This window comes from Pseudomonas sp. TH32, assembly GCF_016650855.1.
Taxonomy (GTDB): domain Bacteria; phylum Pseudomonadota; class Gammaproteobacteria; order Pseudomonadales; family Pseudomonadaceae; genus Aquipseudomonas.
In genome coordinates this window covers 400,414-458,084 of sequence record NZ_JAEKFA010000002.1, presented here as the reverse complement: position 1 = coordinate 458,084, position 57,671 = coordinate 400,414, and the positions used below count along the sequence as shown (strand labels likewise).

Sequence of the window (57,671 nt, the reverse complement as noted above, 5' to 3'; positions counted from 1 at the left end):
CCACGTCCAGCAGCTTGGTCGGGTCGCTGTCGAGGTCAACCATGTTGGCGGCTTCGCGGGCGGCCTGGGTGCCGTCGTTCATTGCCATGCCGACGTCCGCCTGGGCCAGCGCCGGGGCGTCGTTGGCACCGTCGCCGCACATCGCAACCAGGCGACCGTCGTTTTGCTCGTGACGAATGCGGGCCAGCTTTTTCTCCGGAGTGGCTTCGGCCAGCACGTCATCCACGCCGGCTTCAGCAGCGATCGCAGCAGCGGTCAGCGGGTTGTCGCCGGTCACCATCACGGTGCGGATCCCCAGCTTGCGCAGCTCGGCGAAACGCTCGCGAATACCGGGCTTGACCACGTCCTTAAGGTGAATCGCGCCAAGCAATTTGCCGTCGGCACACACCAGCAACGGGGTACCGCCGCTCTGGGCGATCTTGTCGATTTCCCGGGACAGTGCAGGTTGCAGGTCGCGGCGTTGCAGGCCAATGAAGGCCAGCAGCGAATCCACCGCGCCTTTGCGGAACACGCGGCCCTGGTAGTCGACGCCGGACAGGCGGGTTTCCGCGCTGAATGGCACGGAGGTCAACTCATCCGTCGACGGCTCGGCTTGCGGGTGCAAGCCGCGCAGGTATTCGACGATGGACTTGCCTTCGGCCGTGTCGTCCGCCAGGGACGCCAGCAGCGCGCCTTCGGCCAACTCCTTGCCGCTGACACCGGGCGCGGCGATCACGTTGGTGCAACGACGGTTACCGAAGGTGATGGTGCCGGTCTTGTCCAGCAACAGCACGTGCACGTCCCCCGCTGCTTCCACCGCGCGTCCGGATTTGGCGATCACGTTGAGGCGCACCAGGCGGTCCATACCGGCGATACCGATGGCCGACAACAGGCCGCCGATGGTGGTCGGAATCAGGGTGACCAGCAGCGCTACCAGAAACACCAGCGGCAGGTTGCCATTGGCGAAGTGGGCGAATGGCTGCAGGGTCACGACCACCAGCAGGAAGATCAGCGTCAGGCCGATCAGCAGGATGTCCAGCGCGATTTCATTGGGGGTTTTCTGGCGCTTGGCGCCTTCCACCAGGGCGATCATGCGGTCCAGGGTCGACTCGCCCGGGTTGGCGGTGATGCGGATCATCAACCAGTCCGAGACCAGGCGGGTGTTGCCGGTGACGGCCGAGCGGTCGCCGCCGGACTCACGGATCACCGGGGCGGACTCACCAGTGATTGCCGCTTCGTTGACCGCGGCAATACCTTCGATGACTTCGCCATCGCCCGGGATCATTTCCCCGGCGGCCACACGCACCACATCACCTTTGCGCAGGCTGGTGGCCGGCACGACCTTGAAGCTGCCATCGGCTTCCTTGCGGCGCGCGCTGAGGCCCTCGCTGCCGGCCTTGAGGCTGTCGGCGCGGGCCTTGCCGCGACCTTCAGCCAGGGCTTCGGCGAAGTTCGCGAACAGCACGGTGAACCACAGCCACACCGCGATTTGCACCGCGACGTAGGTCGGTACGGCCACCTCCGGCACGAAGCACAGGATCGTGGTGAGGATCGCAGTCAGCTCCACCACCAGCATCACCGGCGAGCGTTGCAGTTGGCGCGGGTCCAGCTTGACGAAGGCCTGGACCAGCGCCGGGCGCCACAGGGCCGAGATTGCGGTCTTGGCCGGCTCCTGGGTCTTCACGGGAGCCGCGTTTTTTGCAGGCAAGTTCATTTTCATATCCCCTAGGCTCTTCATTTAAAAAGCAGCCATGCTCAAATGTTCAGCGATAGGCCCAAGTGCCAGCGTCGGCAGGAAGGTCAGGCCGCCCACCAGCAAAATGGTCACGGTCAACAGGGTCACGAACAGCGGGCCGTGGGTCGGGAAGCTGTTCTGGCCAATCGGTGCGGTCTTCTTCATCGCCAGGCTGCCGGCCAACGCCAGAACCGGGAGGATGTAGCCGAAGCGGCCCAGCAACATCGACAGGCTCAACATCAGGTTGTGGAACGCAGTGTTGGCACTGAAGCCGCCGAACGCCGAACCGTTGTTGGCACTGGCCGAGGTGTAGGCGTACAGCAACTGGCTGAAACCGTGGGGGCCTGGGTTACTGATGGCACCGGCCGGGCCAGGCAGGCTGGCGGCGATGGCGCCCAGTACGAGGGTACCCACCGGCATCACCAGCAAGGTCACCACCAGCAATTGCACTTCCCGGGCCTGGAGTTTCTTGCCGAGGTATTCCGGCGTGCGGCCAATCATCAGGCCGGCAAGGAACACCGCGATCAACACGTTGAGCAACATGCCGTACATGCCGGCACCGACGCCGCCGAAGATCACTTCGCCGACCATCATGTTGACCAGCGACACCATGCCGCTCAGCGGGTTGAGGCTGTCTTGCATACCGTTGACCGAACCGTTGGACGCGGCGGTGGTAGCCACCGACCACAACACAGTGCCGGTAGTGCCGAAGCGCGCTTCTTTACCTTCCTGCGGCGCGGCCTGTTCCACCGCCGGGTTGTTCAGCGCCGGGTTGGGTTGGTACTCCGCCCACATCGCGGTTGCACCGCCGATGATGAACAAGGCCAGCATGCAACCGAGGATCGCCCGGCTCTGACGCAGGTCTTTCACGTAGTGGCCAAAGGTGAACACCAGCGCTACCGGAATCAGGATGATCGCACCCAGCTCAAACAGGTTGGCCCAGGCAGTCGGGTCCTCGAACGGATGCGCCGAGTTGACGCCGAAGAAGCCCCCGCCGTTGGTGCCCAATTGCTTGATCGCAATCTGGCTGGCGGCCGGGCCCAGTGGAATCACCTGGTCAACGCCTTGCATGGTCACGGCGTTAACGTAGTGAGCGAAGGTTTGTGGCACGCCCTGCCACACCAGGAACAACGCAAACACCAGGCACAACGGCAACAGGCCGTAGAGGGTGGCGCGGGTCATGTCGACCCAGAAGTTGCCCAGGGTCTTGGTGGATTTGCGACCGATCCCACGGCACAACGCGACCAGTACGGCGAGGCCGGTGGCGGCACTGACGAAGTTCTGCACGGTGAGGCCGACCATCTGACTGAGGTAGCTCAGGGACGCTTCACCGCTGTAGTTCTGCCAGTTGGTGTTGGTCATGAAACTGATCGCGGTGTTGAACGCCAGGGTCCATTCCTGACCCGGTAATTTCTGCGGGTTCAGCGGCAGATATTCCTGGAACACCAGGATGCCGAACAGCAGCACAAAACCGGCAAGGTTGAACGCAAGCAACGCCAGCGCGTATTTCTGCCAGCTTTGCTCCTGGTCTGCATCGACACCCGAAAGGCGATAGCAAACACGCTCAACCGGGCCGAACACCGGCGTGAGCCAGGTTCGCTGCCCTTCCATTACCTTGTAGTAGAACCGCCCCAGGGCCGGTGCCGGAATCAGCACCAAGGCAAAGAAGGCGATGATCAGCCAATAGTCATAACTGTGCATAGCCTGCTCCTAGTTCCGATCCGCGCGTAGCAGCGCAACCAGCAGATAAATGAACAGCGCCACAGCCAACAGCAGTGACACCCCGTCCAGAACGCTCATGGAAGTTTCTCCGTCGTGCGGCGACTGCCGCGTGTAGGAGGATTGTCCGCAGGAGTGGCGTAAAGGAACGAGAGCGACGGTATGGGTGGGGCGTAAAGACGGCGTAAAGAGTGGGTTTATGCGGGGTTTACAGGGGGATTTGTGAGCGTTTCCTGTAGGCCGCGCCCTTATCTGGTGCAGGCCCGGAACCCATTCAAACGCCAAACCGTTCCCTCGGCGACAGTTCGGCGCCTTTACGACACGGCACAGGTGAATGGCATGCCCGCTGCAATGCCCTGAAACATTCCAAACCGTTCAGGGAGAGCTACACGATGAACACACAACTCAAACCCACCTTGGGCACCCTGCATTTGTGGGGCATCGCCGTCGGGCTGGTGATTTCCGGCGAGTATTTCGGCTGGAGCTACGGCTGGGGCGTCGCGGGAACGCTAGGCTTCCTGGTGACCTCTTTGATGGTCGCCGCCATGTACACCTGCTTTATATTCAGTTTCACCGAACTGACCACCGCCATTCCTCACGCTGGCGGTCCGTTCGCCTACAGCCGCCGGGCATTTGGTGAGAAAGGTGGCCTGATCGCCGGGCTGGCAACGCTGATTGAGTTCGTCTTCGCCCCACCGGCCATCGCCCTCGCAATCGGTGCGTATTTGAACGTGCAGTTCCCGGCGCTGGATCCGAAACACGCCGCCGTCGGCGCCTACATCGTGTTCATGGGCCTGAATATTCTCGGCGTGAAGCTGGCGGCGACTTTCGAACTGGTGGTGTGTGTGCTCGCCGTGGCCGAACTGCTGGTGTTCATGGGTGTGGTCGCCCCCGCCTTCAGCTTCAGCAACTTCGCCCTCAACGGCTGGGCCGGCTCCGACACCTTCGGCGCACCGGCGATCGCCGGCATGTTTGCGGCCATTCCATTTGCCATCTGGTTCTTCCTCGCCATCGAAGGTGCCGCCATGGCGGCCGAAGAAGCGAAAGATCCCAAGCGCACCATTCCAAAGGCCTACATCAGCGGCATCCTCACCCTGGTGATTCTGGCCATGGGCGTGATGTTCTTTGCCGGCGGCGTCGGTGACTGGCGCACCCTGTCGAACATCAACGACCCGCTGCCCCAGGCGATGAAAACCGTGGTCGGCGACAGCTCGGGCTGGCTGCACATGCTGGTGTGGATCGGCCTGTTCGGCCTGGTGGCCAGCTTCCACGGGATCATCCTGGGCTACTCCCGCCAGTTCTTTGCCCTGGCGCGCGCAGGCTACCTGCCCTCTTTCCTGGCCAAACTGTCGCGCTTCCAGACGCCGCACCGGGCAATCATCGCCGGAGGCATCGTCGGCATCGCCGCCATCTACAGCGACGGGCTGATCAACCTGGGTGGCATGACCCTGACTGCGGCCATGATCACCATGGCGGTGTTCGGTGCGATCGTCATGTACATCATGAGCATGCTCAGCCTGTTCAAACTGCGCAAAACCGAGCCGCTGCTGGAACGTACCTTCCGCGCACCGGGCTATCCGATCGTGCCGGGGATTGCCCTGGTGCTGGCGGTGGTATGCCTGGTGGCAATGGCGTGGTTCAACGCGTTGATCGGGCTGATCTTCCTGGGCTTCATGGTGGTGGGTTTTGTGTACTTCCAACTGACCGCACAAGACCGCGCCGATGCGCCGGCAGATGCGATGTTGACTGGGCTCTGAGACCTTGCGCAGGAACGGGCCTACAATGAACTACTAAGAAAGCCCGTTACTCAAAGCAGCAACTACCGTGGGAAATTTTTCCACGGTTTGCTGCCTCAAGGAGAACCCTATGCCGTGGTATGCCTGGTTGATTTTAGTGGTCGCGATCGGCTCGATCGTCGGTGGTTTGTTGATGCTGCGAGACAGCGCCAACAAGGTTGAACTGACCGAGGAACAACGCCAACGCGTGGCCGAACGTAACGCCCAAGCGGACGCCAAGGACGCACAGGATCGCTGATCCTGAAGCGGCTCCACCCTGGAGCCGCACAATTTTGTAAACACCCGCCTATGCCCAGGCAAGCTTGGTTAATATGGCCTGATGTTTCGGAGGCCGCCCCATGCGCTATTCACAAGACCACAAAGCTCAAACCCACCAGCGCATCATCAAGGAAGCCTCTGTCCGCTTTCGCCGCGACGGCATCGGTGCGACCGGTTTGCAGCCGCTGATGAAAGCGCTGAACCTGACCCATGGCGGGTTTTACGCTCACTTCAAGTCCAAGGACGAGTTGGTGGAAAAGGCCTTACAAGAGGCCGCCGCGCAATTGGATGAACACTGTGAACAACTGTTCAGCCAGGAACGGCCATTGCACGCGTTTATTGACAGCTACCTGTCGGAATGGCACCAGACCTCCCCGCATGAAGGATGCCCGCTGACGACAATGTCGTCGGAAATGGGCTTGCGCGGGCAGCACAGCCCCACGACGGATGAGGTGCTCAATGCTCGACTCAAGCAGGTTGAAGCGGCACTTGGCAGCCCGAATGCCGGGGAACAGAGCCTGGTGCTGATGTCGACGCTGGTGGGGGCGTTGGTATTGGCGAGAAGTGTGGAGAATGCCGAGCTGGCGACACGGATACTCGATGTGGTTCGGGGAAGCTTGAAAGCAGAACTTGCTGAACAGAAGAAAGCCGGTCGATGACCGGCCTCCTCGCCTGCTTTCAGATCCTCAATTCACCTCAAGCCGGTCGCGGTTCTTTTCCAGAAGCGCCTTGCCGATGCCCTTTACTTCCAGTAACTCATCTATCGCAGTGAAGGGGCCGTTGGTTTCGCGGTAGGCGATGATGGCCTTGGCTTTGGCGGCGCCGATGCCGAAGAGGTCTCGACGCAGGGTTTCGGCGTCTGCGGAGTTGAGGCTGACCTTGGTGGCTTGGTCGACCTTGGTCAGTTGGGTGGTGATGGGGGTTGGGGTTTCGGGTTGCCGGGAGGGTGCTGCAGTGATGGCTAGCGAAATGCTGGTGAAAAAAGCAAAAACGAGGGCTGAGACATAAGCTTTACGCATTGGTGACGCTCCATGACATCGATAAGAGAAAAGCAGCTTTCCGAAGCTGCTTTTCAAACTTAGGCGATGTCCGGGGAGAGTCAAAAACGGGTGAGTTACAGGGTGTAAGTTCAGGGTTCCAGGCGGCGCTGCTGGTAGATCCAGTCGACGATTTCACCGTCCGGGGCGTAACCACTGACGGTGTCACGTAGAAGCTGGCGAACCCGTGTGTAATCGTCCTGGTCGACAGCAGCGAGCAACTCAGTGAGCTTGCCTTTGAGAACGTCCCAGGAAAGATAGTCCTCGTTGGCGCTCATGATCATTGGGTGCTGGGTAGCGACCACGTTGTCACCGATCAGCAGCTCTTCGTACAGTTTTTCACCAGGACGAAGGCCGGTGAACTCGATGGCTATGTCACCGTGGGGATTTTTGTCCGAGCGCACGCTTAGCCCGGACAGGTGAATCATTTTTTCTGCCAATTCGGCAATCCTGACGGGTTCTCCCATATCAAGAACAAAAACATCCCCCCCACATCCCATGGAGCCAGCCTGAACGACCAGTTGCGCAGCCTCAGGAATAGTCATGAAGTAGCGGGTGATTTTCGGGTGGGTCACGGTCAATGGACCGCCTGACTTAATCTGCTTGTGAAATAGCGGAATCACCGAACCCGAGGAACCGAGTACATTGCCAAAACGTACCATGGTGAAACGCGTTTTATTGACCCTTGAAATATTGGAGTTATCTCCAAAAAACACAGGGGCCAATTCGCGGCTCAATGCCTGGAGGGACATTTCAGCAAGACGCTTGGTGCTACCCATGACATTTGTCGGCCGCACCGCCTTGTCAGTGGAGATCAACACAAAGTTAGCCACTCCTGCCTGTAGGGCAGCCTGGGCAGTGTTCAATGTGCCTATCACATTATTTAGCACACCCTCAGCGATATTATGCTCAACCATAGGAACATGTTTGTAGGCAGCAGCATGATAAACAGTCTCGACGTGCCAGGTTCTTAATACGTCGGCTATTTTTTCCTGATGACGCACAGATCCCAAAATAGGCAAAAGACGAACAGATAGCGCCTCCCTGGCAACTCGATGCTCAAGTTCAGAGAGAATATTATAAAGGTTAAACTCGCTGTGCTCGAACAGAATCAGGCAAGTCGGACGCAACTCCAAAATTTGACGGCACAGTTCAGAACCAATAGAACCTCCGGCACCGGTGACCAGAACGGCCTTGCCCGTAATGCAGCGCTCTAAAAGCTCTTCCTGGGCTGGCACGGGATCTCGACCGAGTAAATCCGCGATATCAACTTCCTGGATATCATCGACTTTGACCCGTCCACTGGCCAAATCCATAAAACCCGGAACGCTTCGAACATGCAACGGATAGCCTTCCAGGAAACCCAGAATCTCCCTACGTCGACCTCTGGAAGAGGACGGCACAGCCAGCAGGACTTCCTGTGCGCCCGTGACGTCTATCATCTTTTGAATATGCCTGGAGTTATAAACCTGAAGCCCGGAAATGACCCGATTGGTTATAGTCTCATCGTCATCTATAAACGCAACCGGACGCATACTTCTTCCAATCCGCAACGCGGCAACCAATTGATTACCGGCGGCTCCAGCACCATATATCGCAACGCGCGGGAGTCCGTCGTCGCGGTTGGTAAAGGGAACATATTGAGCGGCAGAAGACCAATCACCCAGAAAAAACTGGCGCATGGCTAAACGCACGCCACCCACCATAATCAAACTCAACCACCAATAATTGAAGATAATAGATCTAGGAACGATAGTCTGATGATTGCTGTACCAATAAACAACAACACCCAATATCAGGGACGATAGACTGACTACCTTGATAATGGTGATAAGTGCGTCATTCCCAAAATATCGCATCACCGCCCGATAGAGCCCGAACCTGATAAAGAGGGGTATCGCCACAACGGGAGCACTTACGAATAACCAAAGGTGTTGAACCAATGGATTGACCATATCATCAATGCCCAAGCGCACGATAAAAGCCATCCATAACGCACACCAGATAAGCACCACATCAACGGTGACCTGGATTAACCTTTTTTGCCTGCGCGGGAGGCCTAGCAAAAATCCCCTGACCTGATCCATAGCTCCCTCAGAAATTCATATATTTTTAACCACAATCCTACAAATAATTCTATCAGGATCACTCCGCTTTAGCTTCCGCTTCACCTGCGCGAAAACGCACTACCAGAGCGATCAAGGGAAGATAGGCAATAATCAACGCAGTGGCTCCGCTCACAAGCGAATAGGCGACACAGGCCGCCAGGGGTAAAAGCCAAAAAACGTTGATTAGACACACCGTCACGGTTACCGGAACGTGCCTGCCAAAATGGCGCGATGCATATTGGTACGCATGGCTGCGATGCGCCTCATAGACAAGGGCGCCACGCAGCAGACGGCGCAACAAAGTGACCGTAGCGTCAACAACAAACACGCCCAGCAGGATGAGCCAGCACCACAGCAAGTCAGCAGATGCCCAGGCTGCCTGAAGGGAGAGCCCTCCCAGCAGAATGCCTATAAAACCACTGCCCGCATCCCCCATGAAAATTTTCGCCGAAGGGAAATTCCAGCACAAGAAACCCGCTGTCGCGCAAGCGAACAATACGTTTACCGGAATCAAGGTGGCATGTCCGGCGATCAAATAAATCACGCACATCCCTAAACAGACACTGATGGCCTCGACACCCGCCAAACCATCAATTCCGTCCATGAAGTTGTAGAGATTGAGCATCCAGACCAGATAAAGCAGCGCACCTACATAACCCACGTAGCCCAAGTCCACCTGCCACCCGAAAAACGCAATTACCGGTAGCCCGCCCGTCCACCAAAGAACGATAGCCGCAGCGATGAAATGCCCCAGTAAACGCCAGCGCGCGGCTATATGACCATGGTCATCCATAAAGCCGATAACGGCGACTATCCCACCTGAGACAAATAATGAAATGAATGCAGGGAAATCAATTTCACCCACAAGATAAAGGCTGATCAAGGAGAGCATGACGGTGACCACGACGGCCACCCCGCCGCCCCGAGGCGTTGGAACAGAATGGGAACTGCGTGCATTCGGAACGTCGATCAAGCTGCGGGACAATGCGTATTTGCGCAACATGCCCGTTAGCAGAAACGACGTCAAAAACACCAACAAAACGGCCAAATAATTCATCTCGCGTTATTCCCCAAGTAGTGTTCTGCGGTCAACTTAAGACCTTCATCGACCTTCATTCGGGGACTCCAACCCAAGAGCGTACGATTTTTTTCAATGTCGACTTGCAAGCTACCGCATAGACGTTGAGACAATGACTTTCTGTTCAGTACCGTCGCGGCAGCGACAAGCAATGCGCTCGGCACTGGTAATAACCGTGCACGACAACCCAATGCACGAGCCATTTTATTCAGCAACTGCGTAGTGGATACATCCTCTCCGTCGCTCACCAAAAACGTTTGATTGGCTGCAGCGGGATGCTCAAGGCAAACACGTATCAAATCCGTAAGGTTATACAGAGATACGAGACTTCTCTTATTGTTGATTGCTCCGAAGGGCAGGATCGCCCCCTTCTTCAACCACGTCATCATCTTGAGGAAGTTAGCTTTGACGCCTGGCCCATATACGAGAACCGGACGAATAATGACCACCTCCATCCCTGTTTCGGTTGCGATACGCTTAAGGCCCTCCTCCGCCTCCATTTTAGAAAGTCCATAGGGGTCTTCGGGGCCAGGAACGTCGTCTGCACGGTAGGGCTTGTCCCGCTGCGTAGACTCGCCATTTACCTTGATTGAGCTGATGAAAATGAAGCGTTTCACACCGCTCTGCGCTGCCTGCGTCGCAAGATTATGTGTTGCCGCCACGTTCGTAATCCTGAACTCTGCCATTGGATCGGTGGCACGTTCATCCATGACGTGCACTCGGGCGGCACAATGAACAACGACATCCACCCCTTCCAAGGCATCCCTGAAATCTGTGTCCGGCTTCAGAGCGCCACACACAAACGTTTCGCAATCGTCCAAAGGACGATCGGGCAAAGATCTGTAAATGGCCCTGGCCGTATACTTTTTATCAACGGCAAGTAACTTGAGCAGCGCACCACCTACAAAACCGCTTGCGCCAGTTACTGCAATACAAGAAGCCTGCTCAAACCCATCAGCGCTCATTCAACAGCCTTTTATAATCGTTCAACAGCAATGTGGCGCACTTGACCGAATCAAAATCAGCACGTGCCCTCGCGGTGGCGCACTCAGCCATGCGTAGGCGCGCCTGATCATCAATTAATAAACTTACCAACGCACTTCCGAGGGCTTGCGAGTTTCTTGGAGGGACCAGCAAGCCGGTGACGCCATCTACAACCGCGTCAGAAAGACCATAAATATCAGTCCCTACAGTTGGCAGCCCCATTGCGGCCGCTTCGATGACTACTGTGCCAAATCCTTCACGATAACTGGGCAGGCAAAGCAAGTCCGCGATAGCCATATATTTCTCGGGCTCATCCGAAAAGCCCACACTGTGTATACGGCTCGCTACTGTGCTATCACCGACAGATTCCACAATCGCCTGGCCGTTGTCCTCAAAGGGCCCCACCAGTACCAAGTGAAAAACCTCATTACTTGACGCGATCCTCTGGAACGCATCGACCAACTCCTGGATGCCTTTGTCCTGGGTGATTCGCCCCACAAACAGTATGACCTTATCACCATCCGAAATACTTAACTGGCTTCTCAACGAAGCGAGATCGTCTGCGGAATACCTGGCTCTGTCAAAGCGCTTGAGATCCACACCGGCCAGTGATCCACATCCAAGAACGGTCAAACTTTCCGGCTTTACAATTTTGCTTGCAACAAGAAACCGCCTCTGACTATCACTGTCGGTATAGCAATGCGTATTCAAAGCGCCAATCAGTTTATCGCAGCACTTCAACGTAAAACTTTTAATACCAGACATCGTTACCCAAGGCTGGCCAGTAAACGTATGAATTCGAACTGGCGTGCCTGCCAGGAAAGCGGCAATTGAACACAGCAGGCCCGCTTTGGGTGTGGTTGAATGAACGATATCAAACTTCCCAGACTTGAACGCCCAAAACAGCTTCACCAAGCTGACTAGATCTTTTAGCAGACTGATGTTTCTTGAAATATTTATCGGCTTAAACGCCACATTTCGCAACGTGCCCATTTTCCCTGAAAATTCGTCGTCACTCGCGACCACTGTAATTTCTGCGCCAAGCGCCTGAAGCGTTTGAATCTGAGAGCTCAATTGTGTAATCACGAAAAATGGCACCGTCGAAACACGTGCCACCTTCAATATCCTGTCAGCCAACTCTCACCCCACGGCCCGTTTCGAGATTTGTATATTTTGCCACACATGAGGCGTTTTCTGTTCAACCAATCCGTTCACGAACCGGGCGGCGAGGCGACTTGGCGCAAGCCCTGCCTAGCGCGGGAAATGATACTCGGGTGCGTGACTACCATGGCGTTCTTTCGGCAGATGTGAGCACTGCACGTGGCATGTCGCGCCACGCAGCATCCGAACGAAGCCCACACAAGGACGATGCTGAGCACCAGGCACTCATCTATGCGTGGGCGTCCACAGGGAGAGGCCCATAGGCCTCTACCAAGGATGGCTGCGGACCTTGATGAATCTAGACATCTGTGGACGTCAAATTGGTTTCAGCGAATTCCGTACCGAGCCTGGTGCGCCTCTACAGCCGACGTCAAAGATTTTCGATTCACTCCGCCGGGATGTACTCTACCGCCGAAACGATTGTGGAGTAACAGAACAAGCACCAAAGAGCGAGTTGCGCCTTATCGTTAGTAATTGAAGCTGGGATCCTCAGGGGCCCGGTAGCCAACTAATCCTTTTCTACGCCCAAATTTTAATGCTCGATTGAATTTGCTTGCGGAGATAAAGAAATTACGCGGCAACCACCGATACGCGCCCGAAGGCCCCAACGCACGGCCCTCGAAGCAAACCTTCCGCTGCGGCCGTGACACACCTCTACGATCAACTTGCGAACAGAGAAGAAATCGCTCGCATCTGTTCATACGCCGGCTCCCAGCCTTGGAAGGCTGCACCCAACCCATGGCGCTCGAGGCAATGGTAAACAGGCCGGTAGTTGTGAACAATCAGTACCGGCATTCACTTTCCGATTGCAGAGCACAAACAACCCGCTTACCCTGTCGCGCAAATTGGCTCGCTCGAAGTGACTGAGCAAGCGTATGAGCCTGTAATTTTCCTACCTTATTTTCCCGGCCAAACAGGCGAAGAAGTTGATCGCGTTATTGAGGCTGTCACTACTTACTTCTCCAAGGAGAAATAACTTTGCTGACATTGGTCATTCCCGTTTATCGCAACGAAAGCAACTTGCCAGATTTGCTCTCTGCCCTAGATGACTTGAACACCCAACTCGAAAAAAATATAGAGTTCGTGTTCGTTGTAGATGGCAGCCCGGATCGCTGTTACGAGATTCTTCGGGAACGTCTGCCATCGCAGCCTTTCCGGTCAAAGCTCATTTTGCTCTCGAGAAATTTTGGCTCGTTCATGGCAATTCGCACCGGATTGCAAAATGGCAGCGGCGATCGATTTGCAGTAATGGCCGCAGACTTACAGGAACCGCCGGAACTGGTACTCGAAATGAACCGGGTGCTTTTACAGCAAGACACTGACGTTGTCGTCGGAGTTCGAGAGGGCCGGCAAGATCCATGGGCCAGCCGCATGGCATCCAAGATTTTTGGGGCCTCTACCGTCGTTATGTCATTCCAGAAATTCCTCCGGGCGGCGTTGATATGTTCGCCTGTAACCGGGCATTCCGGGATACGCTACTGACACTGGATGAGCGACATAGCTCTCTGATTGCTCAGATCTTCTGGCTTGGGTATCGCAGAGAAGTCGTCACCTACTCTCGCCAGGAGAGAGTCCACGGCAAGTCAGCATGGACCCTTCGCAGGAAAGTCAATTACCTGATGGACAGTGTGTTCTCCTTCACGGATCTGCCCATCAGGCTGCTTACCCGGGTCGGTGCTTTCGGCTCGGTCATTGCGGCCGTTTTTGCCGTCATCACTCTCGTTGCGAAGTTGCACGGCATGATTCAAGTACCGGGCTACGCGATGATTATGCTAACCATCACCTTCCTGGGCTGCCTGAATCTCCTGGGACTCGGTATCGTTGGCTCCTACGCATGGCGTACTTACGAAAATACAAAAAATCGGCCGTTAGCGATCCCAATGCGAATTGAAGGTTATGGAGGTATTAATGAGCAACACTAAGAACTTTTTCGTACACAGCCACGCGCTTTGTGAGTCTGAGAATATCGGTAAAGGCTCACGCATCTGGGCCTTCGCACACGTCCTTCCAGGCGCCAGCTTGGGCAGCGAATGCAATGTATGCGACAACGTTTTCATCGAAAATGATGTGATTATTGGTGATCGGGTAACGTTGAAGTGTGGTGTGCAAGTCTGGGACGGCATCACGATTGAGGACGATGTTTTTATCGGGCCGAATGCAACCTTCACAAATGACCTTTTTCCACGTAGCAAGGTTTACCCACAAACGTTTGCTCGTACGATCATTCGAACGGGTGCATCGCTTGGTGCCAACTGCACCATTTTGCCAGGCCTGACCATCGGGACTAACGCCATGGTAGGTGCAGGCGCAGTCGTGACAAGGTCTATTCCGCCCAATGCAATCGTTGTCGGTAACCCTGCGAAAATTATAGGTTATGTAGACGCAAAACCGGTTAATACAACGCAGGATGTTTCCGCGCATACGGACGCGACGCCACATACAGCTGAAACCTCTGTCAGAGGTGTAACATTACACACGATGACGGAAGTCGCTGATATTCGCGGCAGCCTTTCTGTTGGGGAATTTGAACGCACAGTACCTTTCAAGTCAGAACGTTACTTCTTGGTCTATGATGTTCCCACCGCAGAAACGCGGGGTGAGCACGCTCATCGCGTTTGTCACCAGTTCCTGGTCGCCGTAAAGGGCTCAATCCATGTAGTTGCCGACGACGGTCGAAACCGAGAGGAGTTCGTGCTGGACAAGCCAAACAAGGGGATTTATCTGCCGCCTATGACGTGGGGTATCCAATACCGTTATTCCCATGATGCTGTACTCATGGTATTTGCTTCGCACTACTATGACTCAGCTGATTACATTCGAAACTACGATGAATTTAAGGCGTTAATCTCAGACGCTGGATGACTCAGATGATCAAGCACGCCGCCACTAAACTTTTCAAGAAAGACTTCTCGAGATTCCTGTTGTCCGGCGGTTTCAATACCATCGTGACATACGGAGTCTATTTGTTGCTATTGAATTACTTTTCTTACAATACAAGTTATACAATGGCTTATATTGGCGGAATAATGCTTGCTTACGCACTGAATCGCTTTTTTGTCTTTGGAAGTCATAGGGGTATCAAATCCATAGTGTTACTCCCCTTGGTTTATCTAGCCCAATATCTCGTCAGCCTGATAGTTCTTTGGGTATGGGTCGAAAAGCTGCACCTTGATGAGCGTGCTGCTCCCTTGCTGGCGATTGCTATTACAGTGCCGATGACCTTTATACTTACTAAGTTTTTGTTTTCAGAACACCGCGCACGCAGGGATCCAGGCTAGTCAATCGTAGATAGCTGGTATTAACGCTCTTGGGCCGTCGCCCACAAAAAAGCCTGCGAGAGCAGGCTTTTTTGTGCTGGTTTAAAATTAGCTTTGTGACTTACCCACTATCTTATCTTTGGATACTCCCAAACCAAGATAAACAGCCGCCACCCCAACCAGTGCTATCAGGCCGAACTTATATACATCAACGGACATCCAAGGCCCTTGCCGCCCAAAATAGTATTGCCATTCAGAACTCTGAAATCCCAATTCATTTTGTACTGCAGTTGCAATGTTGGCTTGAATGCCGAACATGGTAAACAGTGACGCAATTGATGCCAGGACCAGGAACACTTGCTGGCGCCTGGTGTTTTCAGTCAACGCGTAAATAACTACGCATGCCGGAAGAACCCCGATCCACTGACGGCTTTCTGATCCAAAACACAGGAATGGAAGAAAAGAGATGACAATAAAAAGCAAACCGACCGGCATATTCGTGTCCCCACGGAAGCACCAGCGTATGCACTGAGCAGCGACAAGTGGAACAACGAGACCAAAATACAGGAAATGTGAAACCCACGGTTTAAAAGGGGCACCAACAGCCTGCAACATCAAATTCTTTATTAAGGGAGGACCTTTAAATCCTGCCGAAAAATTGATGACCAGCTTCATTGCCAGATAACTAGCAGCTATGGTACAGATACAAAGCACAAGACCGCGTATGCTAAGTGACCGATGAAGTTTAGGGCTGCATAAAAAGCTTGCGCCAGCCCAAGCAAGGATGACGATAGTCAACGCCTGAATCGCAATCGAAAAAGGAACGAGAGATGCAATACCAGTACTTCCTCCACTGGCCATGTAGGTTGCCACTTTTACGATTGTGATTTTCCTCATCCAATAGCAGTAGAGCAGCAACCCAATCACGGAAAAAAAAGCGAAAAGCCTGATTTTAAATCGATCTTTAATGTCGATTTCTTGGATTTTTTTGTCTCGCTCATAAGGAAAAGCAATCAACCCCAGCGGTACTAAAAACAGCCCAGGGAACAGCCATACAAACCAACCACACAACATGTAAAGACACACACTTTTTTGCTTAACCCAACACCACATGGCCATACAGCAAAGAGGGAGTGCCAAGTTATCACTGAGTACCGGATAGAAAACAGGCATCACTAAACCGGCCCAACTGAACATTAACAGTGCCACTGAAAAGCCAGCCTTGCGAGAATCTACACCAAGCGCTCTCAAGCAACTAAAGAGACTTCCAACACCCACTGCCATCATACCGATATTAAATACCAGCTGAACAAGCACCAACGTTGCTGTCCCTGCTCCACCCCAAACGAATGGAATCAGTTGGAGAAAACCTGAAAGTCTTACTGAGCGATAGGGATCACCCACTATAGGCTCGCCAGCTGCTAGTAACTTTACATAACCCAGATAATCATTTCCATCCCAGCCTGATCCGTTATTCAGGGGTATAAAACCAATCCATATGTATGCAAGAAGCATCAACATAAAGACTGCTATAGCGACATGCCTTCCCGATAGGGTATCAGCGTCACGTGCAAAAATTTTCAAAACTAATCCTTCCTTCTTCACGATAGGTTCAGCCACCCGAGCTTAATTAAGCTTATGTGGTAGCCGCGATCCAGTGCGACCTGAAACTTAGCGGCATCACCATCTAAATAGTAGATGCAATATTCCTTGATAAAATCTTGGTTCCGAGTAGCTATGGAAATTAACCAAAAGCTTGCGAAGTAGGTGTATCGCTTCCGTCTTTCGGACTGATGCAAGATTTCTGAATCGAACACAACTCAAAACGCACTGCACTCGGTCATATAGAGGATGATCCCGATGCTGCTCAGCAACCATCAGTAGGCCATTATGCACAAGATCAAGTTGCTTCATCGTGTTACCTGGGTGCATGCGATATTTTGCCAGTACGAGAGGAAGGACCTCTACAAACTTATTATTCCCCTTAGTCAATCGCGTCCACATATCCCAGTCTTCTATCTTCACATCCGGGTTGTAACCACCCGCATCCAAAATGGCTTGCAGCACCACCATGCTCGCGGGCGCAGGCAATTCAGCCCTGAGTAGAAACACCTCATCAAACTGGTACTTCCCCCCCCTTTTTCGAACCCCTCTTTCAACGCCATCATCGTCAATAAGCGACACCGAGCCAAATGACGCTACACAATCGGGATTCCCCAGCATGTGCTCTACTAATACAGCAGTCTTATCTGGATAAAGAATATCATCAGACGCCAGCGCGGAAAAATAAGTACCCGAAGCCCACTGAAGTGCATCATTTAAAGTTGCTGACAATCCTTTATTTGGCCGCGACACAAACTTAAAACGAGTGAATCGTGCCTCACATTGCTCTAGAAATCTGCTCACGACTTCAGCCGATCCATCTGTCGAACCGTCGTCTATAATGATCAGTTCTATATTTTTATACGTTTGCGCAACAATGCTCTTTATGCTCGCCTCAACAAAGCCCTCATGATTATATACGGGCACACACATAGTGACTAATGGACCGGGCGGGCAATCTTTACTATCCAAAACTCATCCCCTGTCAGGAAAACGCCGAAAAACAGCAGACCGACCTATAAAAATATTACCAAACCAGTAACGCAACACACAACCCAACCAAAACATCTAAAATATGCTCATGGACACAGACATCAATTATGTATACATACTTTCAGACGCATCACTCATGCAAGAATCCCTTTTTTCTTCAGAATTACAAACATGGAAAACAGGTATAAACCGTAGGCGATTGCATGCGCAACTACAGCACTTGTTAGACCAAGAGCAGAAAGCGATATCACCAACACATAAAATATCAGGGCAAATGAAATCTCTGAAACTATGAAAATCTTCCAGTATGCCTTCGCGGCCAACACGTAACCTAAAATCCAACTGGCAATTTTCAAGACATCACCAACGATCTGCCAACCGAATAACTCGCGCATCGGCAAAAAATCAGATGTAAAAAGCACTGAAATAATAAAGTCACGTAGCGCGTACATGATCACACCACATACCACGGCCACCGGAAAAATGATCTTGTAGACTTGCAATATCTCCGACCTTACGGATTTTGCGTCCTTTAACTCTGACAACCTTGGCAAATAGTAGACACTTAACGTCGTTGTTACCAACATAAGGTTGGCCGTACTTAAACGCCACATAGCCTCCCAGTACCCCGCCGCCTCCCACCCAAAGGTTGCCCCCAAATGATTTCGCACAAGGATATGGCTCAACGGCATACACAACGCTGACGAAAGCGCCATAAGTGTAAACTTAGATAAATTGACAGCCGTACCTCTGTCTAACTTACCAACAACATAGGACAGTTTGAACCAGTGAGTCTTAAAGCATATGAACAATGTTATGAAAAAGCTAAGCGATTGGTAGACAGCTAAGGCAACCAATGCTCCAAGCAAGCCATAGGACATTGACATCACTGTTGTGACTAAAATCGCGAACAGGCTACCCGCAATACTCGCTAATACGTATTTCCCTATCTCTTTTTTCCCATTCAATATCGCCAACATAAGAGTATTGAATGTAAAAAACACCAATGTCGCGCCGAACCAGATAAAGACACTGCTAAAATTTTCATCCTTCAAAAACAATGTCGCCAACGCCTTACTAAAAACAACAATCAAAATCGAAAAAAACAGTGATCCTGATAGAGCTATTGTTCCTGCCGTTCGCCAGACTCGATGCTGCGCAGCCACATCATCCTTAAACTCAGCTGTGTATTTGGTAACCCCTGTATTGACAGCACCACTGGCAAAGGTAGTGATCATCTGGACTGCATTTTGAAACTGGCCAATAGCGGCGTATCCACCCGGACCGACATAAACAGCGAGGACCTTATTGATACCCAATAGCGTAAGCATTTTTATGAATACAGCAATTGCATTCAACAGGCTCGTCCGTATAAAAGTCATGCCCGATCAGCCATTCCCTGAAAAACTATTACAAGCATCAACAACGCGCCGTGCATCATCCAAACTCAAGGAAGGCCCCATTGGAAGACTCAACACGCGACGGTGCATTTGCTCTGAAACGGGAAAAGAATGTTCGCGCCACTCGGAATACGCGGGTTGCTGATGCGGGGGAATGGGATAGTGAATAAGTGTTTGTACACCGCACGCGGTCAGGTGGTCCTTGAGCGCTTCGCGCTGATCGCAACTGACGACGAAAAGATGCCAAACGTGACTTTCAGACTCGCAGCCACCCCCGGTCACTGCGGTAGGCAGCTTAATATTTGGGTTTTTAATACCCTCCAAATAAAGCGCGGCAATTTCTCGCCTATGCTCGGTTTGCACATCCAAATATTTAAGCTTGACACTCAACATCGCAGCTTGAATCTCATCCAGCCGACTATTAACACCTTGATACAGGTTTTTATATTTCTCTTGAGAGCCGTAGTTGCGTAACGCCCTAAGCGTATCGGCCAGTTCTAAATCATCAGTAGTGATTGCACCAGCGTCCCCTAGAGCCCCCAGGTTCTTCCCAGGGTAAAAACTAAATCCTGACGCATCACCCCAACTGCCGGCTTTTCTACCACCAATACTTGCACCGTGCGATTGTGCGGAATCTTCTAAAACAAGCAAATCATGCTCAGCCGCCACTTTCAGCAACGCTGGCATATCAGCAAGCTGGCCATATAAATGGACCGGTAAGATCACACGTGTTCTTGGAGTAATCGCTTTTCTGACATTGGATGGACACAAGTTAAACGTATCCGCATCTGGCTCAACTAAAATGGGAGTTAGACGATTTTCTGTAATGGCCAGTATGCTTGCAATGTAGGTATTGGACGGAACGATGACTTCATCACCCTCCTGGATTTTGCCCATGACTTTCCAGGCACGCAATGTCAAGATCAATGCATCGAGGCCATTCGCGACGCCAACACAATACTGAGAACCACAAAACTCAGCATATTCCGCCTCAAATTTTGCCAGTTCACGACCACCAATGTACCAGCCCGAATCAATTACTCGTGCGCAGGCTGCTACCAACTCATCCCGGAACGCAGCATTAACCGATTTCAAATCCAAAAAATCTATCATTTTTCCATGTACCCAATTATTTACGGAGTTGCTTAACACTACTGCGCACTCGGGAATATCCTTGGTCGCAGTCGTATCAACGCCAACCATTGCGCAATGCCCTTTCACTGCCCCGGGCATCATCGGAACGGTGGCATTTGGACGAACAAACCCGTCATCCACGATTGCTCCATCCATTGCCTGGGAACACCCCCGGATTTCACCGTGGCATTGTTCCCGACAACAACCTCACTTTCAATCAATGCGTGCGCACAAGTTGCACCCATTTTCGATCGCTGCGCCTTTCAGCACGGTGCAAATTTGCCAGACTGTGGTGGCGAATCCCTTGAACCCGCCCTCACATCAGCACGTGGGATGCGACTACCCAGAACACTGAAGCGTGCTTAACCGCAGAAATGCGCAGACGGGGGATGGGTATAGGCACAAAAGCGGACCGTGCACTTGAGGAAAGTACACGATGAATCCACTGCCTAACCTGTTCTGAATGATATAGCGGCGTTAACGCTGAAGAGGCGTACTCGACCGCTCACGACGCGTTGCGTACCTGACTAGCGCGCCGAATATCGGCCCGATCAGCATACCGACGATTAATGCCAAGGTAATAAACACTGCGGCAGGCCACTGTGCACTACTCCAGCCAAAAAATGACAGGGTAACGGCTTGTTGGTTTTCCAACACAAACGCTAAAATCGCCAAAACGACGACAAAAATAGCTAATATCAGTATAAATCGCTTAACCCCGCGCATAATCCTCTCCTACCTAAAAAGACTCAGACGCCGTCTTCCTCATCTTCATTGACTCGATCTCGCAATTCCTTCCCCGGCTTGAAGTGAGGTACGAACTTTCCGTCAAGACTGACGGATTGCCCGGTCTTAGGATTGCGACCTACACGCGGCGCCCGATAATGCAGCGAGAAACTACCAAAGCCACGAATTTCAATCCGGTCCCCGGTAGCCAGGCACTGGGACATTTGTTCAAGCATAGTCTTGATAGCAAGCTCCACATCCTTGGATGAGAGGAGCCCTTGATGGGTGACAATTCGTTCGATCAACTCCGACTTCGTCATATTTTTCCCTTCTTTTTCAAGCAGCTAGGAAAAGCGCTTCGAAGGTTTTAGCATGACCGGAGGAATTTGAACAGCCCAAGTATTGACTTATATTCAAAGAGTTGGGGCGTAACTCTCAGAGCCACGGCTTTAGAGCCCGCCACCCCTCGCTTCGCCTAGCGGCACAGAAGCCACTCAAGAGTGATAACTGGCTGATGGAGCCTATGAGCGCGAACGCGCTACCAGCAAGACCACAGCGCCCCAGCCGCGGAACACCGGGACGAAGTTCGCATAACACCAAATCCAAGGCACAAAAAAGGGCGACCGAAGTCGCCCTTTTTCTATGGTCTGACAGAACTTAGTTCTGCTTTTCCATTTGTGCACGCAGCAGGTCGCCCAGAGTGGTAGGACCAGCAGAAGGCTCAGAGGTAGCTGGCTTGTCGCGCAGGCTCTGGATTGCTTCTTTCTCTTCAGCGTCGTCTTTCGACTTGATGGAGAGCTGGATTACGCGGCTCTTGCGGTCAACGCTGATGATCTTGGCTTCTACTTCTTCGCCTTCTTTCAGAACGTTGCGCGCGTCTTCAACGCGGTCACGGCTGATTTCGGAGGCTTTCAGAGTCGCTTCGATATCGTCGGCCAGAGTGATGATGGCGCCTTTGGCGTCAACTTCTTTCACGATGCCTTTAACGATTGCGCCTTTGTCGTTCTCTTGAACGTACTCGGAGAACGGATCGCTTTCCAGTTGCTTGATACCCAGGGAGATACGCTCGCGCTCTGGGTCAACCGACAGGATAACGGTGTCCAGCTCGTCGCCCTTCTTGAAACGACGAACAGCTTCTTCGCCAACTTCGTTCCAGGAGATGTCGGACAGGTGAACCAGGCCGTCGATGCCGCCGTCCAGACCAATGAAGATACCGAAATCGGTGATCGACTTGATGGTGCCGGAGATTTTATCGCCCTTGTTGAACTGGCCAGAGAAATCTTCCCATGGGTTAGATTTGCACTGCTTGATGCCGAGGGAGATGCGACGACGCTCTTCGTCGATGTCCAGAACCATAACTTCCACTTCGTCGCCGACTTGTACGACTTTCGAAGGGTGGATGTTCTTGTTGGTCCAGTCCATTTCGGAAACGTGTACCAGGCCTTCCACGCCTTCTTCCAGCTCTGCGAAGCAGCCGTAGTCGGTCAGGTTGGTAACACGCGCGGTTACGCGAGTGCTTTCTGGGTAACGAGCCTTGATAGCGACCCATGGATCTTCGCCCAGCTGTTTCAAGCCCAGGGAGACACGGTTGCGCTCACGATCGTACTTCAGAACCTTGACATCGATCTCGTCGCCAACGTTGACGATTTCCGATGGATGCTTGATACGCTTCCAAGCCATGTCGGTAATGTGCAGCAGGCCATCGACGCCACCCAGATCGACGAATGCGCCGTAATCGGTGAGGTTCTTGACGATACCTTTGACTTGTTGGCCTTCCTGCAGGGATTCCAGCAGAGCTTCACGCTCGGCGGAGTTTTCTGCTTCCAGGACGCTGCGACGGGAAACGACAACGTTGTTGCGTTTCTGGTCGAGTTTGATGACCTTGAATTCGAGTTCTTTGCCTTCCAGGTGCGTGGTGTCGCGCACAGGACGAACGTCGACCAAAGAACCTGGCAGGAACGCACGGATGCCGTTAACGTCGACAGTGAAGCCGCCTTTAACCTTACCGTTGATAACGCCCTTGACCACTTCTTCAGCTGCGAAGGCTGCTTCGAGAACAATCCAGCATTCAGCGCGCTTGGCTTTTTCACGGGACAGCTTGGTTTCACCGAAACCGTCTTCAACCGAGTCCAGAGCAACGTGAACTTCGTCACCGACATTGATAGTCAGGTCACCAGCATCGTTGTAGAACTGTTCCAGCGGGATCAGAGCTTCAGACTTCAGACCAGCGTGAACGGTTACCCAGCGAGCTTGGTAATCGATATCAACGATAACACCGGTGATGATGGAGCCTGCCTGAAGGTTCAGGGTTTTTAGGCTTTCTTCAAAGAGTTCCGCAAAGCTTTCGCTCATTTTAATTCCTGTTGATAAGGGCGAAGAATACGCCCATCTCCACACCCCAGACGGTGTGGGTCAGTTTCAATTAAAAGAAGCACCACAGGACTATGACTGGTCCCCTGCGGCCTTCTTGGTCACCCGGCGATATCGCGAATGGCGATTTCACTCAAGATGCGTTCCAGCACCTGCTCGATGGACAACTCCGTGGAATCCAGCTGTATGGCGTCAGCCGCCGGCTTGAGCGGGGCTACCGCACGCTGGGTGTCACGCTCATCGCGTGCACGGATCTCATCTAGCAGACTCGACAGACTAACACCATCGACTTTGCCCTTCAACTGCAAGTAACGGCGACGGGCCCGCTCCTCGGCGCTGGCGGTCAGGAAAATCTTCAGCGGTGCCTCGGGAAAAACCACCGTGCCCATGTCGCGGCCGTCAGCCACCAGGCCCGGCGGCTCCTGAAAAGCTCGCTGGCGCTGCAGCAAAGCGTCGCGCACAGCCGGCAAGGCGGCAACTTGGGACGCCCAGGAACCGACCTGTTCGTTTCGCAGATCATCCGTCACATCGTCCCCTTCCAGGATGATGCGCTGGGGATGACCTTCCGTCGCCCCGACGAACTGCACATCAAGATGGGCAGCCAGCAGCTTCAGTGATTCTTCGTTGGTCAGGTCGACGCCATGGTTGCGCGCAGCAAAAGCCAGCAAGCGGTACAGCGCGCCGGAATCCAGCAGGCACCAGCCCAGGCGCTTGGCCAGGATGCCGGCGATCGTGCCTTTGCCCGAGCCACTTGGCCCGTCGATGGTAATCACCGGTGCTTTGATATTCACAATTGAGCCTCTTGGGCAACACGGATGCCGACTTGGGCACACAGTGTAAGAAAATTCGGAAAAGACGTAGCCACGTTGGCACAGTCATGGATACGAATCGGCGCAGCCGCTCGCAGGGAGGCCACGCTGAAGGCCATGGCAATCCGGTGATCGCCATGGGCATGGACTTCACCACCACCGATTACGCCGCCTTCAATGATAATCCCATCAGGTGTCGGTTCACACTTTACGCCCAACGCCAGCAGCCCATCGGCCATCACCTGGATCCGATCGGACTCCTTGACCCGCAGCTCCTCTGCACCACGCAATACCGTCCGGCCTTGCGCGCACGCCGCCGCCACGAACAACACCGGGAATTCATCGATAGCCAGCGGAACCAGGGCTTCGGGAATCTCGATACCCCTCAACGGCGCCGCGCGAACACGCAGATCGGCAACCGGCTCGCCACCCACTTCCCGCTGGTTTTCCAGGGTGATATCCGCGCCCATCAGCCGCAGGATATCGATCACCCCGGTACGAGTCGGATTGATCCCCACATGCTCAAGCAACAGCTCAGAGCCTTCGGCAATCGAAGCCGCCACCAGGAAAAACGCCGATGAGGAAATATCCCCCGGCACTTCTATATGCGTCGCGGTAAGCGAGTGACCGGACTCGACCGACGCCGTTGCCCCCGCCACCTCCACCGGATAACCAAAACCACGCAACATCCGCTCGGTATGGTCACGGGTCGGCGCGGGCTCGGTAATCGAGGTTTTACCCTCGGCATACAACCCGGCCAGCAGCAGGCAGGATTTAACCTGGGCGCTGGCCATCGGCAATGCGTACGTCAGCCCTTTCAGTGTCTGGCCACCACGAATCGTCAGTGGCGGACGCCCTTCCGGCCCGGTCTCGATTACCGCGCCCATTTCACGCAATGGCTTGGCCACACGATTCATTGGGCGCTTGGACAACGAGGCATCGCCCGTCAATACGCTGTCAAAGCTTTGCGCCGCCAGCAAACCGGACAACAGCCGCATGGAGGTGCCGGAATTACCCAGATAAATCGGACCTGGCGCCGGCTTCAAGCCATGCAGGCCAACCCCGTGAATGGTGACGCGCCCGTGGTGCGGGCCTTCAATCACCACGCCCATGTCGCGAAACGCCTGCAGGGTCGCCAGGGCATCCTCACCTTCCAGGAAACCTTCTACCTCGGTGACGCCATCCGCCAGCGACCCAAGCATGATCGAGCGATGAGAGATCGATTTATCCCCAGGCACCCGAATCCGCCCGCTCAAGCGGCCACCCGGGCTGGCGAGAAACACCAGGTCATCCGCGTTTACAGCAGCATCCATATAAGCCCGACGCGCCAGAATCTTGCTGAAATGCTCCCGCGCCACCCGCGCACGGGTGAACACCCCCAACAACTGATGCCCGTCGCCCGCATCGACCGCGTCGCGCAAGGCGTCGAGGTCACTGCGGAACGTATCCAGGGTGCGCAACACTGCATCGCGGTTGGCGAGGAAGATGTCGTGCCACATCACCGGGTCGCTGCCGGCGATCCGGGTAAAGTCACGGAAACCACCGGCGGCGTAACGGAAAATCTCGAGGTTCTCGTTGCGCTTGGCCAGCGAGTCCACCAGGCCAAACGCCAGCAAATGCGGCAAATGACTGGTCGCCGCCAACACTTCATCGTGGCGCTCGACCTGCATGTGCTCGACGTCCGCCCCCAGCTCGCGCCAGAGCCGATCCACCACGGCCAATGCCGCAGGATCGGTTTCATCCAGTGGCGTCAGAATCACTTTATGGCGGCGGAACAGTTGCGCATTGGAGGCTTCCACCCCGCTCTGCTCGGACCCGGCAATCGGGTGCCCGGGCACAAAGCGCGCAGGCATGCCACCAAAGGCCTGCCGGGCGGCACGCACGACATTGCCCTTGGCACTGCCGACGTCGGTCAGGATCGCCCGGCCCAGGTCCATGCCGGCCAACAGCGCCAGCAACTTCTCCATGGCCAGGATCGGCACCGCCAACTGAATGACATCCGCGCCCTGGCAGGCAATCGCCAGGTCCGCCTCGCAGCGATCCACCACCCCCAACTCAACCGCCAACTTGCGCGATTGCGGGTCCAGGTCCACACCGACCACTTCGCCACACAGGCCGCTTTCCCGCAGGCCCTTGGCGAAGGAGCCGCCGATCAATCCCAGACCGACCACCACCAGGCGACCGATCATAGGCACAGCAGGTTGCAATGCAGTGACATCAACCACGAGCCAGAACCTTGGCCAGTGCCTCAAGGAAGCGGCTGTTTTCAGCAGGCAAACCGATGGTGATGCGCAGGTGGTTCGGCATGCCGTAGTTGGCAACCGGACGTACGATCACGCCTTCGCGCAGCAGGCCCTGGAACACCGGCGCCGCAACTTGGCCGAGATCGACACAAATGAAGTTGCCCTTGGACGGAATCCAGCCCAGACCCAACTCACGGAAGCCTTCCTGCAATTGCAGCATGCCGCTTTCGTTGAGGCGACGACCTTCTTCCAGGTACTCGGCGTCCTGCACCGCAGCGCAGGCCGCCGCCAGTGCGAGGCTGTTGACGTTGAAGGGCTGGCGAACACGGTTCAGCACATCGGCCACCACGGCGGTGGACAGGCCGTAACCGACCCGCAGCGATGCCAGGCCATAAGCCTTGGAGAACGTGCGCGAGACCAGCAGGTTCGGATAGGCCGCGAGGAAGTCCAGGCCGTCCGGCAGGTCGCTGCCTTCGGCGTACTCGATGTAAGCCTCGTCCAGCACCACCAGCACGTGCTCCGGAACGTCTTGCAGGAAATTGTCCAGCACCTCGGCGCTGAACCAGGTACCGGTCGGGTTATTCGGGTTGGCGATAAACACGACACGGGTCTTGTCATCGATGGCCGCCAGCATGGCCGGCAGGTCATGGCCCCAATCCCTGGCAGGAATGACGCGAGCTTCAGCCCCTACCGCCTGAGTGACAATCGGATAGACCGCAAACGCGTGCTCACTGAACACCGCATTCAGGCCCGGCGCCAGATAGGCACGGCCGACCAGCTCCAGAATGTCGTTGGAACCGTTACCCAGGGTCACCTGGTTCAGCTCAACCCGGCACTTTTCCGCCAACAGGGACTTGAGCGCAAAGCCATTGCCATCGGGGTAACGGGTCAGCTCAGCCAGCGCATCACGAATCGCGGCCAGTACCTTGGGGCTTGGGCCCAACGGGTTTTCGTTACTGGCCAGCTTTACGATCTTCGATGGATCCAGATTCAACTCACGCGCCAACTCGTCCACAGGCTTGCCCGGAACGTAAGGCGACAGTTGTTGCACGCCCGGCTGTGCCAGGGCGAGGAAGTTGCCACTCATGTTAAAGCCTCACAAAACCGCTTTCGGGTAAGAGCCCAGCACCTTGAGTGCTACGGCTTCCTGACTGATTTTCTCGAGCACACCCTTGACCAGTGGGTCGCGATGATGGCCGACGAAGTCGATAAAGAACACATAAGTCCATTTACCGCTGCGCGAAGGACGAGTCTCGATTCGCGTCAGGTCAATCCCGTTATCGTGGAACGGCACCAGCAGCTCATGCAGCGCGCCGGGCTTGTTGCTCATGGAGACGATGATCGAGGTCTTGTCGTCGCCGGTGGGCGGCACTTCCTGGCTGCCGATCATCAGGAAGCGCGTGGAGTTATCCGGGCGGTCCTCGATTTTCTCGGCCAGGCGCGTCAGGCCGTATAGGCCAGCGGCCATGTCACCGGCAATTGCCGCCGAATTCCACTCGCCCTTGACCCGCTTCGCCGCTTCGGCGTTGCTGGACACCGCCACACGCTCCACGTTCGGATAGTGCGCGTCCAGCCACTTGCGGCACTGGGCCAGGGACTGGGCGTGGGAGTAGATGCGGCTGATGCTGTCGGTCTTGGTGTTTTCGCCCACCAGCAAGTGGTGGTGGATACGCAGCTCAACTTCGCCGCAGATCACCATGTCGTGCTCAAGGAAGCTGTCGAGCGTGTGGTTGACGGCGCCTTCGGTGGAGTTTTCCACCGGCACCACGCCAAAATTCACCGCCCCGGCGGCCACTTCACGGAACACTTCGTCGATCGCGGCCATCGGCTTGCTGATCACGGCGTGACCGAAGTGCTTCATGGCTGCAGCTTGAGTGAAGGTGCCTTCCGGGCCGAGGTAAGCCACTTTCAGCGGCTGCTCCAGTGCCAGGCACGAAGACATGATTTCACGGAACAACCGCGCCATCTCTTCGTTGCCCAGCGGGCCCTTGTTGCGTTCCATCACGCGCTTGAGCACCTGGGCTTCACGCTCCGGACGGTAAAAAACCGGCACTTCGCCTTCAGCCAGGGACGCCATTTTCACCCGTGCAACTTCCTGGGCGCACCGCGCGCGCTCACTGATCAGCTCCAGGACTTTCTCGTCCAGGCTGTCAATGCGTACGCGCAGGGCCTTGAGTTCTTGCTCAGACATTAGCCGTGTTCCTTTTCGAACTCTGCCATGTAGGCCACCAACGCCCTGACGGCGTGGATATCGACAGCGTTATAGATGGAGGCGCGCATGCCACCTACCGAACGGTGGCCCTTGAGGTTCAACAGGCCGCGCTCATCGGCGCCGGCCAGGAATGGCTTGTCCAGACGGTCGTCCGCCAGGCGGAACGGCACGTTCATCCACGAACGATCGGTCAGGTTGATCGGGTTGCTGTACAGGCCGCTGGCGTCGATGAAGTCGTACAGGGTACGTTTCTTCTCTTCGTTGAGCTTGCCCATGGCAGCCACACCGCCCTGCTCTTTCAGCCATTCGAATACCAGGCCCGACAGGTACCAGGCGAAAGCCGGCGGGGTGTTGTACATCGAGCCGTTATCGGCCGCGACCTTGTAGTTAAGCATGGTCGGGCACAGCGAACGCGCACGACCCAGCAGGTCTTCGCGGATGATGTTGACCAGGATGCCGCTCGGGCCGATGTTCTTCTGCGCGCCGGCGTAGATCATGCCGTACCTGGACACATCGATCGGCCGCGAGAGGATGTCCGAGGACATGTCGCACACCAGCGGAACATCACCTACCTCGGGAACCCAGTCGAACTCCAGGCCGCCAATGGTTTCGTTCGCCACATAGTGAACGTAGGCGGCGTCTTTCGAGAGCTTCCACTCGTTCTGACCAGGAATGGCGAAGTAGTCGTAAGGCTTGGCAGTGCCCGCCACATTGACGTGGCCGTAACGGGAGGCCTCTTCAATCGCCTTCTGGCCCCAGATACCGGTGTCGATATAGTCGGCCGTGCCGTCTTCCGGCAGCAGGTTAAGCGGGATCTGGGCGAACTGCTGGCTTGCGCCGCCTTGCAGGAACAACACTTTGTAGTCAGACGGGATGTCCAGCAAGTCGCGCATATCCTGCTCGGCCTTGGTGGCAATGGACACGAACTCATCGCTGCGATGGCTCATTTCCATCACGGAGAGGCCTTTTCCATGCCAGTCGAGGAGTTCACCCTGCGCGCGCTGCAGGACTGCTTCAGGAAGCGCCGCGGGACCGGCACAGAAGTTATAGGCTCTCTTGCTCACATCCAATCTCTCTGATCTGGTGGGACTGCAATCAACATCCCGCAACGCGGAACCCTGTAGGAGCTGGCTTGCCAGCGATGCAAACGACTCGGCGCTTCACTTGAACCGAGTTGATGCCATCGCCGGCAAGCCGGCTCCTACAAGAGCGGCGCGGCGTCGTATTTCAAAAGGGACAAACAACAAGGGGGCGAATCTTCATCCGCCCCCTGTGTGTCCGCTTATTCCTGCGGTTCTTCTTCGTCTGCGGCAGCGTCGAGTGTTGGCTCGTCGACGTTGTCATCGCCACCGGCGATCACGTCACCCTCAAGCTCTTCACCTTCCAGCTCCTCACCCTCGACTTCCGATGGCTCCTGGACACGCTCCAGGCCTACCAAGGTTTCGTCGCTGGCCAGCTTGATCAAGGTCACGCCCTGGGTGTTACGCCCCAGGCTCGACACTTCATCAACCCGGGTACGCACCAGGGTGCCCTGGTCGGAAATCAGCATGATTTCCTCGCCATCCAGCACCTGGACCGCGCCGACCAGACGGCCGTTGCGATCGTTGCTGACCATGGCGATAACGCCCTGGCCGCCACGCTTGTACTCAGGGAACTCGCTGATGGCCGTACGCTTGCCGTAACCACGAGCCGAAGCAGTGAGAATCTCGCTGCCTTCTTCCGGGATCAGCATCGAAATCAGCTTCTGCCCTTCCGGCAGACGCATGCCGCGCACACCGCGGGCGGTACGGCCCATGGCGCGAACGTCGGATTCCTTGAAGCGCGTGACCTTGCCGCCGTCGGAGAACAGCATGACTTCACGCTCGCCGTCGGTGATGGCCGCGCTGATCAATACGTCGCCTTCGTCCAGTTCGAGGGCGATCAGGCCCACGCTGCGTTGACGGCTGAAGGATTCCAGCGGGGTCTTCTTCACGGTGCCCTTGGCGGTGGCCATGAAGATGAAGTGACCTTCGGTGTATTCGTCTACTGGCAGCATGGTGGTGATGTATTCATCACTGTCCAGCGGCAGCAGGTTGACCAACGGACGACCACGGGCAGCGCGGGACGCTTCCGGGATTTCGTAGGTTTTCAGCCAGTACACCTTGCCTTTGCTGGAGAACAGCAGCAGCGTGGTGTGGCTGTTGGCAACCAGCAGGTGAGCGATGTAGTCCTCATCCTTGACGCCGGTAGCCGACTTGCCTTTACCACCACGACGCTGGGCCTGGTACGCAGCCAAAGGCTGGGTCTTGGCATAGCCACCGTGGGAGATGGTCACGACGCGATCTTCTTCCGGGATCATGTCACCCAGGGTCAGGTCGAGACGGGCATCGAGAATCTCGGTGCGGCGCACGTCGCCGTATTCGGCGCGGATCACTTCCAGCTCTTCGCGGATCACTTCCATCAGGCGCACGGCGCTGTTGAGGATGCGGATCAGCTCGCCGATCTGGTTGAGAATCTCCTGGTACTCGGCCAGCAGCTTCTCGTGCTCCAGGCCGGTCAGGCGGTGCAGACGCAGTTCCAGGATGGCCTGGGCCTGTTCCGGGGACAGGAAGTACTTGCCGTCGCGCAGGCCGTATTGTGGGTCCAGGGTCTCCGGACGGCACGAATCGGCACCGGCACGTTCAACCATCGCCACTACGGCACTGGATTCCCACGGCATCTTGATCAGGGCTTCCTTGGCTTCCGACGGCGTCGGCGAGGCCTTGATCAGGGCGATGACCGGGTCGATGTTCGACAGCGCAACCGCCTGGCCTTCCAGGATATGGCCGCGTTCACGGGCCTTGCGCAGTTCGAACACTGTACGGCGGGTGACCACTTCGCGGCGGTGACGCACGAAGGCTTCCAGCAGATCCTTGAGGTTCAGGATGCGCGGGCGGCCGTCGATCAGCGCTACCACGTTGATACCAAACACGCTTTGCAGCTGGGTCTGGGCGTAGAGGTTGTTGAGGATCACCTCAGGCACTTCGCCACGACGCAGCTCGATCACTACGCGCATACCGTCTTTGTCAGATTCGTCGCGCAGCTCGGTGATGCCTTCCAGCTTCTTCTCTTTAACCAGCTCGGCGATCTTCTCGATCAAACGCGCCTTGTTCAACTGGTAAGGAAGCTCGGTGATGACGATCTGCTGGCGGCCACCGACCTTGTCGATGTCTTCGATGATCGAGCGGGCGCGCATGTAAATGCGGCCACGGCCGGTGCGGTAGGCTTCGATGATACCGGCGCGACCGTTGATGATCGCGGCAGTCGGGAAGTCTGGCCCCGGGATGTATTGCATCAGCTCATCGACGGTCAGCTCGGGGTTGTCGATGAGGGCCAGGCAACCGTCGATGACTTCACCGAGGTTGTGTGGCGGGATGTTGGTGGCCATGCCCACGGCGATACCGCTGGAGCCGTTGACCAGCAGGTTGGGAATACGGGTCGGCATGACCGCCGGGATCATTTCGGTGCCGTCGTAGTTCGGCACCCAGTCCACGGTTTCTTTGTGCAGGTCAGCCAGCAGCTCGTGCGCCAGCTTGGTCATGCGCACTTCGGTGTATCGCATGGCCGCAGCGTTGTCGCCGTCGACCGAACCGAAGTTGCCCTGGCCGTCTACCAGCAGGTAGCGCAGGGAAAACGGCTGGGCCATCCGAACGATGGTGTCGTACACCGCAGTGTCGCCGTGAGGGTGATACTTACCGATCACGTCACCGACAACACGGGCAGATTTCTTGTACGGCTTGTTCCAGTCGTTACCCAGCTCGCTCATCGCGAACAGCACACGCCTGTGCACGGGCTTCAAGCCATCGCGCGCATCAGGCAGTGCCCGACCGACAATTACGCTCATCGCGTAGTCGAGGTAGGACTGTTTCAGCTCGTCTTCGATATTGACCGGGAGGATTTCTTTGGCCAGTTCGCCCATGAGAAGCCTGATTCCTTTTTCGGGTGAAACCTCGTCACATCCATATGGGACGAACGAAGCTCGCCGCTGCTGGCATGGTGCCTGGCAACGACTTACGACAAATCAACGAGTTATGACACGGATCTGCGCATTAAAGGTTACCCCTTGAGGTGACCCTGGAAACCGCCGGATGTTATCACAATCGCCGCCACGCACCTATCCCCCTGATGCGCATGGAGCATAGTAAGTTGACGGATGACAGGCTTGACGGCGACGAGAGGGCCTTAGAGCTGGATCCAAGGCGTTTTTTGCGGGCAAATTGCCTTAATGCAGGCGTTTACGACACATCAGTTGCGCCAGCTTCGCCGTGTCGGGGCGTTCGACGATGCCTTTTTCGGTGACAATCACATCAATCAGGTCCGCCGGCGTTACGTCAAACACCGGGTTGAAGGCATCTACATCAGCCGCCACACGGGTGCCGCCGACTTCCAGCAACTCCCGGGCATCGCGCTCTTCAAGCGGTACGTCATCGCCGCTGGCCGCCATCATGTCGATGGTGGAACTGGGCGCCACCACCATGAAGCGCACGCCGTGATGCATGGCGCACACCGCCAATTGATAGGTGCCGATCTTGCTGACCACGTCACCGTTGGCGGCAATGCAATCGGCGCCGACGATCACCCAGGTCACGCCCTTGGTCTTGAGAATGTGCGCGCCGGCCGAATCGGCATTCACCGTGACCGGGATTCCCTCATTGGCCAGCTCCCAGGCCGTCAACCGCGAGCCTTGCAACCAGGGCCGGGTTTCGTTGGCATAGACCCGCTCCACCATCCCTTCCAGGAACGCCCCGCGAATCACCCCGAGAGCGGTGCCCACGCCGCCCGTGGCCAGCGCCCCGGCATTGCCATGGGTCAGGATCGCCTGGACGTTGCCCTGATGCTTGCGGATCAGCTCCACGCCCAACTGCGCCATGGTGAGGTTGGCTTCACGATCACTTTGGTGAATCGCCACCGCCTCGGCCTCCAGCACCGCCAGCGGATCGGCGTGTTTCTTAAGGCGATCGAGGCAATCGCGCATGCGCTTCATGGCCCAGAAAAGATTCGACGCGGTCGGACGGGTATCCGCCAGCAGCGCGTAGTCCTCTTCCCAGGCAGCCTGCCAGTCGTCGCCCTCGGCGATGTGAGCACGCGCGGCCAGCACCAGGCCATACGCCGCACTGATACCAATGGCCGGCGCACCGCGCACCACCATCAAGCGAATGGCCTCGGCCACCTCGGCGGCACTGGTACAGGCCACCCAGGTTTGCGCGGACGGCAAAATACGCTGATCGAGCAGGTACAGTGCGCCATCACGCCACTCGATGGCCTTCACTTTCTCCGCAGCCAACAGTCGATCGCGCATCCCTCACCCCGCACTCATGAACAAAAGCCGCCGATTATAGCGATCCGCCAGCCAGGACGCTCGGGTATACTTCGCCGTTCTTTATAGATGCCAGGGAAACCGCCCTCGATGACACCGACTGCCGCCCCGCTCGACTTATTGCTGCTGCCCACCTGGCTGGTACCTGTCGAGCCTGCCGGCGTAGTGCTCAAGGAGCACGGCCTGGGCATTCGCGACGGGCGCATTGCGTTTATCGGCCCACGCGCGGCGGCCTTGAAGCTCAAGGCTACCGAGGTGCGTGAACTGCCGGGCATGCTGCTCAGCCCCGGCCTGATCAACGCCCACGGCCACGCGGCGATGACGCTGTTTCGCGGCCTGGCCGACGACCTGCCGCTGATGACCTGGCTGGAAAACCACATCTGGCCCGCCGAGGCCAAGTGGGTCGATGAAGCCTTCGTGCGCGATGGCACTGACCTGGCGATCGCCGAGCAGATAAAGGGCGGTATCACGTGCTTCTCGGACATGTACTTCTTCCCGAAAGTCGCCAGCGAACGCGTGCACAACGCCGGTATTCGTGCGCAAATCGCCATTCCGATCCTTGATTTCCCGATTCCTGGTGCCAGTGATGCCGATGAGGCCATTCGCCAGGGCGTCGAGCTGTTCGGCGACCTGAAGCACCACCCGCGGATCAAAATCACCTTCGGCCCCCACGCGCCGTACACCGTCTGCGATGAAAACCTGGAAAAAATCCGGGTGATCGCCGAGGAGCTGGACGCGTCGATCCATATGCACGTGCATGAAACCGCTTTCGAAGTGCAGCAGTCCGTTGAGCAGCGCGGCGAACGCCCGCTGGCACGGCTCGGTCGCCTGGGCTTGCTGGGGCCGCGCTTCCAGGCCGTTCACATGACCCAAATCAGCGATGACGACCTGGCTTTGCTGGTAGAAAGTAACACCAGCGTGATCCACTGCCCGGAATCCAACCTGAAACTGGCCAGTGGCTTCTGCCCGGTGGAGCGCCTGTGGCAAGCCGGCGTCAATGTGGCAGTAGGCACCGACGGCGCCGCCAGTAACAATGACCTCGACCTGCTGGGCGAAACCCGCACCGCCGCGTTGCTGGCCAAGGCCGTCGCCGGCTCGGCCACTGCCCTGGATGCCCACCGCGCGTTGCGCATGGCCACCCTCAACGGCGCCCGGGCCATGGGCCAGGAAAGTGAAATCGGCTCGCTGGAAGTGGGCAAGGCCGCCGACATCGTGGCCTTCGACTTGTCGGGCCTGGCGCAACAACCGATCTACGATCCGGTCTCACAGCTTATATATGCCACCGGACGCGATTGTGTGAAACACCTTTGGGTCGGCGGCAAGCAATTGCTCGACGACCGGCAACTGACCCGCCTGGATGAAGAACAGTTGTGCGCCACGGCCATCGCCTGGGGCCAACGCATCAGCGGACACAGCGAATAACGTCCGCCCTGGCAACGAACGCCAGGACCGGCAAAACGTTTTATCAGATTTAGAGGATTCCCCATGAGCAACGTCGACCACGCTGAAATCGCCAAATTCGAAGCCTTGGCCCATCGCTGGTGGGACCGCGAAAGCGAGTTCAAACCCCTGCACGACATCAACCCGCTGCGGGTCAACTGGATTGACGAGCGCGTCAACCTGGCCGGCAAGAAGGTACTGGACGTGGGTTGCGGCGGCGGCATTCTCAGCGAATCCATGGCCCAACGCGGCGCCACCGTGATGGGTATCGACATGGGCGAAGCGCCACTGGCCGTCGCCCAGTTGCACCAGTTGGAGTCGGGCGTGAACGTCGAATACCGGCAGATCACCGCCGAAGAGCTGGCCAAAGAGATGCCCGGGCAGTTCGACGTGGTCACCTGCCTGGAAATGCTCGAGCACGTGCCAGACCCGTCCTCGGTGATTCGCGCGTGCTTCAGCATGGTCAAGCCCGGCGGCCAGGTGTTCTTCTCCACCATCAACCGCAACCCGAAGGCGTACCTGTTCGCGATCATCGGTGCCGAATACATCATGAAGTTGCTGCCCCGCGGCACCCATGACTTCAAGAAATTCATCCGCCCTTCCGAGCTGGGCGCCTGGAGCCGCCAGGCCGGGCTGACCGTCAAGGACATCATCGGCTTGACCTACAACCCGCTGACCAAGCACTACAAGCTGGCCAGCGACGTTGACGTCAACTACATGATCCAGACCCTGCGCGAGGAGTAAGCCTGTGAAGTTGCAAGCGGTTCTTTTCGACATGGACGGTACCCTGCTGGACACCGCGCCGGACTTTATCGCCATCTGCCAGGCCATGCGGGCCGACCGCGGCCTGGCGCCGATGAACGACCAGCACATCCGCGATGAAATCTCCGGCGGCGCCCGGGCTATGGTCGCCGTGACCTTTTCCATGGACCCTGAATCCCCAGGCTTTGAAGAGCTGCGCCAGGAATTCCTGGAGCGCTACCTCAAGGGCTGCGCGATTCACAGCAAGCTGTTCGAGGGCATGGAAGAGCTGCTGGCCGATATCGAGAAATCCAGGCTGATCTGGGGCGTGGTCACCAACAAGCCGCTGCGCTTTGCCGAACCGATCATGCAGCAACTGGGCCTGGCGGAACGCTCGGCGCTGTTGATCTGCCCGGACCACGTGAAGAACAGCAAGCCAGACCCGGAGCCGCTGATCCTGGCGTGCAAGATGCTCAACCTGGACCCGGCCAGCGTGCTGTTCGTGGGTGATGACCTGCGGGATATCGAGTCGGGCCGCGACGCCGGTACCCGAACCGCCGCGGTCACCTACGGCTATATCCACCCGGACGACAACCCGCGCAACTGGGGTGCCGACGTGGTGGTGGATCACCCGCTGGAATTGCGCAAAGTGCTGGATAGCGCGCTGTGCAGCTGCTGATCGGGAATGCTTGAGGTTGATGCGCCTTTGTGGCGAGGGAGCTTGCTCCCGTTCGACTGCGCAGCAGTCGCAAACAGATGGGCTGCTTCGCACCCAACGGGAGCAAGCTCCCTCGCCACAGAAGCCTTAGCCGCAATGAATCACATGGATTTTCTGTGAACTTTGTCGAGGTTGTTTATGTTTGATTACTCCGCACGTCCAGAACTGCTCAAGGGCCGGGTCATCCTGGTCACCGGCGCCGGTCGCGGGATTGGCGCGGCGGCGGCAAAAACCTATGCCGCCCATGGCGCCACCGTGCTGTTGCTGGGCAAGACCGAAGCCAACCTGGCGCAGGTCTATGACGAAATCGAAGCGGCCGGCCATCCACAACCCGTGGTGATTCCGTTCAACCTGGAGACCGCCCTGCCCCATCAATACGATGAGCTGGCAGCGATGATCGAAAAGGAATTCGGCCACCTCGACGGCCTGCTGCACAACGCCTCGATCATCGGCCCGCGCACGCCCATCGAGCAGTTGTCGGGTGAGAATTTCATGCGGGTGATGCACGTGAACGTCAACGCGATGTTCATGCTGACCAGCACGTTGTTGCCGCTGCTCAAGCTGTCCCAGGATGCATCGGTGGTGTTCACCTCCAGCAGCGTGGGCCGCAAGGGCCGCGCTTATTGGGGCGCGTACGGGGTGTCGAAGTTTGCCACCGAAGGCCTGATGCAAACCCTGGCGGACGAGCTGGATAACGTCGCACCGGTGCGCGCCAACAGCATCAACCCGGGCGCCACCCGCACCAGCATGCGGGCGCAGGCGTATCCAGGGGAGAACCCGACCGATAACCCGACACCGGAAGAAATCATGCCGGTGTACCTTTACCTGATGGGTCCGGACAGTACCGGCATCAATGGCCAGGCGTTTGACGCGCAATAACAGACACTGGCTGGCTTTCGTGGTGAGCGGGCTTGCCCCGCGCCGGGCTGCGAAGCAGCCCCATTAAAGACACCGCATGCTTTCAGATAAATGAGATGACCGGCTTCAGGGCTGCTTCGCAGCCCAGCGCGGGGCAAGCCCGCTCACCACAAAAGGGCTGGCCCCACATTGGGTTTACAACGCTTAGTTCTTCACCACTTCCTCAAGCGTGAAGCGCCCCAACGGGTTTTGCAGGAAGTTGCTGACGTTCTTGCGTGAGATGTTGATGTACGGGCTGTAGTACAAGTCGATCCAGTTCACATCCTGTTTCGCCATTTTCTGCAGCTCGATGTACATCTGCTCACGCTTCACCGGGTCGGCTTCGATCCGCGCGGCCGCCACCAGGTCCTTGACCTTGTCGTTCTTGTAGCGGGTCATGTAGTTCTGGTTGGTGTCGTGGCCCAACACGAAGGTGGTCTTCTGGTCCGGGTCGAGGATGTCGTTGGTCCAGTACATCACCGAGATGTCGTAATCGCCGTCCACCAGCATCTGCCAGCTTTGGGTCGGGTCGACCTTTTGCAGGTTGGCCGTCACGCCGACCTTGGCCAACTGATCCTTGATCATCACCGCAATCTGCTCGTCGGCTTCGTTGCCGGCGTTGACCACGTAGTTCAGCTTCAAATCCTGGGCACCGGCAGCAGCCAGCAGCTTCTTGGCTTCGGTCGGGTCGTACGGGCGTTGCAGGTTGTTGGCGTAGTGGTACAGCGAACCTTTCGGAATGTAGGAATAGGCCACGGTGCCTTGACCGAAGGTGGCGGTTTTCACCAGCGACTGTTTATCGATGGCCATGTCCAGCGCCTGACGCACTTCTGGCTTGGCCAGCAGGCGGTGGGCATGGTTGATCAACAGGTGATCTTCACGGGTCGACGGGTCGGAGTGGACCACCACGTTCTTGTCTTTTTTCAGCTCTTCCACCCGGGAGAACGGGACGAAGATCGCTGTGTCCAGCTCGTTGTTCTGCACCATGCGCATGCGCGTATTGTCATCGGTGACCGACACCCATTCCACGCCATCCAGGCTCACCTTGCCGGCCTGCCAGAAGTTCGGGTTCTTCTTCAGAATCACCCGATCACCCTTGCGCCACTCGCCCACGGTAAACGCGCCAGAGGTCACCGGGTTTTCCGAGTAGGCGTCCTCGCCCATGGTGGTCATGGCCTTTTCCGACAGGATCGATACCGTCGGTGAAGCGAGTTGCGAGAGGAAGGCCACCGCCGGGGTTTTCAGCGTTACCACCAGGGTTTGCGGGTCACTGGCCTTGGCCGTGTTGATCAGGCTGAACGGGTCGCTCCACAGCGAGGCCTTGTTGTCGCGGATGCGCAACAGGCTGAATGCGGCGTCGTCAGCGGTGATCGGCGAACCGTCCGAGAACTTTGCGGCACGCAGCTTGAAGGTATACGTCAGGCCGTCCTTGGAAATGTCCCAGCTTTCTGCCAGCCCCGGTTCCATCTTGGTGCCCAGGTTATCCACGCGCACCAGGGTGTCGTAGACGTTGGCGAACACCCAGGTGTCGCGGTTCTGCGCACTTTTGATCGGGTCAAAGGTGGTGCTGTCTTCGCGGCAGCCGATGGTGAGTACACCCGCCGCATGGGCGATACCGGCGGTCAGCGACCAGGCGGTGAGCGTGGCGGCGGCGAGCAACTTCAAGTGACGGGATTGCATGTCATAACTCCTTGTCTATAACGGCGGTTGTTCACGAGTGGCAGATAGGGTCAAAGGCTCTTCAAGCACGCAACTGTACCGATGCGTTTGCACAAAGTGAGTCGGCGGCAATACCTCGGCACACACGGCGCGTGCATGCCGGCAACGCGGGTGAAAGGCGCAGCCATCGGGCAGTTTCAGCGGGCTCGGTGGCTCGCCTGGCAACGGTTCGCTGGGCAGCGGGCGGTACGGATCAATCTCCGGAATCGCCTGGATCAGGGCCGCCGTGTACGGATGACGCGGCGTGGTGAACACCGCTTCCACCGGGCCTTCCTCGACGATTTTCCCCAGGTACATCACCGCCACCCGGTCGCACAGGCGGCGGACGATGGCCAGGTCGTGGGCGATAAACAGAATCGCCAGGTTCATGCGCTGTTGCAGTTCCAGCAGCAGGTTGATGATCTGACCCTGGATCGACACATCCAGGGCGGCCACGCATTCGTCGGCGATGATCAGCCGCGGCTCCACCGCCAGCGCCCGCGCAATGCCGACGCGCTGGCATTGCCCACCACTCAGGGAGCCGGGCTTGCGGCTGGCAAGTTCGGGGCGCAGGCCTACCAGGTCGAGTAATTCATTGACCCGGCGCGGGATATTGTCTGGCGGCACCTTGCGCTGCACACGCAGGACTTCAGCGATGGTCTCGCCGACCGTCAGGCGCGGGTTCAGGGCCGCGTAGGGATCCTGGAAGATCATCGCCGTCTCGTGCCGCAGACGCGCGATGTCGACCGGCCCGGCGTGAGCCATGTCGATACCGTCAAACACCACCTGCCCGGCGCTGATGGGGTTGAGGCGCAGGATCGCCCGGCCCAACGTGCTTTTGCCGCTGCCGGACTCGCCCACCAAACCGAGGGTTTCGCCGGCGGCCAGGGTCAGCGAAACACCATTGACTGCCCTCACCCACTGTTTATTCAGGCCCAGCAGGCCGCTGCCAGCGGCGGCAAACCGCACCTCAAGGTCATTCACCTGCAACAGCGTCATGGGCGAACTCCCAGGGGATAGTGGCAGGCAACTCGTGCGCCTTCCGGCAGCAGCTCGGTGCACAAGCTGCCGACCTGCGGGCAACGCGGGTTGAACCGGCAGCCCTTGGGCAATGCATCAAGCAACGGAGGCTGCCCGGCGATAGTGCGCAACAAGGCATGGCCGCTGCTGGTGGCGGGCTGGCACTCGATCAGGCCGGCGGTGTAAGGGTGTTGCGGGTGCGCCAACAGCTCGTATTTGCTGCCGTGCTCACACAGGCGACCGGCGTACATCACGGCGATGGAATCACAGGTTTGCGCCACCACGCCCAGGTCGTGGGTGATCATGATGATCGACAAGCCGCGCTGGTCCCGCAGGTCCAGCAGCAGGCGAAGGATCTGCGCCTGCACGGTGACGTCGAGGGCGGTGGTCGGCTCGTCGGCGATCAGCACGCTGGGATTGCAGCCCAGGGCCACGGCGATCATTGCCCGCTGGCGCATGCCGCCGGAAAACTCGTGAGGGTAATTGTCGATACGTGCTTGAGGATCGGGAATCCCGACCTGGCGCAGCACCTCGATGGCTTGCAAGCGTGCGTCCTTTTTCGAAGCACCCTGATGCAGGCGGATACCTTCGGCGATCTGCTCGCCGATGCGCATCAGCGGGTCGAGGTGACTGCTGGGGTTCTGGAAAATCATTCCCAGTTTTCCGCCGCGTACTGCGCGCATGCCGGCATCATTCAGTGCGAGCAAATCCTGGCCGGCGAGGCGCACCGAGCCGCCCTGCACCCGCAGGCTGGGGGACGGCAGCAAACGCATCAACCCGCGACAGGCCATGGTCTTGCCCGAACCGCTTTCGCCCACCAGGCCGAGGATTTCACCTTCGCGCAGGTCGAAGGACACCCGGTCCACCAACGTCACGTCGCGCCCGGTGTTATTGGCGATTACGCTCAGGTCGCGCACTTGTAGAAGACTCATGAGCGGTCCCCCAACACTTGCGCCACACCATCGGCCAGCAGGCTGAAGCCCATGGCCAATGTCACGATGGCCAGGCCCGGGAAAGTGCAAATCCACCAGGCGGTGGTGATAAACGCCTGGCCTTCGGCAACCATGGTGCCCCACTCGGCCGTCGGTGGTTGCACGCCCAAACCGAGGTAGCTGACCGCCGCACCGTTGAGCAGCACCAGCACCGCGTCAGACATCGAGAACACAATCGAGCCGAACATCGCGTTAGGCAACAAATGCCGGAACAGAATGCGCCCATGACCAAAACCCAGGCTCTTGGCGGCCAGGGCGAAGTCGCTTTCCTTGAGCACCAGGATCTGTGAGCGAATCAGCCGCGCGTAAGACACCCAGCCCACCAGCGCCATGGCGATATAAAAGCTCTTCAACCCCGGACCGAGGATCGCCATGATCGCCAGCATCAGCACCAGGAAGGGAAACGCGAGGATCACGTCGATCACCCGCATGCAGAAACTGTCGAACCGCCCGCCGATATAACCGGACACCGCGCCGACAAAGGTGCCGATCAGGAATGGAAAGATCACCCCGACCACCGCCAGTTGCAGGTCGATTCGCGCGCCCCAGATCACCCTCGAAAGAATGTCTCGACCGTAGTTATCTGTACCAAAGGGATGGGCCAGGCTGGGGCCCAGCAAACTGATGTCGGTGTTTTGCGCAATCGGATCGAAGGGTGCGATCCACGGTGCGAAAACGGCCAGCGCCAGCCACGCCAACAGAATCAACAGGCCCCAGGCCGCAGTCAGGCGGCCATTGCGAAAACCAAAGCGCAGGCGCAAGCGCCACGGGGCAATCAACGGGCGGCTGCTCATTGCATTTTCACTCGAGGGTCGAGCGCGACCGTCACCACGTCGGCGACAAAGTTGACCAGCACGGTCGCGCAGGCCAGCACCATCGCTACGCCCTGCACCACCATGTAGTCGCGGGTGAAGATCCCGCGCACCAGCAACTGGCCAATGCCGGGAATCGCGAACAGGCTTTCGATCACCACCGTGCCGCTGATCAACCAGCCGATGTTCACGGCCAGCAGGTTGACCGCCGGCACCAGGGAATTGGGCAGTACATGGCGACGAAACACCGCCGCCTCCGACAACCCTCGCGCCCGGGCGGCGGTGACGTGGTCGGCCTGCAGCTCCATCAACATGCTCGCCCGCAGGTTGCGCACCAGCACCGCCGACAACGCCAGGGCGATGGTCAGGCACGGCAGCACCATGTGGTGCGCCTTGTCCAGCCAGGTACGCCCATAACCGGAGACCGGGAACAATCCCCATTGCACGCTGAGCAACAGGATCAGCATCAAGCCCAGCCAGAACGCCGGCATGCCCAGGCCGACCGTGGTGAACAGCCGGATCAGGTTATCCGCCCAACCGCCTTTATTCCGTGCGGCCACGGTGGCCAGCGGCACGGCGATCAACAGCGCCAGCAGCACACTGCCGAGCACCAGGAACAGGGTCGGCTCGATGCGGGTGACGATCAGTTTCAGCGCGTCGACCTTGTACAGCAGCGACTGGCCAAGGTCGCCCTTGAGCAGGTTTTTCAGGAAGTAGAAATATTGCAGCCACAAGGGCTGGTCGAGGCCGTACTGGGCGCGAATCTTCAGCAAGGCGTCCGGCGTGCTGCGTGACCCCAGCAGGGCCCGCGCCGGGTCGCCGGGAATCGAGCGCACCAGCACAAAGGTGATCAGGCTGATGCCAAACAGCACCGGCAGCAATTGCAGCGGCCGGGACAGCACAAAACGGTAACGCGCCAGGTTCATCCGTCAGCCTCGGTGACGAGCAAGAAAGTCCAGCAGCACCGGGAAGTAAGCCTGGGGCTCTTCGTAAAACGGCATATGGCTGCTGTTGGGGAACACGTGCAGCTCGGCGTGCCTGGCCGCGCTTTTCATGCGCATGGCGCAGGCCGGGGTCAGCTCGTCGTGCTGGCCGGTGGTGATCAGTATCGGCATCTTGAATTCGGCCATCTCGGGGATGCGGTTCCAGTCCTTGAGGTTGCCGATGTAGAGGAATTCGTTGGGGCCCTGCATGGTTTCGTAGGGGCCCATGTTCCAGTCGCCAAGGGAGCGCTGGACCGGCGCCGGCCACTCGTCCAGCCGGCAGACGTGGCGGTAGTTGAGCAAGGTGATGGCAGCCTGGTACTGCGGGTGGTCAAGGGTGCCCATGGCTTCATGGCGTTGCATCATGGCCACGGTTTCGCTGCCCAGGGCTCCGCGCAAGCGTTCCAGTTCCAGAGACAGGTGCGGAATGTCGCCGACGGTGTTTTCCAGGATCAGGCTTTTCAGCGCGTCGGGGTAGTGAATGGCGTACTCGATGCCCAGCCATCCGCCCCAGGAATGCCCCAGCAAGTGAACGCGGCCCAGGCCGAGGGCCTGGCGCACGGTTTCAACTTCTTCGACATAACGGCCGATTTCCCACAGCGAAACATCGGTCGGTCTGGCTGAAGCGCCTGTGCCAAGCTGGTCGAATGCAATCACTCGCAGGCCGTTGTCCTTGAGCCAGCCATGAGCGTCGCGCAAGTAGTCGCAAGGCAGCCCCGGGCCGCCATTGAGACACAGCAACACCTCATCGCCTTCGCCAAAGCCATAGGCCACGAGGTTGTGGCCGTCGACTTGCACGTTGTACTGCTGGTCGGGGGCAATTTCACGCCACATGCATACATTCCTTGTTGTGTGTCGGCCCTGGGAATAGTGGCCGTTTAAAGGCCAACACTACCGAGGATGCCGCGCGTCCATAACCTGGTAATTCTTATAGGTTTGGTCTGGCAGTCCTTCGCCGGGGCGTGGCATTCTACTTGCAGCAAGACGAGATTCAAACGAATTCGGGAGCAGAACGGATGCTGGCCAGGCTAACCGCATTTAATGACCGTCTCATCCCCGGCAGGAGCCTGGATGAACAGATGGACAACACCCTCGTATTGGCCCAGAACCTGGGTTTTGATGCGCTGGTCTACGACTACACCCCCGTGCCCATTGACCATAATGGTGCACTGATCACCCCTTCTGTGCTGCAACTGCGCAATACGCCGCCCGACTGGTACAGCTTGTGGTGCAGCGCCGGCTTTTATCAGATCGATCCGGTGCAGCATCTGGCACTGTCGACGGTTTCACCGTTTGTCTGGTCCTACGAAGCCAAGGCCGACACTGCACTGCAAAAGATCATCGACCCGTGCCACGCCCCCGTATCCAGCTACCTGCACGACCGGCAGATGACCTGCGGCGTCAGCGTGCCGATCCACCTGCCCCGTGGCGGCTTCGCCTCACTGACCGGCCTGCGCACCGGCAAGGCCAGTACCGTGTTGCAGGATGCCCGCCAGACCCTGTCGGAATTCAGCCTGATTACCCATGCCTTGCAGGAAGCGGCCTACCCGCTATTCAGCAAGGAGCTGCGTTCATACCCGCATATCCGCCTGACCAAGCGTGAACGCGAATGCCTGAAATGGGCCGCCGACGGCCTGACCGCCGCCGAAATCGCCACGCAACTGAGCCGTTCGCTGGCCGTCGTCACCCTGCACCTGGCTTCGGCCATGCACAAGCTCGGGGCCAAGAACCGGGTGCAAGCGGTGGTACGGGCCACCCACTACCGGTTGCTGGAAGATTGATCCGAAGGAAAAACCTAGCTGTTTTGCTAGTTACTTAAACTTTCTGTGCCGACTATCGTGTACCTGATCACTTTTTCTCAGGGCAGGGCACGAAATGGAATTCATCGAAACAATCCTCGAAGGCTATGCGGCCTTTCGCGACTACCAAACCTGGTATCGAATCACCGGCGACCTGGACAGCGGCCTCACGCCGCTGGTCATCCTGCATGGTGGCCCGGGTTGTACCCATGATTATGTCGACGCCTACAAGGACGTGGCTGCCAGCGGCCACGCGGTCATTCACTACGACCAACTGGGCAACGGCCGCTCCACCCACCTGCCTGACAAAGACCCTTCGTTCTGGACCGTGAGTTTGTTCCTGGAAGAACTGGACAACCTGCTGGACCACCTGCAAATCAGCAACAACTACGCGATCCTGGGGCAATCCTGGGGTGGCATGCTCGGCAGCGAACACGCCATCCTGCAACCCAAGGGCCTGCGTGCGTTCATCCCGGCCAACTCGCCGACCTGCATGCGTACCTGGGTCAGCGAAGCCAACCGCCTGCGCAAATTATTGCCTGAAGGCGTACACGAGACCCTGCTCAAGCACGAACAGGCCGGTACCTACCACGACCCTGAATACCTCGCGGCTTCGCGGATTTTCTATGACCAGCATGTGTGCCGGGTCAATCCATGGCCGGAAGAAGTCGCCCGCACGTTCGCCCAGGTGGACGCCGACCCGACGGTGTATCACGCCATGAGCGGCCCGACGGAATTCCATGTGATTGGCAGTTTGAAAGACTGGAACGTGATTGGCCGGCTGTCGAAGGTCAATGTGCCGACCCTGGTGATTTCCGGTCGCCATGACGAGGCCACGCCGTTGGTGGTCAAGCCGTTCCTGGATGAGATCGCCGATGTGCGCTGGGCGTTGTTTGAAGACTCCAGCCACATGCCGCATGTTGAAGAGCGGCAGGCGTGCATGGGGACGGTGGTGCAGTTTTTGGATGAGGCGTGCGCGGTGCCCCACAGAAAAGTCAGCTGATAACACCGTGTATGTGGCGAGGGAGCTTGCTCCCGCTCGACTGCGAAGCAGTCGCAAAAGCTGGGGCCGCTTCGCAGCCCAACGGGAGCAAGCTCCCTCGCCACAATGATTGGCTGTTACACCTCGCTCGTCTGCGCCCTGCCGTGCACCGCCGCTTTCTTCGGCACTTCCTCCAGCAACGGAATCTCCTTGCCCTCGGCATCAAACAGCTTGCCGCCGCTGAAGTAATCCCCGTCCCGCAACGCCGCCACATCCTGGAAGCACAGGCTGCGCTCAGTCCCGGCGACAAACACCGACTGCTGGTCCGAATTGCCGGCAGTGAAGTGGTTGAACGCCAGGTTCAACAGGATCGCCATGATCGCCGACGAGCTGATGCCCGAATGGAAAATGGTCGCGAACCAGCTGGGGAAGTGATCATAGAAGCTCGGTGCCGCAATCGGGATCATGCCAAAACCGATGGAAGTGGCGACGATGATCAGGTTCATGTTGTTGCGGTAATCGACCTTGGACAGGGTGCGAATCCCACTGGCGGCCACGGTGCCGAACAGCACAATCCCGGCCCCGCCCAGCACCGAAGTCGGCACCGCCGCAATCACCCGCCCCATGAACGGCAGCAGCCCGAGGATCACCAGGAATAGCCCGCCGGTGGCGACCACGTAGCGACTCTTGACCCCGGTCACCGCCACCAGCCCGACGTTCTGGGCGAACGCACTTTGGGTGAATGAACCGAAGATCGGCGCAAACATGCTCGACAGCATATCGGCACGCAGGCCATTACCCAGGCGTTTGGAGTCGACCTTGGTGTCGATGATTTCGCCCACTGCGAGAATGTCCGCCGAGGTTTCCACCAGTGTCACCATCACCACGATGCACATGGAAATGATCGCCGCGAGGTGGAAGGTTGGCATGCCGAAATGGAAGGGTGTGGGAAAGCCGAACATCGGGCCCTGGGTCACGCTGGAGAAGTCCGCCATGCCGAGGAACACCGCGATGACCGTGCCGATCACCATCGCCAGCAGAATCGACAGCCGGGAGATGGTCGCGCTGCCGATTTTGCTCAGCAACAACACCAGCACCAGGGTCAGCGCCGCCAGGCCGATGTTGGGCATGCTGCCGAAATCGGCGGCGCGGCTGTTGCCGCCCATGGCCCAGCGGGCGGCGACGGGCATCAGGGTCAGGCCGATGGTGGTGATCACGATGCCGGTCACCAGCGGCGGGAAGAATTTGGTTATTCGCGAGAACACCGGGGTGATCAACAACCCGATCAACGACGCGGCCATCACCGCCCCGAGAATCGCCGGGATGCCGCCCGCGCCGTCGCTGCCGACAATCGCCACCATGGTCGCCACCCCGGCAAAGGACACCCCTTGCACCAGCGGCAACTGGCAGCCGAAGAACGGCAACCCGAGTGTTTGCAGCAGTGTGGCCAGGCCACCGGCAAACAGCGAAGCGGCGATCAGCAGGCCGATATCGGCCGGCGACAACCCGGCCGCCTGGCCGACGATCAACGGTACGGCCACGATGCCGCCGTACATGGTGAGTACATGCTGCAGGCCGTAAGCCATGTTGGCCGCGACGCCGAGATTCTCGTCTTCTGGCCGCTGCGGTGACGCCTTCGGGATAGTCATGGTGAGGGGTTCTCTGTTTTTGTTGTGCACTCACTGTATGCAATAGAAAGATTGGATGTCCATAGAGTTGTATACAATCATTTTCACAAAACCATCACCAACGGCGTTACAAAAATCCATTCAGCCGCCCTGCCCCGTGGCTCGAAGCGCTGCGCACAAGGACTCGAAAAAAATGCTCAACCGCAAGCTGCGCATTCACGCCCCGGCGATTTACTACTTCGACATGGTTCGCCGCTGCCACTCGATCCGCGAAGCCGCGCGGCGCCTGAACGTGGCGTCGTCAGCGGTGAACCGGCAGATCCTCAAGCTGGAAGACGAAGTAGGCGCAGCGCTGTTCGAACGGCTGCCCGGCGGGCTGCGCCTGACCGCAGCCGGCGAGATCCTCACGCGCCACGTGAGTTTTGTGCTGCAGGATGTGGAACGCGTGCGGGGCGAGCTGGAGGGTTTGAACGAGGTACAGACCGGCCACGTGGAAATCGCCACGGTGGAAGGCGCCACCGTGGAACTGCTGCCCGCCGCCCTCAAGCGCATGCGGGAGCGCTATCCGAAAGTGACCATTGGCGTCACGGTGCAAGGTTCACAGTCGATTCCCGGCGCGGTGGTCAATGGCCAGGCTGATCTGGGGCTGGCGTTTGCATTACCGCGCAGCAGCGAAACCATTCAGGTGTGTGTCGGCCATTTCCGTCTTGGTGCGTTGATGGCCCCTGGGCATCCACTGGCTGGCGAGGTCAGCGTGAGTTACGCCGTCTGCTGCGAGCACGGGGTGATCCAGGCCAAGAGCGAGCTGTCGGTTCATCACCTGATCGCACCGCTGCACAAGCGTTCGGCGGCAACGAACAAGCCGCTGCTGCACAGTAACTCCATGGAACTGGCCCGGCAGTTGGCCCGCCAGCAATTGGGCATCGCGTTCCAGACGCGCATCGGCGTGGAAGTTGATTTGGCCCGGGGCGAACTCCTGCACATCCCGCTGAGCGACCAGGGCGGGATCTTCAGCGACCTGGGCTTGTACGCCCGCAAAGACCGGGACTTGCCGATCGCGGTGCAAGCCATGGCCCATCTGCTCAGTGAAGAAATCAGCCTGCGCGAACATCAGGAAACGCCCTGGATGCCGCGTATTTCCTGACTCTCAGGCCAGCTTCAGTGCTGCCGTTTCGGCATCGGCCCAGGCGAGATTCTGTTCTTTGGAACCCACAACGGATGTGCGGATACTGCGCCCGGCGACCCTTGCACGGTTGCCATGAGCCAAAACGCCAAAGGAATTAAAACAATGAAAAAGGCACTGCACGGCGCAACCGTATTGCTCACACTGTTCGGCGGCGGGGAGGCTGTCGCGCTTGAATGGATGAACAACAGCCTGGGATTTCGCTACGGCCAGCACTTCACCAATCCGAACAATCCGGATGAATTCAGCAAGCGCATTTACAGCTTCACCCACGCCAGCGGTTACCGGTACGGCAGCAATTACCTGAACCTCGACGTGTTCCTGTCCGACAGCCGCGACCCGCGCAAGGGCACCGACCACGGCGGCAGCGAAGTGTATGCCGTGTACCGGCACCAGTTGTACGCCTCACGGGTGTTTGATGTGCCGCTGGGCACCGGGGTGATCAAGGATTACGCGCTGACCTTCGGCTTTGATGCCAACCGCAACAACAACCTGGCGTCGGCGAAAAAGCGCGCGCTGGTGATTGGCCCGACCTTGAAGTTCAACACCGTCGGCGTGCTGGACCTGAGCTTGATGTACTACAAGGAAAGGAACCATTCCGGTATCCCCGGCGCGAAAGAACCCGACCACACCTTCGACGATACCTACATGCTCAACCTGACCTGGATGCGACCTTTCGAGATCGGCAACCATGGGGCGAAGTTTCAGGGGTTTATCAATCACGTCGGGGAAAAGGGCGAAGACTTCCATGGCCGCGACACCGCGCCGGAAACCCTGATGCGCACCGCGCTGATGGTGGCGGTGCGCCCGGGTAAAAGCGTCAAGCCCAACCTGTACCTGGGCGTCGGGTATGAGTATTGGCATAACAAGTTCGGCGTGGACGGCGGCCGGGGCAGTCGCACCTCCACGCCGACGGTGAACCTGGAAGTGACGTTTTAAGGCGCACTCACCAGGTCGGCATCGGCATCATCAACCTTCGGCCGCGCCAGCCAGTAACCCAACACGGCCAATGGCGCGGTGGCCAGCATCACAATCGCGGTGATCAACAGCGGTTGATCAATCATCGACGACACGATCAGGCTCGCGAGGAAACACAGGCCCAACTGCAACGTGTTCTGCAAGGCGGCCGCCTTGCCGGAATTTTCTGCAAATGGCATCAGCGCATTCGCCACCACGATCGGGTAGCTGGCGCCGTTGACCAGCGCCATCAGGCAGAACGGAATCAGCAAGGTGCTGAGCGTCGGCACAGTCAAGGTGGCCACCAGGTACAGCGCGCCCATGCTGATGCAGTACGCCAGCAGCAACCACGGCAACAAGGTCTTGCCCTGGAAGCGCTGCAACGCACTGCGGCAACTGTAGCCACCGATCAAAAACGACAGCGTGGGCAATACGTAGCTCAAGCCGATGTCATTGGGGCTGTAGCCCATGCCGCCGAGGATGAACGGCGAGGCGGTGAGCCAGGCGAAGAAACTGGCGGAGCACGCGGCGAAGATCATCACGTTGCCGGTGAATACCCGCGACTTGAGCAACTGCCCATAACCCAGCCGGGAAGGTTCGCCATCGGTTGTCAGGCGTTTCGGCAATGGTTTGAGAAACAGTGTCGGTAACAGCAGTAGCAGCGATACCACCAACAGCACGCCGAAGATCGCCTGCCAGCCCCAGTGATTCAGCATCAACGCCCCCAGCAGCGGCGCCAGGGCCGGTGACAGAGACATCAGCGGCATGATGCCGGCGAATACCCGATGGGCCTTGTCCGCCGGGTAGCGATCAATCACCAGCGCTTGCCAACTGACGGCGGCGGAACACACGCCAATCGCCTGCACAAAGCGCAGGGCCAACAACTGCGGTGCAGTCTCGACCCAGAACATGCCCAGGCAACCGAGCACAAACAGGGAAAGGCCGCTGAGCAACACCGGTTTGCGTCCCAGCCGGTCGGACAGCGGCCCCCACAACAACTGCCCGACGGCAAAGCCCGCGAGGAAGATGCTCAGGCTCGCGCCCACCGCGCCGGGGGAAATCTGCAGTTGCTCGCCCATGGCGCCAAACGCCGGCAAGTACATATCCATGGCCAGATAGCCGAGCATGCTCAACCCCGCCAGGTACCAGGTGAATCCAAAAGAGTTTTTCATTGAAGCCTTGTATAACCTGCCATCAAACTATTTGCTGACTGGCGCCTATTATGAAGCTGGATGCTTCCCTGTGAAGCGATAATAATTGGACTCTCTTATCAATATTTTTGAAGGCAGCCTGCATGTGGTCTGAATATTCCCTGGATGTCGTGGATGCGGTGGCCCGCCACGGCAGCTTCAGCGCCGCCGCCCAGGAACTGCACCGGGTGCCGTCGGCCATCAGCTACACGGTGCGGCAAATCGAAGAATGGCTGGCGGTGCCGCTGTTTGTCCGACGTCATCGGGACGTGGAGCTGACGCCCGCCGGTAAATTGTTCGTCGACGAAGCCCGCGGCGTGATGAAAAAAATGCTTGGCACCCGAAGGCTGTGCCAGCAAGTGGCCAATGGCTGGAGCGGCCAGCTGAAAGTCGCGGTGGATTCCATCGTCAAACAGCAGCGCTGCCGGCAACTGGTGCTGGATTTCTATCGCCAGTTCCCGGAGGTGGAATTGCTGCTGGACTACGAGGTGTACAACGGCGTGTGGGATGCCCTGGCCGATGACCGCACCGACATCGTGATCGGCGCCACCAGCGCGGTGCCGGTGGCCAGCCAGTTCACCTTTCGCGACATGGGCCTGTTGAACTGGCTGTGCGTGGTCAGCAGCCGGCATCCGTTGGCGGCGGCAGAAGGCTTGCTCAGCGATGACCAATTGCGGCCCTTCGCCTCCCTGTGCATGACCGATACTTCACGCAACCTGCCCAAGCGCGACACCTGGACCCTGGACAACCAGCGCCGCCTGGTGGTGCCGCACTGGGCGTCGGCGATTGATTGCCTGCGGGACGGCCTGTGCGTCGGCATGGCGCCGGCGCACCTGGTGCAACCGTGGATCGAGCGCGGCGAGCTGAGCGCCCTGCAACTGTCCCGGCCCTTCCCAGCCAGCCCGTCGTGCGTGGCGTGGGCGCAGAACAAACTGTCGCCGGCCATGGCCTGGTTGCTCGACTATCTGGGGGACACCGAAACCCTGAATCAGGAGTGGTTGAACGGGGTGCAGGTGGGCTCCGGCTACCCCGTTTGATCAATCCAATAACCGGGAAAGCGCCCGCACGATCATTTCCACTTCCTTGCCGTCAATGGTCAACGGCGGCAGCAGGCGAATGATCTTGCCCCGTGTCACGTTGATCAGCAGGCCATGCTCGTGCGCCGCGCGTTGCGCCAGGTCGCGCTGAGGTGTCGCCAGTTCGATACCGATCATCAGCCCCTGCCCGCGAATCGCCAGCACCTGGGGATGTTCGCTCAATTCCACCCGCAGGCGCGCCAGCAACCGCTCGCCCTGTTGCGCCGCATTGTCGAGCAGGCCTTGCTCTTCGATGATCTCCAACACCGTACAACCCACCCGACAGGCCAGCGGGTTGCCGCCGAAGGTGCTGCCGTGGCTGCCGGGGGTAAACAGTTGCGCCACGGCGGCCCGGGCCAGGCACGCGCCAATCGGCACGCCGTTGCCCAGGCCTTTGGCCAGTGTCATCACGTCGGGCACGATGCCTTCATGCTGGAAGGCAAACCAGCGACCGGTGCGGCCGATTCCGGTCTGGATCTCATCAAGCATCAACAACCAGCCTTGCCGGGTGCAGTGCTCGCGCAAGGTTTTCAGATAGCCCGGCGGCGCGACTTGCACGCCGCTTTCACCCTGGATCGGCTCCAGCAGCACCGCGACAATCCGCGGGCCGAATGCCTCAGTCACTGCCTCCAGCGCCTTCAAGTCGCCGAAGCCGACCTTGATAAAGTCCCCCGGCAGCTTTTGAAACCCCAGCCGCACCGAAGGCCCGTCGCTGGCGGACAGGGTGCCCAGGGTGCGCCCGTGAAAGGCGTTCTCCATCACCACCACTAGCGGCTGTTCGATGCCCTTTTTCCAGCCATGCAGCCGGGCCAGCTTCAACGCCGTCTCGTTGGCTTCGGCACCGGAGTTATTAAAGAAGGCCTGGTCCAGCCCGGAAAGCCGGGTGAGCCGCAGGGCCAGACGCTGTTGCCAGTCGATGCTGTAGAGGTTGGAGGTGTGCAGCAGCAAACCCGCCTGCTCACTGATGGCCGTCACCAACCGTGGGTGGGAATGGCCGACGTTGGTCACCGCCACACCCGCCACGGCATCCAGGTATTCGCGGCCCTGCTGGTCCCACAGGCGCGTGCCAAGGCCACGGGTAAAGCTCAGGGGCGACGGTTGATAAGTGCTCATCAGGCAGGCGGCGGTCATGGCGTCAGGCTCCAGTGCATCGTGGTGATGGCACCAGTATCGTTAGCCACCCGAGCTGGATAAACTGCACAACACTGTGATCACTTTAAATCAGGGCTTTACAATGGATCTGTTCCAGGCGATGACGGTGTACGTGAAAGTGGTGGAAGCTGGCAGCATGACGGCGGCGGCGCAGGCGTGCGGCATGTCCACCACCATGGTCGGCAATCACCTGCGCGCGCTGGAGCAACGCCTGGGGGTCAGCCTGCTCAAGCGCACCACGCGCAAGCAAAGCCTGACCGAGTTTGGCGGGATTTATTACCAGCGTTGCCTGGAGGTGCTGGGCCTGGTGGCCGACTCCGAGCAGATGGCCGAGCAAGCCAACAGCGACGTGCCCAAGGGCCTGCTGCGGATCACCGCACCGCCGGCCTTTGGCACCGAACGCCTGGCCCCGGCGCTCAGTGAATTTTCCCGGCGTTACCCACAGATCAAGCTCTACGTGGTGCTGAGCAATCAGCGGATGGACATGGTCGACAGCGGCTTCGACGTGGCCATCCGCCTCGGCGAACTGGACGCGCCAAGCCTGATTGCCCGACCGATGCAGGATTACACCATCACCCTCTGCGCCTCTGCGGCGTACCTGGCGCGCCGTGGCACGCCTCAATGTCCCGATGATCTACAGCAGCATGACTGCCTGGCGTTCGCTTACCCGGCGACCGACGATTGGCGCAACGCCGACAAGTTGTGGCGAATGCGCGGCGCCGAGGGCGAGGTGGAAATTCCCGTTTCCGGCTCGTTGACCATCAACAGTTCGCAGGCCTTGCGCCAGGCGGCGCTGGAAGGCATGGGCATCGTGATGCTGCCTGACGCACTGGTCGAGCCCGACCTGCGGGCCGGGAAACTGGTGGCATTGCTGACGTCCTACCAACTGCCCAGCCGCCCCATGCATTTGCTCTACGCCCAGGACCGCTATCGCCTGCCCAAACTCCGGGCGTTTGTGGATTTCGTCATGGAGAAGTGGGCGCGCTAGAGGTTCACCCCCAGCTCAATCAAGCCCTGGCGTGTCTGCCCCGCAGACACGTGATGAATCCCCTGCCAACCCAGGGCAATGGCTGCCTCGGTATTACCGGCCACATCATCAATAAACACCACCTCAGCCGGTTTGATATCCGGCAGATGGGCGCGCACCTGCGCCAGGCTGGCGTGGTAGATCGCGGGATCGGGCTTGATCAGCTTGATTTCGCCGGACACGACGATGTCGCGAAAATACTGCAGGAAGGGATAGTGGGCGCGGGCATAGGGAAAGGTCTCGGCGGACCAGTTGGTCAGGCCGAACAGCGGCATTTTTGCTTCATGCAACGCTTCCAGAATCGCCACGCCCTCAGGCAATGAGCCACGCAACATCTCGTGCCAGCGGTCGTAGTACGCCTGGATCAAGGGCTCGTGCTGCGGGTGTTCGGCAATCAGCGTACGGGTCGCCTCGACCAGGCTGCGGCCGGCGTCCTGTTCGGTGTTCCAGGCCTGGGTGCAGACCGTGTCCAGGAACCGCTGGCGTTCCTGGTCGTCGGCAATCAACTGGCGGTAAAGATGGTGCGGGTTCCAGTCGAACAGAACACCGCCGAAATCAAAAACGACTGCACGAATCGTCATGAAGATCCTCCGTTAGTGGGCGTGATAACTGCCGCAGTCTGGCATGACGCGCATAAAAAAGCGGCCCCTGGAGGCCGCTTCTTCGTTACCCGAACCGCTTAGGCCTGAATCAGGCCCTGGATCTTCACGGTTGGATTGACGTCCGCGTCGTAGTCCACGCCGTCGATCTCGAAACCGAACAGGCGCAGGAACTCCGCCTTGTAGCCGGCAAAATCGCTGATCTCATTGACGTTGTCGTCAGAGACCTGATTCCACAGCGCGGCTACGGCGTCCTGAACCTTCGGCTCAAGTTCCGCGAGGTCGGCGCGCAGGCGGCCGTCGGCGTCGAGCTTGGGCTCTTTGCCATACAGGCTGTCCTTGAACAGGCCGTAGACCTGCTCGATGCAACCTTCGTGGGTGCCCTGCTCTTTCATCACTTTAAACAGCAGCGACAGGTACAGCGGCATGATCGGGATCGCCGAGCTGGCCTGGGTCACCACGGCCTTGAGCACCGACACACGGGCGTCGCCCTTCAGTGCAGCGAGGTTTTCGCGCAGGGTCAGGACTTTCTTGTCCAGGTCCTTCTTGGCCTCGCCGATGGAACCGTTCCAGTAGATGTCCTGGGTCAGCTTCTCGCCAAGGTAGGTGAACGCAGTGGTCTTGGCGCCTTCGGCCAATACGTCGGCGTCACGCAGGGCGTCGATCCACAGCTGCCAGTCTTCGCCGCCCATGACTTTCACGGTGCCGTCGATTTCTTCCTGGGTGGCCGGCTCAAGGGTGGTGTCGACCACGACGCCCTTGTCGGTGTTGATACCGCGCAGGGTCACGGCCTTGCCGATCGGCTTCAGGGTGGAGTTGTGCACCACGCCTTGCGGGTCGGTACGGCGTGGCGCGGCCAGGCTGTAGACCACCAGGTCGATCTTGCCCAGGTCTTTCTTGATGGTTTCGATGGTCAGGCGCTTGATCTCGTCGGAGAACGCATCGCCGTTGATGCTCTTGGCGTACAGGCCTTTTTCCAGTGCAAACTTCTCGAAGGCGGCGCTGTTGTACCAGCCGGCAGAGCTCAGCTTGCCTTCTTCGCCTTCTTTCTCAAAAAACACGCCCAGGGTGTCGGCGCCGCAGCCGAAGGCGGCGCTGATGCGCGCGGCCAGACCGTAGCCGGTGGAAGCCCCGAGGACCAGCACCTTTTTCGGGCCGCCTTCAATGGCACCGTGTTCGGTCACGTAGTCGATCTGCTCTTTGACGTTCGCTTCACAGCCAACCGGGTGAGCGGTCACACAGATAAAGCCACGAACCCGCGGTTTGATGATCATAAAATTTCTGCCTCTTCCAAGGTGCCGAAGGCCAATGGTGGCCATTACAGCGTCAATCGTACGGTTCATAGACGTCCGGAAAACCGAAGCGTCACGATAGTCGCAAATCTTCTGTTCACAAAATGCTATCCGCAACACTGCTGATCCGGCTATTAGCCGAGGTGTTTTAAAGGGACAACGGTAAAAAACTGTGCAGTGACTTCACAAATTTCCAGCATTTAAAACGCCACCTCAGCGCGATAACACCCTATCATGACCATATTATTTCGATATGTTTCAGCTCGGGCATGATGCCCTACGGGTTGACTGACTCCTTTGCCTGGCCTGCCAGTCGATCGCGGACGGTTTTGAAGCAATCGAAAACCGTCCGATGGAGCCCAGTTTCATGAGTAAGAGTGTCATCCGCAAACGCCTGGCGTCCGCCGCCTGGGTCCTTGGCGTATTGCTGTTCATCTATTGCTTCCCGAAAACCACCCTGGTGTTTCTGCTGCTGGTAGTGTTCTGCGGGCTGTATGACTTCCTGCGTAATGGCCTGTACGACGGCCCGACCATCAAGAAGTATTTCATCGGCAATGGCCGTAATACCTGGCTGCTGGCCCCCTTCAACACGCTGTTTGACCTGTTGAGCCAGCGCAATCGCCACGTGTACAAGATGAACGACTTGCCTGCGGCCTGGCGCGAAGACCTGCAAAAGGTGATCGACGACGCCATGGCCAACAAGGACGAAATCATCCAGTACCTGGATGAGCGCATGGCCGAGAAGAAGCGCGGCATGCTGTTCTTCCAGTGGTACGGTCGCCCGATCGAAACCACCCTGGATATCCCGCAACTGCGGGAAAAACTGCCCTATGTGAAAACCATCGGCGTGTCGGTATTCAATGAAAACCGCTCCACCTCGTTTCACTTCGGCCCGCTGCGCATGATGTTCCGGGTGCTCTACAACATGGCGCCGGCGCCGCACCACGACGGTGTCTACATTCAGGTCGGCAAGCACAAGCACTACTGGCACGATGACCCGCTGTTTATCTTCGATGACACGCTGATGCACGCCTCCTTCAACAAGAACGACGCCAAGCGCTACTGCCTGTTCATCGATATCGTGCGGCCAACCCTGGTGCCGTCCGTGCTGAACGGCCTGATCGCCGGCTTTGCCGCAGCGGTCTTTACCTTGCGGCGGTTTTTCTACAAAAACTGGAAGCTGATTCAGTAACTTCTGCGGCATGATGGTGCGCGACGGTGTTTGCGCTCGGCTCCAGTGCCGGGGAAAATGCCAGTCCAATGCGACCGAAAACGGCGCGCACTATCCTCAAGCCACTGGCCTTCCATGGTCCGGTGGCTGTGCTTTCAGGGAATCAGAATGCCCCAAAGACAAGTCATCAATGCCTCCGTAAGCCCTAAAGGCAGCCTTGAAACGCTGTCGCAACGTGAAGTCCAGCAACTGAGCGAAGCCGGTACCGGCAGCATCTACACCCTCTTCCGTCAATGCGCCCTGGCCATCCTCAACACCGGCGCGCATATCGACAACGCCAAGACCATCCTCGACGCCTACAAAGATTTCGAAGTACGC

At 57.9% G+C, this 57,671-nt stretch carries 51 protein-coding genes and 1 pseudogene (2 of these 52 only partly in view); 19 read left to right on the top strand and 33 right to left on the bottom strand.

Annotated elements, in window-relative coordinates; all coding sequences use genetic code 11:
- The 3 genes in view from kdpB to kdpF are tightly spaced (at most 24 nt apart) and all read right to left on the bottom strand, a layout consistent with a single transcriptional unit that may run on beyond the window.
- Nucleotides 1-1,693: the 5' portion of a potassium-transporting ATPase subunit KdpB gene (gene kdpB / locus JFV30_RS05745; protein WP_201122426.1), read on the bottom strand. It extends 365 nt beyond the left edge of the window; the window shows 1,693 of its 2,058 coding nt (coding positions 1-1,693); it begins with the start codon at nt 1,691-1,693; its stop codon lies off the left edge, out of view.
- 24 nt (nt 1,694-1,717) lie between these two features.
- Nucleotides 1,718-3,415, bottom strand: coding sequence for a potassium-transporting ATPase subunit KdpA (gene kdpA, locus JFV30_RS05740; RefSeq protein ID WP_201122424.1), 1,698 nt, complete (start codon nt 3,413-3,415; stop codon nt 1,718-1,720).
- Nucleotides 3,416-3,424: 9 nt separating this feature from the next.
- On the bottom strand, nt 3,425-3,514 hold the full coding sequence (kdpF, locus tag JFV30_RS05735; RefSeq protein WP_003218754.1) for a K(+)-transporting ATPase subunit F: 90 nt from the start codon (nt 3,512-3,514) through the stop codon (nt 3,425-3,427).
- A 311-nt stretch (nt 3,515-3,825) separates the two neighbouring features.
- On the opposite strand from kdpF, the gene eat reads away from it, so the two are divergent.
- From eat to JFV30_RS05720, 3 genes are all read left to right on the top strand, one after another.
- Nucleotides 3,826-5,190, top strand: a complete 1,365-nt coding sequence (gene eat, locus JFV30_RS05730) for an ethanolamine permease (RefSeq protein WP_003218757.1) — start codon at nt 3,826-3,828, stop codon at nt 5,188-5,190.
- A gap of 109 nt (nt 5,191-5,299) precedes the next feature.
- Entirely contained in the window at nt 5,300-5,467 is a 168-nt protein-coding gene (locus JFV30_RS05725) for a DUF2897 family protein (RefSeq protein WP_010176203.1), read from the top strand.
- A gap of 100 nt (nt 5,468-5,567) precedes the next feature.
- On the top strand, nt 5,568-6,146 hold the full coding sequence (locus tag JFV30_RS05720; protein WP_201122421.1) for a TetR/AcrR family transcriptional regulator: 579 nt from the start codon (nt 5,568-5,570) through the stop codon (nt 6,144-6,146).
- A 27-nt stretch (nt 6,147-6,173) separates the two neighbouring features.
- On the opposite strand, the gene JFV30_RS05715 is transcribed toward JFV30_RS05720, so the two are convergent.
- The 5 genes from JFV30_RS05715 to JFV30_RS05695 all read right to left on the bottom strand — a co-directional run bounded on the left by JFV30_RS05715 (nt 6,174) and on the right by JFV30_RS05695 (nt 11,810).
- Nucleotides 6,174-6,506 (bottom strand): ComEA family DNA-binding protein, encoded by a 333-nt coding sequence (locus JFV30_RS05715; protein ID WP_201122419.1) that lies wholly within the window; start codon nt 6,504-6,506, stop codon nt 6,174-6,176.
- A 110-nt stretch (nt 6,507-6,616) separates the two neighbouring features.
- Nucleotides 6,617-8,611 carry a polysaccharide biosynthesis protein gene (locus JFV30_RS05710; RefSeq protein ID WP_201122417.1) on the bottom strand — a complete coding sequence of 665 codons (1,995 nt, stop codon included), beginning with the start codon at nt 8,609-8,611 and terminating at the stop codon, nt 6,617-6,619.
- 58 nt (nt 8,612-8,669) lie between these two features.
- Nucleotides 8,670-9,689, bottom strand: a complete 1,020-nt coding sequence (locus JFV30_RS05705; protein WP_201122415.1) for an MraY family glycosyltransferase — start codon at nt 9,687-9,689, stop codon at nt 8,670-8,672.
- Nucleotides 9,686-10,675, bottom strand: coding sequence for a UDP-glucose 4-epimerase family protein (locus JFV30_RS05700; protein WP_201122413.1), 990 nt, complete (start codon nt 10,673-10,675; stop codon nt 9,686-9,688). The genes JFV30_RS05705 and JFV30_RS05700 overlap by 4 nt, the downstream gene beginning before the upstream one ends.
- Nucleotides 10,665-11,810, bottom strand: a complete 1,146-nt coding sequence (locus tag JFV30_RS05695) for a glycosyltransferase family 4 protein (RefSeq protein ID WP_342215052.1) — start codon at nt 11,808-11,810, stop codon at nt 10,665-10,667. The genes JFV30_RS05700 and JFV30_RS05695 overlap by 11 nt, the downstream gene beginning before the upstream one ends.
- 826 nt (nt 11,811-12,636) lie before the next feature.
- Here JFV30_RS05695 and JFV30_RS05690 point away from each other — a divergent pair.
- The 4 genes and pseudogenes from JFV30_RS05690 (at nt 12,637) to JFV30_RS05675 (ending at nt 15,133) form a co-directional block, all read left to right on the top strand.
- Nucleotides 12,637-12,831 carry a DegT/DnrJ/EryC1/StrS family aminotransferase gene (locus JFV30_RS05690; protein WP_201126128.1) on the top strand — a complete coding sequence of 65 codons (195 nt, stop codon included), beginning with the start codon at nt 12,637-12,639 and terminating at the stop codon, nt 12,829-12,831.
- Nucleotides 12,828-13,777 (top strand): annotated as a pseudogene (locus JFV30_RS05685) (glycosyltransferase family 2 protein). The gene JFV30_RS05690 and the pseudogene JFV30_RS05685 overlap by 4 nt, the downstream one beginning before the upstream one ends.
- A complete protein-coding gene (locus tag JFV30_RS33410; RefSeq protein WP_201122409.1) occupies nt 13,764-14,717 on the top strand; it encodes a WxcM-like domain-containing protein in 954 nt (317 codons plus the stop codon). Before JFV30_RS05685 ends, JFV30_RS33410 begins: the two are co-directional and overlap by 14 nt.
- Nucleotides 14,718-14,722: 5 nt before the next feature.
- Nucleotides 14,723-15,133, top strand: a complete 411-nt coding sequence (locus JFV30_RS05675) for a GtrA family protein (protein ID WP_201122407.1) — start codon at nt 14,723-14,725, stop codon at nt 15,131-15,133.
- An 87-nt stretch (nt 15,134-15,220) separates the two neighbouring features.
- Here the strand turns inward: JFV30_RS05675 and JFV30_RS05670 are convergent, their stop codons facing one another.
- The 14 genes from JFV30_RS05670 to mtnA all read right to left on the bottom strand — a co-directional run bounded on the left by JFV30_RS05670 (nt 15,221) and on the right by mtnA (nt 33,918).
- Nucleotides 15,221-16,717, bottom strand: coding sequence for a hypothetical protein (locus JFV30_RS05670; RefSeq protein WP_201122405.1), 1,497 nt, complete (start codon nt 16,715-16,717; stop codon nt 15,221-15,223).
- Nucleotides 16,718-16,792: 75 nt separating this feature from the next.
- Complete coding sequence (locus JFV30_RS05665; RefSeq protein ID WP_201122403.1) at nt 16,793-17,686, bottom strand: glycosyltransferase; 894 nt, start codon at nt 17,684-17,686, stop codon at nt 16,793-16,795.
- 155 nt (nt 17,687-17,841) lie between these two features.
- A complete protein-coding gene (locus tag JFV30_RS05660) occupies nt 17,842-19,065 on the bottom strand; it encodes an O-antigen translocase (protein WP_242487027.1) in 1,224 nt (407 codons plus the stop codon).
- A gap of 30 nt (nt 19,066-19,095) precedes the next feature.
- Nucleotides 19,096-20,220, bottom strand: coding sequence for a DegT/DnrJ/EryC1/StrS family aminotransferase (locus JFV30_RS05655; RefSeq protein WP_201126127.1), 1,125 nt, complete (start codon nt 20,218-20,220; stop codon nt 19,096-19,098).
- 498 nt (nt 20,221-20,718) lie between these two features.
- Nucleotides 20,719-20,967, bottom strand: coding sequence for a lipopolysaccharide assembly protein LapA domain-containing protein (locus JFV30_RS05650; protein WP_201122399.1), 249 nt, complete (start codon nt 20,965-20,967; stop codon nt 20,719-20,721).
- 23 nt (nt 20,968-20,990) lie between these two features.
- Complete coding sequence (gene ihfB, locus JFV30_RS05645) at nt 20,991-21,287, bottom strand: integration host factor subunit beta (protein WP_032888918.1); 297 nt, start codon at nt 21,285-21,287, stop codon at nt 20,991-20,993.
- A 337-nt stretch (nt 21,288-21,624) separates the two neighbouring features.
- Nucleotides 21,625-23,319, bottom strand: a complete 1,695-nt coding sequence (gene rpsA / locus JFV30_RS05640) for a 30S ribosomal protein S1 (RefSeq protein WP_003218806.1) — start codon at nt 23,317-23,319, stop codon at nt 21,625-21,627.
- Between the two features lie 119 nt (nt 23,320-23,438).
- Nucleotides 23,439-24,128, bottom strand: coding sequence for a (d)CMP kinase (gene cmk, locus JFV30_RS05635; protein WP_003172653.1), 690 nt, complete (start codon nt 24,126-24,128; stop codon nt 23,439-23,441).
- Nucleotides 24,125-26,335: a bifunctional prephenate dehydrogenase/3-phosphoshikimate 1-carboxyvinyltransferase gene (locus tag JFV30_RS05630; RefSeq protein ID WP_242487137.1), complete on the bottom strand. Its 2,211-nt coding sequence runs from the start codon at nt 26,333-26,335 to the stop codon at nt 24,125-24,127. Before JFV30_RS05630 ends, cmk begins: the two co-directional genes overlap by 4 nt.
- Nucleotides 26,336-26,363: 28 nt before the next feature.
- A complete protein-coding gene (gene hisC, locus JFV30_RS05625; RefSeq protein WP_010176229.1) occupies nt 26,364-27,476 on the bottom strand; it encodes a histidinol-phosphate transaminase in 1,113 nt (370 codons plus the stop codon).
- Between the two features lie 9 nt (nt 27,477-27,485).
- On the bottom strand, nt 27,486-28,580 hold the full coding sequence (gene pheA, locus JFV30_RS05620; protein ID WP_003218812.1) for a prephenate dehydratase: 1,095 nt from the start codon (nt 28,578-28,580) through the stop codon (nt 27,486-27,488).
- Nucleotides 28,580-29,665, bottom strand: coding sequence for a 3-phosphoserine/phosphohydroxythreonine transaminase (gene serC, locus JFV30_RS05615; RefSeq protein WP_010176230.1), 1,086 nt, complete (start codon nt 29,663-29,665; stop codon nt 28,580-28,582). The genes pheA and serC overlap by 1 nt, the downstream gene beginning before the upstream one ends.
- Nucleotides 29,666-29,883: 218 nt before the next feature.
- The gene (gene gyrA / locus JFV30_RS05610; protein ID WP_010176232.1) at nt 29,884-32,538 is read right to left on the bottom strand and encodes a DNA gyrase subunit A; all 2,655 of its coding nucleotides are present in this window, start codon (nt 32,536-32,538) and stop codon (nt 29,884-29,886) included.
- 303 nt (nt 32,539-32,841) lie between these two features.
- Entirely contained in the window at nt 32,842-33,918 is a 1,077-nt protein-coding gene (gene mtnA, locus JFV30_RS05605; RefSeq protein WP_201122395.1) for an S-methyl-5-thioribose-1-phosphate isomerase, read from the bottom strand.
- A gap of 108 nt (nt 33,919-34,026) precedes the next feature.
- Between mtnA and JFV30_RS05600 the strand changes: the two genes are divergently transcribed.
- From JFV30_RS05600 to JFV30_RS05585, 4 genes are all read left to right on the top strand, one after another.
- The gene (locus JFV30_RS05600) at nt 34,027-35,358 is read left to right on the top strand and encodes a TRZ/ATZ family hydrolase (RefSeq protein WP_201122393.1); all 1,332 of its coding nucleotides are present in this window, start codon (nt 34,027-34,029) and stop codon (nt 35,356-35,358) included.
- Between the two features lie 63 nt (nt 35,359-35,421).
- On the top strand, nt 35,422-36,120 hold the full coding sequence (gene ubiG / locus JFV30_RS05595) for a bifunctional 2-polyprenyl-6-hydroxyphenol methylase/3-demethylubiquinol 3-O-methyltransferase UbiG (protein WP_201122391.1): 699 nt from the start codon (nt 35,422-35,424) through the stop codon (nt 36,118-36,120).
- Between the two features lie 4 nt (nt 36,121-36,124).
- Nucleotides 36,125-36,796: an N-acetylmuramic acid 6-phosphate phosphatase MupP gene (gene mupP / locus JFV30_RS05590; protein ID WP_010176236.1), complete on the top strand. Its 672-nt coding sequence runs from the start codon at nt 36,125-36,127 to the stop codon at nt 36,794-36,796.
- A gap of 177 nt (nt 36,797-36,973) precedes the next feature.
- Complete coding sequence (locus tag JFV30_RS05585) at nt 36,974-37,714, top strand: YciK family oxidoreductase (RefSeq protein WP_201122390.1); 741 nt, start codon at nt 36,974-36,976, stop codon at nt 37,712-37,714.
- Nucleotides 37,715-37,897: 183 nt separating this feature from the next.
- On the opposite strand, the gene JFV30_RS05580 is transcribed toward JFV30_RS05585, so the two are convergent.
- Genes JFV30_RS05580 through JFV30_RS05555 form a run of 6 tightly spaced genes read right to left on the bottom strand, consistent with a single transcriptional unit; the run spans nt 37,898 to nt 44,071 of the window.
- A complete protein-coding gene (locus JFV30_RS05580; protein WP_201122388.1) occupies nt 37,898-39,412 on the bottom strand; it encodes an ABC transporter substrate-binding protein in 1,515 nt (504 codons plus the stop codon).
- A gap of 15 nt (nt 39,413-39,427) precedes the next feature.
- Entirely contained in the window at nt 39,428-40,429 is a 1,002-nt protein-coding gene (locus tag JFV30_RS05575; RefSeq protein ID WP_201122385.1) for an ABC transporter ATP-binding protein, read from the bottom strand.
- Nucleotides 40,426-41,382: an ABC transporter ATP-binding protein gene (locus JFV30_RS05570; RefSeq protein WP_201122383.1), complete on the bottom strand. Its 957-nt coding sequence runs from the start codon at nt 41,380-41,382 to the stop codon at nt 40,426-40,428. Before JFV30_RS05570 ends, JFV30_RS05575 begins: the two co-directional genes overlap by 4 nt.
- Complete coding sequence (locus JFV30_RS05565) at nt 41,379-42,236, bottom strand: ABC transporter permease (protein ID WP_201122381.1); 858 nt, start codon at nt 42,234-42,236, stop codon at nt 41,379-41,381. The genes JFV30_RS05570 and JFV30_RS05565 overlap by 4 nt, the downstream gene beginning before the upstream one ends.
- On the bottom strand, nt 42,233-43,180 hold the full coding sequence (locus tag JFV30_RS05560) for an ABC transporter permease (RefSeq protein WP_010176243.1): 948 nt from the start codon (nt 43,178-43,180) through the stop codon (nt 42,233-42,235). The genes JFV30_RS05565 and JFV30_RS05560 overlap by 4 nt, the downstream gene beginning before the upstream one ends.
- 3 nt (nt 43,181-43,183) lie before the next feature.
- On the bottom strand, nt 43,184-44,071 hold the full coding sequence (locus JFV30_RS05555; RefSeq protein ID WP_201122379.1) for a proline iminopeptidase-family hydrolase: 888 nt from the start codon (nt 44,069-44,071) through the stop codon (nt 43,184-43,186).
- 182 nt (nt 44,072-44,253) lie between these two features.
- On the opposite strand from JFV30_RS05555, the gene JFV30_RS05550 reads away from it, so the two are divergent.
- The gene (locus tag JFV30_RS05550; RefSeq protein WP_010176245.1) at nt 44,254-45,018 is read left to right on the top strand and encodes a LuxR family transcriptional regulator; all 765 of its coding nucleotides are present in this window, start codon (nt 44,254-44,256) and stop codon (nt 45,016-45,018) included.
- 94 nt (nt 45,019-45,112) lie between these two features.
- Nucleotides 45,113-46,039 carry a proline iminopeptidase-family hydrolase gene (locus tag JFV30_RS05545; RefSeq protein ID WP_201122375.1) on the top strand — a complete coding sequence of 309 codons (927 nt, stop codon included), beginning with the start codon at nt 45,113-45,115 and terminating at the stop codon, nt 46,037-46,039.
- Nucleotides 46,040-46,155: 116 nt separating this feature from the next.
- Here JFV30_RS05545 and JFV30_RS05540 read toward each other — a convergent pair whose 3' ends face one another.
- A complete protein-coding gene (locus JFV30_RS05540) occupies nt 46,156-47,667 on the bottom strand; it encodes a nucleobase:cation symporter-2 family protein (protein WP_201122373.1) in 1,512 nt (503 codons plus the stop codon).
- Between the two features lie 172 nt (nt 47,668-47,839).
- Between JFV30_RS05540 and JFV30_RS05535 the strand changes: the two genes are divergently transcribed.
- On the top strand, nt 47,840-48,790 hold the full coding sequence (locus JFV30_RS05535; protein WP_201122371.1) for a LysR family transcriptional regulator: 951 nt from the start codon (nt 47,840-47,842) through the stop codon (nt 48,788-48,790).
- 144 nt (nt 48,791-48,934) lie between these two features.
- A complete protein-coding gene (locus JFV30_RS05530; RefSeq protein ID WP_201122369.1) occupies nt 48,935-49,768 on the top strand; it encodes a nucleoside-binding protein in 834 nt (277 codons plus the stop codon).
- Here the strand turns inward: JFV30_RS05530 and punC are convergent.
- The gene (punC, locus tag JFV30_RS05525) at nt 49,765-50,958 is read right to left on the bottom strand and encodes a purine nucleoside transporter PunC (protein ID WP_201122368.1); all 1,194 of its coding nucleotides are present in this window, start codon (nt 50,956-50,958) and stop codon (nt 49,765-49,767) included. The two genes, JFV30_RS05530 and punC, sit on opposite strands and share 4 nt — an antisense overlap.
- A gap of 122 nt (nt 50,959-51,080) precedes the next feature.
- On the opposite strand from punC, the gene punR reads away from it, so the two are divergent.
- Entirely contained in the window at nt 51,081-52,013 is a 933-nt protein-coding gene (punR, locus tag JFV30_RS05520; RefSeq protein ID WP_010176252.1) for a DNA-binding transcriptional activator PunR, read from the top strand.
- Here the strand turns inward: punR and JFV30_RS05515 are convergent, their stop codons facing one another.
- Nucleotides 52,014-53,183: an aspartate aminotransferase family protein gene (locus JFV30_RS05515; RefSeq protein WP_201122366.1), complete on the bottom strand. Its 1,170-nt coding sequence runs from the start codon at nt 53,181-53,183 to the stop codon at nt 52,014-52,016. It abuts the gene before it with no gap.
- Between the two features lie 103 nt (nt 53,184-53,286).
- On the opposite strand from JFV30_RS05515, the gene JFV30_RS05510 reads away from it, so the two are divergent.
- Entirely contained in the window at nt 53,287-54,192 is a 906-nt protein-coding gene (locus tag JFV30_RS05510) for a LysR family transcriptional regulator (RefSeq protein ID WP_201122365.1), read from the top strand.
- Here JFV30_RS05510 and JFV30_RS05505 read toward each other — a convergent pair.
- Both JFV30_RS05505 and fabV read right to left on the bottom strand, forming a co-directional pair.
- Nucleotides 54,189-54,812, bottom strand: coding sequence for an HAD family hydrolase (locus JFV30_RS05505; protein WP_201122363.1), 624 nt, complete (start codon nt 54,810-54,812; stop codon nt 54,189-54,191). The genes JFV30_RS05510 and JFV30_RS05505 overlap by 4 nt on opposite strands.
- 98 nt (nt 54,813-54,910) lie before the next feature.
- Complete coding sequence (gene fabV, locus JFV30_RS05500) at nt 54,911-56,104, bottom strand: enoyl-ACP reductase FabV (RefSeq protein ID WP_010176257.1); 1,194 nt, start codon at nt 56,102-56,104, stop codon at nt 54,911-54,913.
- 385 nt (nt 56,105-56,489) lie between these two features.
- On the opposite strand from fabV, the gene JFV30_RS05495 reads away from it, so the two are divergent.
- Nucleotides 56,490-57,314 (top strand): aspartyl/asparaginyl beta-hydroxylase domain-containing protein, encoded by an 825-nt coding sequence (locus JFV30_RS05495; RefSeq protein WP_201122361.1) that lies wholly within the window; start codon nt 56,490-56,492, stop codon nt 57,312-57,314.
- A gap of 147 nt (nt 57,315-57,461) precedes the next feature.
- A protein-coding gene (gene ppnN / locus JFV30_RS05490; RefSeq protein ID WP_003218868.1) for a nucleotide 5'-monophosphate nucleosidase PpnN crosses the window boundary here: on the top strand, nt 57,462-57,671 show its 5' end (the start). 1,164 nt of this gene lie beyond the right edge of the window; the window shows 210 of its 1,374 coding nt (coding positions 1-210); it begins with the start codon at nt 57,462-57,464; the stop codon falls past the right edge of the window.

What these genes read in the sequence shown, in the direction of transcription:
- rpsA (WP_003218806.1), bottom strand. Translation starts at nt 23,319, where the DNA reads ATGAGCGAAAGCTTTGCGGAACTCTTTGAAGAAAGCCTAAAAACCCTG.
- kdpA (WP_201122424.1), bottom strand. Translation starts at nt 3,415, where the DNA reads ATGCACAGTTATGACTATTGGCTGATCATCGCCTTCTTTGCCTTGGTG.
- JFV30_RS05545 (WP_201122375.1), top strand. Translation starts at nt 45,113, where the DNA reads ATGGAATTCATCGAAACAATCCTCGAAGGCTATGCGGCCTTTCGCGAC.
- ihfB (WP_032888918.1), bottom strand. Translation starts at nt 21,287, where the DNA reads ATGACGAAGTCGGAGTTGATCGAACGAATTGTCACCCATCAAGGGCTC.
- gyrA (WP_010176232.1), bottom strand. Translation starts at nt 32,538, where the DNA reads ATGGGCGAACTGGCCAAAGAAATCCTCCCGGTCAATATCGAAGACGAG.
- JFV30_RS05725 (WP_010176203.1), top strand. Translation starts at nt 5,300, where the DNA reads ATGCCGTGGTATGCCTGGTTGATTTTAGTGGTCGCGATCGGCTCGATC.
- ubiG (WP_201122391.1), top strand. Translation starts at nt 35,422, where the DNA reads ATGAGCAACGTCGACCACGCTGAAATCGCCAAATTCGAAGCCTTGGCC.
- JFV30_RS05705 (WP_201122415.1), bottom strand. Translation starts at nt 9,689, where the DNA reads ATGAATTATTTGGCCGTTTTGTTGGTGTTTTTGACGTCGTTTCTGCTA.
- JFV30_RS05550 (WP_010176245.1), top strand. Translation starts at nt 44,254, where the DNA reads ATGCTGGCCAGGCTAACCGCATTTAATGACCGTCTCATCCCCGGCAGG.
- JFV30_RS05510 (WP_201122365.1), top strand. Translation starts at nt 53,287, where the DNA reads ATGGATCTGTTCCAGGCGATGACGGTGTACGTGAAAGTGGTGGAAGCT.
- JFV30_RS05535 (WP_201122371.1), top strand. Translation starts at nt 47,840, where the DNA reads ATGCTCAACCGCAAGCTGCGCATTCACGCCCCGGCGATTTACTACTTC.
- JFV30_RS05570 (WP_201122383.1), bottom strand. Translation starts at nt 41,382, where the DNA reads ATGAGTCTTCTACAAGTGCGCGACCTGAGCGTAATCGCCAATAACACC.
- JFV30_RS05495 (WP_201122361.1), top strand. Translation starts at nt 56,490, where the DNA reads ATGAGTAAGAGTGTCATCCGCAAACGCCTGGCGTCCGCCGCCTGGGTC.
- JFV30_RS05565 (WP_201122381.1), bottom strand. Translation starts at nt 42,236, where the DNA reads ATGAGCAGCCGCCCGTTGATTGCCCCGTGGCGCTTGCGCCTGCGCTTT.
- JFV30_RS05675 (WP_201122407.1), top strand. Translation starts at nt 14,723, where the DNA reads ATGATCAAGCACGCCGCCACTAAACTTTTCAAGAAAGACTTCTCGAGA.
- JFV30_RS33410 (WP_201122409.1), top strand. Translation starts at nt 13,764, where the DNA reads ATGAGCAACACTAAGAACTTTTTCGTACACAGCCACGCGCTTTGTGAG.
- punC (WP_201122368.1), bottom strand. Translation starts at nt 50,958, where the DNA reads ATGAAAAACTCTTTTGGATTCACCTGGTACCTGGCGGGGTTGAGCATG.
- JFV30_RS05555 (WP_201122379.1), bottom strand. Translation starts at nt 44,071, where the DNA reads ATGTGGCGTGAAATTGCCCCCGACCAGCAGTACAACGTGCAAGTCGAC.
- mtnA (WP_201122395.1), bottom strand. Translation starts at nt 33,918, where the DNA reads ATGCGCGATCGACTGTTGGCTGCGGAGAAAGTGAAGGCCATCGAGTGG.
- JFV30_RS05530 (WP_201122369.1), top strand. Translation starts at nt 48,935, where the DNA reads ATGAAAAAGGCACTGCACGGCGCAACCGTATTGCTCACACTGTTCGGC.
- punR (WP_010176252.1), top strand. Translation starts at nt 51,081, where the DNA reads ATGTGGTCTGAATATTCCCTGGATGTCGTGGATGCGGTGGCCCGCCAC.
- JFV30_RS05655 (WP_201126127.1), bottom strand. Translation starts at nt 20,220, where the DNA reads ATGATAGATTTTTTGGATTTGAAATCGGTTAATGCTGCGTTCCGGGAT.
- JFV30_RS05700 (WP_201122413.1), bottom strand. Translation starts at nt 10,675, where the DNA reads ATGAGCGCTGATGGGTTTGAGCAGGCTTCTTGTATTGCAGTAACTGGC.
- JFV30_RS05585 (WP_201122390.1), top strand. Translation starts at nt 36,974, where the DNA reads ATGTTTGATTACTCCGCACGTCCAGAACTGCTCAAGGGCCGGGTCATC.
- hisC (WP_010176229.1), bottom strand. Translation starts at nt 27,476, where the DNA reads ATGAGTGGCAACTTCCTCGCCCTGGCACAGCCGGGCGTGCAACAACTG.
- JFV30_RS05720 (WP_201122421.1), top strand. Translation starts at nt 5,568, where the DNA reads ATGCGCTATTCACAAGACCACAAAGCTCAAACCCACCAGCGCATCATC.
- JFV30_RS05630 (WP_242487137.1), bottom strand. Translation starts at nt 26,335, where the DNA reads ATGATCGGTCGCCTGGTGGTGGTCGGTCTGGGATTGATCGGCGGCTCC.
- eat (WP_003218757.1), top strand. Translation starts at nt 3,826, where the DNA reads ATGAACACACAACTCAAACCCACCTTGGGCACCCTGCATTTGTGGGGC.
- JFV30_RS05600 (WP_201122393.1), top strand. Translation starts at nt 34,027, where the DNA reads ATGACACCGACTGCCGCCCCGCTCGACTTATTGCTGCTGCCCACCTGG.
- JFV30_RS05515 (WP_201122366.1), bottom strand. Translation starts at nt 53,183, where the DNA reads ATGACCGCCGCCTGCCTGATGAGCACTTATCAACCGTCGCCCCTGAGC.
- pheA (WP_003218812.1), bottom strand. Translation starts at nt 28,580, where the DNA reads ATGTCTGAGCAAGAACTCAAGGCCCTGCGCGTACGCATTGACAGCCTG.
- JFV30_RS05540 (WP_201122373.1), bottom strand. Translation starts at nt 47,667, where the DNA reads ATGACTATCCCGAAGGCGTCACCGCAGCGGCCAGAAGACGAGAATCTC.
- kdpF (WP_003218754.1), bottom strand. Translation starts at nt 3,514, where the DNA reads ATGAGCGTTCTGGACGGGGTGTCACTGCTGTTGGCTGTGGCGCTGTTC.
- JFV30_RS05580 (WP_201122388.1), bottom strand. Translation starts at nt 39,412, where the DNA reads ATGCAATCCCGTCACTTGAAGTTGCTCGCCGCCGCCACGCTCACCGCC.
- JFV30_RS05575 (WP_201122385.1), bottom strand. Translation starts at nt 40,429, where the DNA reads ATGACGCTGTTGCAGGTGAATGACCTTGAGGTGCGGTTTGCCGCCGCT.
- JFV30_RS05505 (WP_201122363.1), bottom strand. Translation starts at nt 54,812, where the DNA reads ATGACGATTCGTGCAGTCGTTTTTGATTTCGGCGGTGTTCTGTTCGAC.
- fabV (WP_010176257.1), bottom strand. Translation starts at nt 56,104, where the DNA reads ATGATCATCAAACCGCGGGTTCGTGGCTTTATCTGTGTGACCGCTCAC.
- JFV30_RS05560 (WP_010176243.1), bottom strand. Translation starts at nt 43,180, where the DNA reads ATGAACCTGGCGCGTTACCGTTTTGTGCTGTCCCGGCCGCTGCAATTG.
- JFV30_RS05710 (WP_201122417.1), bottom strand. Translation starts at nt 8,611, where the DNA reads ATGGATCAGGTCAGGGGATTTTTGCTAGGCCTCCCGCGCAGGCAAAAA.
- JFV30_RS05650 (WP_201122399.1), bottom strand. Translation starts at nt 20,967, where the DNA reads ATGCGCGGGGTTAAGCGATTTATACTGATATTAGCTATTTTTGTCGTC.
- JFV30_RS05715 (WP_201122419.1), bottom strand. Translation starts at nt 6,506, where the DNA reads ATGCGTAAAGCTTATGTCTCAGCCCTCGTTTTTGCTTTTTTCACCAGC.